The organism is Ruegeria sp. CDSA089 (assembly GCF_059612205.1).
The window spans coordinates 387900-443345 of the sequence record NZ_JBXWQD010000002.1; the positions used below are offsets into that span (position 1 = coordinate 387900).

At 58.0% G+C, this 55446-nt stretch carries 57 protein-coding genes and 3 tRNA genes (2 of these 60 running past the window's edge); 26 read left to right on the forward strand and 34 right to left on the reverse strand.

All coding sequences use genetic code 11. The features are described 5' to 3' along the window. Positions 1-1353, reverse strand: the 5' portion of a protein-coding gene (locus AC2FJ6_RS07570) for a cadherin repeat domain-containing protein (protein ID WP_496668737.1). The gene continues 1149 nt to the left of window position 1, outside the view; 1353 of the gene's 2502 nt are visible here — the first part of the coding sequence; its start codon is at positions 1351-1353; its stop codon lies off the left edge, out of view. A gap of 180 nt (positions 1354-1533) precedes the next feature. Here AC2FJ6_RS07570 and AC2FJ6_RS07575 point away from each other — a divergent pair, with 180 nt between their 5' ends. The 3 genes from AC2FJ6_RS07575 to AC2FJ6_RS07585 all read left to right on the forward strand — a co-directional run bounded on the left by AC2FJ6_RS07575 (position 1534) and on the right by AC2FJ6_RS07585 (position 6642). After that, the gene (locus tag AC2FJ6_RS07575; protein WP_170769313.1) at positions 1534-3240 is read left to right on the forward strand and encodes an ABC transporter transmembrane domain-containing protein; all 1707 of its coding nucleotides are present in this window, start codon (positions 1534-1536) and stop codon (positions 3238-3240) included. Continuing rightward, the gene (locus AC2FJ6_RS07580; protein WP_170769314.1) at positions 3237-5312 is read left to right on the forward strand and encodes an ABC transporter transmembrane domain-containing protein; all 2076 of its coding nucleotides are present in this window, start codon (positions 3237-3239) and stop codon (positions 5310-5312) included. The genes AC2FJ6_RS07575 and AC2FJ6_RS07580 overlap by 4 nt, the downstream gene beginning before the upstream one ends. Positions 5313-5379: 67 nt before the next feature. Then, positions 5380-6642, forward strand: a complete 1263-nt coding sequence (locus AC2FJ6_RS07585; protein WP_496668739.1) for an HlyD family type I secretion periplasmic adaptor subunit — start codon at positions 5380-5382, stop codon at positions 6640-6642. Positions 6643-6697: 55 nt separating this feature from the next. On the opposite strand, the gene AC2FJ6_RS07590 is transcribed toward AC2FJ6_RS07585, so the two are convergent. The 3 genes from AC2FJ6_RS07590 to AC2FJ6_RS07600 form a co-directional block, all read right to left on the reverse strand. Beyond that, the gene (locus tag AC2FJ6_RS07590) at positions 6698-7435 is read right to left on the reverse strand and encodes a DUF3299 domain-containing protein (protein WP_237217138.1); all 738 of its coding nucleotides are present in this window, start codon (positions 7433-7435) and stop codon (positions 6698-6700) included. Positions 7436-7523: 88 nt separating this feature from the next. Continuing rightward, complete coding sequence (locus tag AC2FJ6_RS07595) at positions 7524-7949, reverse strand: hypothetical protein (RefSeq protein ID WP_170769317.1); 426 nt, start codon at positions 7947-7949, stop codon at positions 7524-7526. Continuing rightward, positions 7946-9358 (reverse strand): GMC oxidoreductase, encoded by a 1413-nt coding sequence (locus AC2FJ6_RS07600; protein WP_170769318.1) that lies wholly within the window; start codon positions 9356-9358, stop codon positions 7946-7948. The genes AC2FJ6_RS07595 and AC2FJ6_RS07600 overlap by 4 nt, the downstream gene beginning before the upstream one ends. Before the next feature lie 200 nt (positions 9359-9558). Here AC2FJ6_RS07600 and AC2FJ6_RS07605 point away from each other — a divergent pair, with 200 nt between their 5' ends. The 3 genes from AC2FJ6_RS07605 to AC2FJ6_RS07615 all read left to right on the forward strand — a co-directional run bounded on the left by AC2FJ6_RS07605 (position 9559) and on the right by AC2FJ6_RS07615 (position 12713). Continuing rightward, complete coding sequence (locus AC2FJ6_RS07605; RefSeq protein WP_496668741.1) at positions 9559-9750, forward strand: hypothetical protein; 192 nt, start codon at positions 9559-9561, stop codon at positions 9748-9750. Then, the gene (locus AC2FJ6_RS07610; RefSeq protein WP_496668743.1) at positions 9747-11243 is read left to right on the forward strand and encodes a GMC oxidoreductase; all 1497 of its coding nucleotides are present in this window, start codon (positions 9747-9749) and stop codon (positions 11241-11243) included. The genes AC2FJ6_RS07605 and AC2FJ6_RS07610 overlap by 4 nt, the downstream gene beginning before the upstream one ends. A gap of 66 nt (positions 11244-11309) precedes the next feature. Next, positions 11310-12713 carry an MATE family efflux transporter gene (locus AC2FJ6_RS07615; RefSeq protein WP_237217140.1) on the forward strand — a complete coding sequence of 468 codons (1404 nt, stop codon included), beginning with the start codon at positions 11310-11312 and terminating at the stop codon, positions 12711-12713. A gap of 6 nt (positions 12714-12719) precedes the next feature. Here AC2FJ6_RS07615 and AC2FJ6_RS07620 read toward each other — a convergent pair whose 3' ends face one another. From AC2FJ6_RS07620 to AC2FJ6_RS07685, 14 genes are all read right to left on the reverse strand, one after another. Next, a complete protein-coding gene (locus AC2FJ6_RS07620; RefSeq protein WP_496668745.1) occupies positions 12720-13808 on the reverse strand; it encodes a M56 family metallopeptidase in 1089 nt (362 codons plus the stop codon). After that, positions 13795-14190 carry a BlaI/MecI/CopY family transcriptional regulator gene (locus AC2FJ6_RS07625; protein WP_170769322.1) on the reverse strand — a complete coding sequence of 132 codons (396 nt, stop codon included), beginning with the start codon at positions 14188-14190 and terminating at the stop codon, positions 13795-13797. Before AC2FJ6_RS07625 ends, AC2FJ6_RS07620 begins: the two co-directional genes overlap by 14 nt. A 66-nt stretch (positions 14191-14256) precedes the next feature. Further along, complete coding sequence (locus tag AC2FJ6_RS07630; protein ID WP_170769323.1) at positions 14257-14658, reverse strand: DUF2160 domain-containing protein; 402 nt, start codon at positions 14656-14658, stop codon at positions 14257-14259. Positions 14659-14666: 8 nt separating this feature from the next. Next, complete coding sequence (locus AC2FJ6_RS07635; RefSeq protein WP_085807800.1) at positions 14667-15464, reverse strand: carbohydrate ABC transporter permease; 798 nt, start codon at positions 15462-15464, stop codon at positions 14667-14669. Beyond that, positions 15461-16324, reverse strand: coding sequence for a carbohydrate ABC transporter permease (locus AC2FJ6_RS07640; protein WP_085807799.1), 864 nt, complete (start codon positions 16322-16324; stop codon positions 15461-15463). Before AC2FJ6_RS07640 ends, AC2FJ6_RS07635 begins: the two co-directional genes overlap by 4 nt. After that, on the reverse strand, positions 16324-17397 hold the full coding sequence (locus AC2FJ6_RS07645; RefSeq protein WP_496668747.1) for an ABC transporter ATP-binding protein: 1074 nt from the start codon (positions 17395-17397) through the stop codon (positions 16324-16326). Before AC2FJ6_RS07645 ends, AC2FJ6_RS07640 begins: the two co-directional genes overlap by 1 nt. Position 17398: 1 nt before the next feature. After that, positions 17399-18448: an ABC transporter ATP-binding protein gene (locus AC2FJ6_RS07650; RefSeq protein ID WP_170769327.1), complete on the reverse strand. Its 1050-nt coding sequence runs from the start codon at positions 18446-18448 to the stop codon at positions 17399-17401. Between the two features lie 81 nt (positions 18449-18529). Then, complete coding sequence (locus tag AC2FJ6_RS07655) at positions 18530-20269, reverse strand: ABC transporter substrate-binding protein (protein ID WP_170769328.1); 1740 nt, start codon at positions 20267-20269, stop codon at positions 18530-18532. A gap of 282 nt (positions 20270-20551) precedes the next feature. Then, positions 20552-20626 (reverse strand) — tRNA-Glu (locus tag AC2FJ6_RS07660). A gap of 22 nt (positions 20627-20648) precedes the next feature. After that, positions 20649-20723 (reverse strand) — tRNA-Glu (locus AC2FJ6_RS07665). A gap of 98 nt (positions 20724-20821) precedes the next feature. Then, on the reverse strand, positions 20822-22564 hold the full coding sequence (recJ, locus tag AC2FJ6_RS07670; RefSeq protein WP_496668749.1) for a single-stranded-DNA-specific exonuclease RecJ: 1743 nt from the start codon (positions 22562-22564) through the stop codon (positions 20822-20824). Between the two features lie 93 nt (positions 22565-22657). Further along, positions 22658-23638 carry a class II fructose-bisphosphatase gene (glpX, locus tag AC2FJ6_RS07675; RefSeq protein WP_170769330.1) on the reverse strand — a complete coding sequence of 327 codons (981 nt, stop codon included), beginning with the start codon at positions 23636-23638 and terminating at the stop codon, positions 22658-22660. Between the two features lie 69 nt (positions 23639-23707). Then, entirely contained in the window at positions 23708-24994 is a 1287-nt protein-coding gene (locus AC2FJ6_RS07680) for a homoserine dehydrogenase (protein ID WP_170769331.1), read from the reverse strand. A 125-nt stretch (positions 24995-25119) separates the two neighbouring features. Next, on the reverse strand, positions 25120-25368 hold the full coding sequence (locus tag AC2FJ6_RS07685; protein WP_170769332.1) for a hypothetical protein: 249 nt from the start codon (positions 25366-25368) through the stop codon (positions 25120-25122). Between the two features lie 99 nt (positions 25369-25467). Between AC2FJ6_RS07685 and AC2FJ6_RS07690 the strand changes: the two genes are divergently transcribed. Continuing rightward, positions 25468-26064 carry a TetR/AcrR family transcriptional regulator gene (locus AC2FJ6_RS07690; protein WP_480875139.1) on the forward strand — a complete coding sequence of 199 codons (597 nt, stop codon included), beginning with the start codon at positions 25468-25470 and terminating at the stop codon, positions 26062-26064. On the opposite strand, the gene AC2FJ6_RS07695 is transcribed toward AC2FJ6_RS07690, so the two are convergent. Continuing rightward, entirely contained in the window at positions 26045-26956 is a 912-nt protein-coding gene (locus tag AC2FJ6_RS07695) for a pirin family protein (protein ID WP_170784306.1), read from the reverse strand. The two genes, AC2FJ6_RS07690 and AC2FJ6_RS07695, sit on opposite strands and share 20 nt — an antisense overlap. Positions 26957-27047: 91 nt before the next feature. On the opposite strand from AC2FJ6_RS07695, the gene AC2FJ6_RS07700 reads away from it, so the two are divergent. Next, the gene (locus tag AC2FJ6_RS07700) at positions 27048-27611 is read left to right on the forward strand and encodes a hypothetical protein (protein WP_496668751.1); all 564 of its coding nucleotides are present in this window, start codon (positions 27048-27050) and stop codon (positions 27609-27611) included. On the opposite strand, the gene AC2FJ6_RS07705 is transcribed toward AC2FJ6_RS07700, so the two are convergent. From AC2FJ6_RS07705 to AC2FJ6_RS07715, 3 genes are read right to left on the reverse strand one after another with little or no spacing between them, the layout of a single operon-like run. Beyond that, positions 27571-28167 (reverse strand): TadE/TadG family type IV pilus assembly protein, encoded by a 597-nt coding sequence (locus AC2FJ6_RS07705; protein WP_496668753.1) that lies wholly within the window; start codon positions 28165-28167, stop codon positions 27571-27573. The two genes, AC2FJ6_RS07700 and AC2FJ6_RS07705, sit on opposite strands and share 41 nt — an antisense overlap. Before the next feature lie 7 nt (positions 28168-28174). After that, positions 28175-28705 carry a TadE/TadG family type IV pilus assembly protein gene (locus AC2FJ6_RS07710; RefSeq protein ID WP_170769336.1) on the reverse strand — a complete coding sequence of 177 codons (531 nt, stop codon included), beginning with the start codon at positions 28703-28705 and terminating at the stop codon, positions 28175-28177. Continuing rightward, entirely contained in the window at positions 28702-30333 is a 1632-nt protein-coding gene (locus AC2FJ6_RS07715; RefSeq protein WP_496668755.1) for a pilus assembly protein TadG-related protein, read from the reverse strand. The genes AC2FJ6_RS07710 and AC2FJ6_RS07715 overlap by 4 nt, the downstream gene beginning before the upstream one ends. A 328-nt stretch (positions 30334-30661) precedes the next feature. Between AC2FJ6_RS07715 and AC2FJ6_RS07720 the strand changes: the two genes are divergently transcribed. From AC2FJ6_RS07720 to rpoD, 4 genes are all read left to right on the forward strand, one after another. After that, positions 30662-32092 carry a Glu/Leu/Phe/Val family dehydrogenase gene (locus AC2FJ6_RS07720; RefSeq protein ID WP_496668757.1) on the forward strand — a complete coding sequence of 477 codons (1431 nt, stop codon included), beginning with the start codon at positions 30662-30664 and terminating at the stop codon, positions 32090-32092. 126 nt (positions 32093-32218) lie between these two features. Next, positions 32219-32515 carry a hypothetical protein gene (locus AC2FJ6_RS07725; RefSeq protein ID WP_170769339.1) on the forward strand — a complete coding sequence of 99 codons (297 nt, stop codon included), beginning with the start codon at positions 32219-32221 and terminating at the stop codon, positions 32513-32515. 80 nt (positions 32516-32595) lie between these two features. Continuing rightward, on the forward strand, positions 32596-34542 hold the full coding sequence (dnaG, locus tag AC2FJ6_RS07730; protein ID WP_170769340.1) for a DNA primase: 1947 nt from the start codon (positions 32596-32598) through the stop codon (positions 34540-34542). A gap of 114 nt (positions 34543-34656) precedes the next feature. Continuing rightward, positions 34657-36648: an RNA polymerase sigma factor RpoD gene (rpoD, locus tag AC2FJ6_RS07735; protein WP_170769341.1), complete on the forward strand. Its 1992-nt coding sequence runs from the start codon at positions 34657-34659 to the stop codon at positions 36646-36648. Positions 36649-36811: 163 nt separating this feature from the next. Here the strand turns inward: rpoD and AC2FJ6_RS07740 are convergent, their stop codons facing one another. After that, positions 36812-37831 carry a helix-turn-helix domain-containing protein gene (locus AC2FJ6_RS07740; RefSeq protein WP_170769342.1) on the reverse strand — a complete coding sequence of 340 codons (1020 nt, stop codon included), beginning with the start codon at positions 37829-37831 and terminating at the stop codon, positions 36812-36814. 272 nt (positions 37832-38103) lie between these two features. Here AC2FJ6_RS07740 and AC2FJ6_RS07745 point away from each other — a divergent pair, with 272 nt between their 5' ends. The 6 genes from AC2FJ6_RS07745 to ribD all read left to right on the forward strand — a co-directional run bounded on the left by AC2FJ6_RS07745 (position 38104) and on the right by ribD (position 41689). Next, the gene (locus tag AC2FJ6_RS07745) at positions 38104-38541 is read left to right on the forward strand and encodes a thiol-disulfide oxidoreductase DCC family protein (protein ID WP_496668760.1); all 438 of its coding nucleotides are present in this window, start codon (positions 38104-38106) and stop codon (positions 38539-38541) included. A 39-nt stretch (positions 38542-38580) separates the two neighbouring features. Beyond that, positions 38581-39078 (forward strand): DUF4166 domain-containing protein, encoded by a 498-nt coding sequence (locus AC2FJ6_RS07750; RefSeq protein WP_496668831.1) that lies wholly within the window; start codon positions 38581-38583, stop codon positions 39076-39078. Positions 39079-39162: 84 nt separating this feature from the next. Then, positions 39163-39567 (forward strand): hypothetical protein, encoded by a 405-nt coding sequence (locus tag AC2FJ6_RS07755; RefSeq protein ID WP_170769345.1) that lies wholly within the window; start codon positions 39163-39165, stop codon positions 39565-39567. Positions 39568-39587: 20 nt separating this feature from the next. Then, positions 39588-40001, forward strand: coding sequence for a secondary thiamine-phosphate synthase enzyme YjbQ (locus AC2FJ6_RS07760; RefSeq protein WP_170769833.1), 414 nt, complete (start codon positions 39588-39590; stop codon positions 39999-40001). Positions 40002-40121: 120 nt separating this feature from the next. Next, positions 40122-40592: a transcriptional regulator NrdR gene (gene nrdR, locus AC2FJ6_RS07765; RefSeq protein ID WP_008756450.1), complete on the forward strand. Its 471-nt coding sequence runs from the start codon at positions 40122-40124 to the stop codon at positions 40590-40592. Continuing rightward, on the forward strand, positions 40589-41689 hold the full coding sequence (ribD, locus tag AC2FJ6_RS07770) for a bifunctional diaminohydroxyphosphoribosylaminopyrimidine deaminase/5-amino-6-(5-phosphoribosylamino)uracil reductase RibD (protein ID WP_331252069.1): 1101 nt from the start codon (positions 40589-40591) through the stop codon (positions 41687-41689). The genes nrdR and ribD overlap by 4 nt, the downstream gene beginning before the upstream one ends. On the opposite strand, the gene AC2FJ6_RS07775 is transcribed toward ribD, so the two are convergent. The 3 genes from AC2FJ6_RS07775 to AC2FJ6_RS07785 are packed head-to-tail and all read right to left on the reverse strand — an operon-like array spanning position 41686 to position 46185. After that, positions 41686-43680: a capsule polysaccharide biogenesis protein gene (locus tag AC2FJ6_RS07775; RefSeq protein WP_170769346.1), complete on the reverse strand. Its 1995-nt coding sequence runs from the start codon at positions 43678-43680 to the stop codon at positions 41686-41688. The genes ribD and AC2FJ6_RS07775 overlap by 4 nt on opposite strands. Then, a complete protein-coding gene (locus AC2FJ6_RS07780; RefSeq protein ID WP_170769347.1) occupies positions 43680-44813 on the reverse strand; it encodes a polysaccharide biosynthesis/export family protein in 1134 nt (377 codons plus the stop codon). Before AC2FJ6_RS07780 ends, AC2FJ6_RS07775 begins: the two co-directional genes overlap by 1 nt. Positions 44814-44844: 31 nt before the next feature. Further along, on the reverse strand, positions 44845-46185 hold the full coding sequence (locus AC2FJ6_RS07785; RefSeq protein WP_170769348.1) for a capsule polysaccharide biogenesis protein: 1341 nt from the start codon (positions 46183-46185) through the stop codon (positions 44845-44847). A gap of 141 nt (positions 46186-46326) precedes the next feature. Here AC2FJ6_RS07785 and AC2FJ6_RS07790 point away from each other — a divergent pair, with 141 nt between their 5' ends. The 5 genes from AC2FJ6_RS07790 to AC2FJ6_RS07810 all read left to right on the forward strand — a co-directional run bounded on the left by AC2FJ6_RS07790 (position 46327) and on the right by AC2FJ6_RS07810 (position 49534). Further along, a complete protein-coding gene (locus AC2FJ6_RS07790; RefSeq protein ID WP_170769349.1) occupies positions 46327-46914 on the forward strand; it encodes a riboflavin synthase in 588 nt (195 codons plus the stop codon). A gap of 103 nt (positions 46915-47017) precedes the next feature. Then, positions 47018-48139, forward strand: a complete 1122-nt coding sequence (ribB, locus tag AC2FJ6_RS07795; protein WP_170769350.1) for a 3,4-dihydroxy-2-butanone-4-phosphate synthase — start codon at positions 47018-47020, stop codon at positions 48137-48139. 2 nt (positions 48140-48141) lie between these two features. Beyond that, the gene (locus AC2FJ6_RS07800) at positions 48142-48693 is read left to right on the forward strand and encodes a 6,7-dimethyl-8-ribityllumazine synthase (RefSeq protein ID WP_170769351.1); all 552 of its coding nucleotides are present in this window, start codon (positions 48142-48144) and stop codon (positions 48691-48693) included. Then, a complete protein-coding gene (nusB, locus tag AC2FJ6_RS07805; protein WP_170769352.1) occupies positions 48690-49172 on the forward strand; it encodes a transcription antitermination factor NusB in 483 nt (160 codons plus the stop codon). Before AC2FJ6_RS07800 ends, nusB begins: the two co-directional genes overlap by 4 nt. A 56-nt stretch (positions 49173-49228) precedes the next feature. Beyond that, complete coding sequence (locus AC2FJ6_RS07810) at positions 49229-49534, forward strand: hypothetical protein (RefSeq protein ID WP_170769353.1); 306 nt, start codon at positions 49229-49231, stop codon at positions 49532-49534. A 214-nt stretch (positions 49535-49748) separates the two neighbouring features. On the opposite strand, the gene AC2FJ6_RS07815 is transcribed toward AC2FJ6_RS07810, so the two are convergent. Beyond that, entirely contained in the window at positions 49749-50174 is a 426-nt protein-coding gene (locus AC2FJ6_RS07815) for an SRPBCC family protein (protein WP_170769354.1), read from the reverse strand. Continuing rightward, on the reverse strand, positions 50171-50491 hold the full coding sequence (locus tag AC2FJ6_RS07820) for an ArsR/SmtB family transcription factor (protein ID WP_170769355.1): 321 nt from the start codon (positions 50489-50491) through the stop codon (positions 50171-50173). The genes AC2FJ6_RS07815 and AC2FJ6_RS07820 overlap by 4 nt, the downstream gene beginning before the upstream one ends. A gap of 114 nt (positions 50492-50605) precedes the next feature. On the opposite strand from AC2FJ6_RS07820, the gene AC2FJ6_RS07825 reads away from it, so the two are divergent. Next, a complete protein-coding gene (locus AC2FJ6_RS07825; protein ID WP_170769356.1) occupies positions 50606-51037 on the forward strand; it encodes an MmcB family DNA repair protein in 432 nt (143 codons plus the stop codon). A 4-nt stretch (positions 51038-51041) separates the two neighbouring features. Here AC2FJ6_RS07825 and AC2FJ6_RS07830 read toward each other — a convergent pair whose 3' ends face one another. Next, positions 51042-51230 carry a DUF6324 family protein gene (locus tag AC2FJ6_RS07830; RefSeq protein ID WP_170769357.1) on the reverse strand — a complete coding sequence of 63 codons (189 nt, stop codon included), beginning with the start codon at positions 51228-51230 and terminating at the stop codon, positions 51042-51044. A 77-nt stretch (positions 51231-51307) separates the two neighbouring features. Between AC2FJ6_RS07830 and AC2FJ6_RS07835 the strand changes: the two genes are divergently transcribed. Both AC2FJ6_RS07835 and AC2FJ6_RS07840 read left to right on the forward strand, forming a co-directional pair. After that, positions 51308-51790, forward strand: coding sequence for a GNAT family N-acetyltransferase (locus AC2FJ6_RS07835; RefSeq protein WP_170769358.1), 483 nt, complete (start codon positions 51308-51310; stop codon positions 51788-51790). Between the two features lie 47 nt (positions 51791-51837). After that, positions 51838-51914 (forward strand) — tRNA-His (locus AC2FJ6_RS07840). A gap of 85 nt (positions 51915-51999) precedes the next feature. Here the strand turns inward: AC2FJ6_RS07840 and AC2FJ6_RS07845 are convergent. From AC2FJ6_RS07845 to AC2FJ6_RS07865, 5 genes are all read right to left on the reverse strand, one after another. Next, positions 52000-52398 carry a hypothetical protein gene (locus AC2FJ6_RS07845; protein ID WP_480875098.1) on the reverse strand — a complete coding sequence of 133 codons (399 nt, stop codon included), beginning with the start codon at positions 52396-52398 and terminating at the stop codon, positions 52000-52002. A gap of 112 nt (positions 52399-52510) precedes the next feature. Next, positions 52511-53317: an ABC transporter permease gene (locus AC2FJ6_RS07850; protein WP_170788435.1), complete on the reverse strand. Its 807-nt coding sequence runs from the start codon at positions 53315-53317 to the stop codon at positions 52511-52513. Further along, complete coding sequence (locus AC2FJ6_RS07855; RefSeq protein WP_170769835.1) at positions 53314-54201, reverse strand: ABC transporter permease; 888 nt, start codon at positions 54199-54201, stop codon at positions 53314-53316. The genes AC2FJ6_RS07850 and AC2FJ6_RS07855 overlap by 4 nt, the downstream gene beginning before the upstream one ends. A 68-nt stretch (positions 54202-54269) precedes the next feature. Then, positions 54270-54983, reverse strand: coding sequence for a transporter substrate-binding domain-containing protein (locus tag AC2FJ6_RS07860; protein ID WP_170769361.1), 714 nt, complete (start codon positions 54981-54983; stop codon positions 54270-54272). Between the two features lie 32 nt (positions 54984-55015). Beyond that, positions 55016-55446: the 3' portion of an ABC transporter ATP-binding protein gene (locus AC2FJ6_RS07865; protein ID WP_170769362.1), read on the reverse strand. The gene runs 346 nt beyond the window's last position; only the last 431 of its 777 coding nucleotides appear in the window; its start codon lies beyond the right edge, outside the window; its stop codon occupies positions 55016-55018.

Below are 55446 nucleotides of genomic sequence, written 5' to 3' on the forward strand. Positions count from 1 at the left end.
ACCGGATAGGCGCTCTCGCAGGTCAATGCCCAAATCGTAAAGCTGCCCGTCTTCAGTCTCAATCGTCTGGGAAATACTGTCGACGCCCCTTGCGTGGTCCAACTCCAACAATTGGTCCCCATGTGAAGCCTTGGTCCCCCATAGATTATCCCAGATTTCAAGGCCATGAGCATCGGTCCATCCCCCAGAATCGTCATTGTCGAAGCCGCGCCATCTGCCACGGTCGAGGTCGAATTCTTCAAAGCTTCCGTTTGCGACCAGATTGTCTGTTGCATTGCCAATGGACAAGTCGACCGGGGCTTCGTTGATGTCTTGGATATCCACTACGAAAGTTTCAGAAACACTCAGCCCGACGGCGTCGATAGCTGTCACCTCAAGCTCGATCTGTCGGGTGGTCTCATAGTCAATGTCCGCCTCAGGCTTGAGGCGTAACTTTCCATCAACAACTTCGAAACGGTCGTCCGAGACTTCGAAGCTGTGGCTGTCGCTCTTGTCTGGATCAATCACCGAAATCTCTCCAACCACGGCACCGGCTGCATTTTCTGCCACAGTTGAATTGCTGAGCGAAACGCCCTCGGGCCCTTCGTTCACATCCAGCACCTCGATGGTGAAGGTTTGCGTCAAGCTGAACCCGTGCGCGTTTGTGGCCGTCACGTCCACTTCGATCTGGGCTGCATCTTCATGGTCCAGCGATACTTCGGGTTTTATTCGCAGCTCTCCATCAATGATTTCAAACCGATCGTCCGAGACGGTAAATTCATGCGCGTCGCTGCTATTTGGATCAATGACGGTGAGGGTGCCAATCGCTGCACCAGACGCATTCTCTGCGACGGTCGCGTTGTCCAGATTTAGCGCGTCAGGCGCAAGGTCAACCTCCTGTTCTGGAGGAGGCATTGCGCTGGGACCAATGGAAACCGGGGCAGCGATTCTTGGCGGAACATCCGGAATTTCTGGAGCCGTCGGAGAGCCCTCCGTGTTTGAGGTGTTGAGCTTCGAAAAAGGCTCATTGGCGGATCCTGAAAAAGAAGAGGAGGCTTCAGGTGCATCTGGAGCAGCGCGCGTTTGCACAGTTTTCTGGCCATCAATGACGGCCTGTGCTTGAGGAAGCGAGCGTTCGGCGCTGATGAAGTCGTCGCGCGCAGAAGGCATGTCTGCTTTCTCAGGTGCACCGTTTTGATGCAGCCTGTCGTCTATCGTTCCTTCGACCCGTTCCCCCGTGTGCAAAGTGCTGCGGGTCGGATCCTCTTGGATCGAAACGCCGCGCGCAACGTGAGAGACGATCTCGGCTTTGTCGTTCAGTTCGGTTTGTGCGGAATTGATCTGATGCTCAAGATATTGCCCGGCTTTTTGCATTGATCTGATCCCCGTTTGTTCCCCTGATTCCGGCCCATCAGTAACATAAGTTGTTGCTGCGATTGCGACTTAAGTATCTAAAAATTAAACGAAATAATCCACAGTTCTCGATCGGAGTTTACGCTTCTTCAATAGGTTCAGGCCAAACCGATTGGACGAGGCAACTGGGTGAGCAATAGGATGGGATCGAGCGAATTTATCGGACGAAAACTGACGCCACGGTTGGGTGTTCCGGTTTGGGCGGCTTCCCTGTCTTTGAACGTATTGTCACTTTTGATGCCGATCTCAATCCTGTTGATTTTCGACCGGATCATTCCATTCCAATCCATGGAAACTCTGCACGTTCTGACTTGCGTTCTACTGTTCAGTGCGGGGTTTGAACTTGTTTTGCGACATTGCCGATCCATTCTATTGTCGACCGCCGCAGAGGATGCAGCGCGCGCCAACTACAGCCTTTTTATGAGACAGGTTCTGACGGCAAATACCCTGACCTTCGCCAAAGAGCCACCCAGCAGTTATGCCGAGCGCTACGCTGCGATTGCGCAACTTCGGGATCATTATGCGGGGCAAGGGCAAACGCTTTCGATTGATCTGCCGTTTACGCTCATGTTTGCAATCTTGATCGGATTGATTGGCGGCTGGCTCGTTCTGGTTCCATTGGGTGCTTTTGGCATCGTCCTGATTTTTGCGGCCGTAATGAAACGTGCTCAATGGAACTTGTTCCGACAGCGTAAGACGCTGGACACCCGCAGATACGCCTTTTTGTCCGAGCTTTTGTCGAACATGAAGACAATCAAGGCTAACCGGATGGAGCCGCAAATGTCGCGGCGATTTGAGATGCTTGAGGATCAGACAGTCGACATCAGCGGCCGAATGATACGTTTCGCCGGCTTCGCACAGAGTTTTGGCACCGTTTTTGCTCAGGTATCGGTGGCCGCAATGGGCTTGTTGGGCGCTTATCTGGCGATCCGAAATCAGATTGGTATCGCGGAAATGGCGGCCTGTATGCTTCTGAATGGGCGGATCGTGCAGCCGCTGACCAAATTGATGGCAATGTGGGTCCAGGCTGAAAATATCACTGTCGCCTGGTCCAGATTGAAAGAGATGAATGAGCTTGAAACGCATCTAGTCGCGACGTCTGGCGACGGGAAGCTATCGGGTGTTGTTACGGCCTCGGACGTCTCGGTCAGGCGTTTGCATGGAAACGGTGCGTCATTTTCAACGGTCAGTTTTACAGCCAGCGCCGATAGAGGCGTTTTGATCGAAGCCGAGGAAAGCTGGATGGTCGACGCCCTTTTTGATGCGCTAACGGGACAGTGCGACCTGGATCAGGGAAGCATTCTTTTCGACAGAGTGGATGCCAAGAAAAGAGTTGCCTTTCGCGGCGAAAACGCGTTGGTCGCGCTGGAGAGCGAACCGGTTATCCTTTCAGGTACCTTGCTGGAAAACCTAAGTGCGTTTGGTGATCACGAACGGATCGAAAGCGCCAAGACGGTTGCCGCTGCATTGGGGTTGGAACGCCGGATTCTTCGCCTGCCGCTTGGGTACAACACCCCAATGACAATTGGGTCGGCGTTCGAACGCGACCCGGTGAACCGGCAATTGATCGCATTGGTGCGCGCACTGGCTCTACAGCCTCACATCCTGCTAATGAACGAGCCGACCGCTGTGCTTGATACGGCTGAGCGACAGGCGCTGGCAGATTATCTGGCTAAGTTAGAAGTGCGACCGACGCTTATCGTGGCATCGCCCGACCCGCGTTTTAAGCAATTTGCGCCACAGGTCGTCAGGCTAAATGCAACCAAGTCACGCGACATGGCAGCGTGGGTCGCGGATACGGATCTTGAAAGGCTGACATCAGAGGCCATGCAAAAGGGGGCCGCATGACGACGCTTGAAGTAGAAAAAGCAACCGGCCTGCTGGACGCTCTGCTTTACAACCAAGGGCGCCGAAGCAGCCTAAACACGTTGCTGGAAGCACTCCCACATCAATCAGAAAGGCTAGATCAGGATGACATTCTGGATGTGCTCGACACGCTGAAAATTTCTTATACCAAAACTCGATGCCGGGAAGACACCATTGTGGACGCGGATTGCCCGGCTTTGGTTATTCCCGAAACCGGGCCGTGGTACGTCGCCTTGGGGCGTAACGGCTTGTCTTTGCGGGTGGCTGGCGCGAAAGACCACTCACCAAAACGTCGTAAGTGTTTGGTCATCCGAATTGAATCGAAGGCTTGGCGCGAAGAGGATGGTACGCCGCAAACTGTTCGTATGGCATTCCGAGTCTTTAGGCCGATGTTGCCTTGGCTTTTTCTTGCGTCATTCCTCATCAATCTATTGGGCTTGGCTGCGCCACTTTTGATCATGGCGATTTATGACAAGGTTATCCCATCGGGTTCGGTGGCAATGCTTACGTCATTGGTTGTTGCGGTCTTGGTTATCGGCCTCTCGGATATGTGTTTCCGACACGCGCGAACACGGGCATTGGCGTATATCGGCGCGCGCGGCGAACACCAACTCATGATTGCGTTGTTTCACAAACTGATGTCGCTGCCCCTGCAGCAGTTGCAGAAGTCGGATATCAGCCAACAGCTCTCTCGTTTCAGGCAATTCGAAGCCCTGCGAGACGTGTTCACAGGCCAGATCATGACCAGCTTGCTCGATTTGCCTTTCGTTTTAATTTTCTTTGCCGTCCTGACTTTTCTTGCCCCTCAGGTCGGATTGTTGACGCTTGGGCTTGTTGTTATTTTGGTGATACTCGGTTTCGTTACCATCCCCGAACAGCGGCGACTGGACAGTGCAGCCTCAGATGCGGCTGCAAAAAGTCAATCTGCAATGCAGCAGGCGATATTGCACCAGCGCATGATGAGCGACTTGGGACTGCAACAGAGATGGCTGGATCGCAGCTTGTCTTTGTCCGAAGCGGCAGAGGATGCAACGCGGCGTGCACGTGTGTTTCAGGCATTCACGCAGTCCTTGTCCCAATCGGTGACAGCGTTGGCCACGGTGGGGGCCATTATTCTCAGCGCTTATGCAGCGGTGAATGGCGATCTCAGTTTTGGCGCTTTAATCGCTGTGATTGCTCTGGTGTCAAAAATTCTTGCCCCGGTACAGACATTGTATTGTTGCTGGGCTCAAATCCTGATTTTCAGTCACAGCCGCAATCAGGCTGATCGGGTGCTTTCATTGCCAGAAGAGCTTGAACTGGGGTTGGAGCATTCTCATCGCAAAGACATTCAGGGCGCGATCCAGTTTTCTGCCGTCACTTTTCGCCCAGATCCGCTGAATGCACCGCTTCTGTCGCAGGCGAGTTTGAGCTGTGATCCCGGTGAAGTCACCTTAATCATGAGCAGTGATGCAGCCGTGCGAACGGCGGTCTTAGACCTGATGGACGGGTTGGCTACGCCTTTGGCGGGCACTGTATCTTATGATGACGTTGACTTGCGGCAAATCGCCAGGGACGAACTGCGCACTTCGGTTACTTACGCGACCTTTGAAAAAAAGCTGTTCTACGGCACGATCGCACAGAATTTTCGATTGGCGTCTGTGTCACTGAGTGATTGCCAAATCGAAACGGCCTTGTCGCAGATGGGATTGTCGCAGGACCAGGAGTTGTTGCCAGATGGTCTTGAAACTCGTCTGACCGATGCTCACCTGGCGCAGTTGCCAGATGAAACCCTCAAGGCTCTGACCCTTTCGCGTAGCATGGCGCGCCCTTCATCGGTTTATCTGTTTTCGGAACCGACCAATGGTTTGTCAGATCAGCGCCGTGCTGCCTTCAAGGAGTGGATGCGACAGCAAAAGAGGCGGAGCACCGTTGTGATCGCAACTGCGGACCGGTCCTTCCTTTCGATCGCAGATCGCTTTGTGTTTCTAAACGGAGAGCGCGTGGTTTTGAATGACACCGGAGAGGTCGGGCGCGGAAAGTTGAAGGCCATTTTACAGGCAATGGAAAAATAAAATGAGAGAGCAGACACAACAAAATTCGACCTCCGGTCCCACGGCACGTTTAATAAATCGTCGTCGGATGCGACCTCCAAGGGTGGCCGCGTTTTTGGCACTGACGATCTCGGGCTTTCTGGGCGTGATACTAGTTCTGGCGGGGCAAACCAACGTTCCTCAAATCACGCGGGCCCCGGGGACAATCTTGCCATTCGGGGACTATGCTCAGATCGAAACTCTGCACGGAGGCGTGGTCCGGGCCGTTCACGTGCGCAATGGCCAAACGGTCGAGGCGGGCCAACTTTTGGTGGAATTGGACCATCCAGACCTTTCGCGTGAGCAGGACATTATGACGGGTCAGCTTTCAGCAATTATTCGTCAGACCGAAAATGCCAAAACCGTTTTGTCCATGCTAGACAGCGAGACTTTGCCAAGTGATCGCGCGCTTGATGAGATAAGGAGTAGAGGCCTGACCAATGCCGCGGCTAGGCTGGATCTGTATTCCGAAAGCCAGACGATCCAGCAGGTATCGATCCAGCAGCAAGAGGGGACGCTGCGAATTTTGCAAGATGCAGCCGAACTGTCAGCAGCACGGGTCGAAAGAAAACAAGATCTTCTGGCAAGATATGCACAGCTTAGGGCACGTGGATTGAAAACCCTGAGCGACTATCTTGAAGAGGAAGATGAGGTTGAAGCGGTTCGAATTGCGGCATCGGACGCGCGGGTTCGGTTGGCCCAGGCTGAAAATGCGTTGAATTTGGCCCGCGCGTCTATGGCAGAGGAAACTCTGGCTCTGCGCGAAGAGGTATTGACGAAACTTTCTGATCTGGATCAGGAAAGGGCAGAGCTTATTGCCGCTCTCAAAATAGTGGGAGCTCAGATCGCGAGCCTGGCCATCGTGGCTCCGGCCCGCGGAGTCGTTCAAGCTGCTGCCTATCCCAATCCGGGAGAGGTCATTGCGCCAGGTGAGGTGCTGTTCGAATTGTCGCCAACACATGACGCGCTATTGGTTGAGGCACGCATTCCAAACGCGGATATCGGTCATGTGGATACCAGTCAGCTAGTGTCCGTCAGCGTTGACACATTCGATGTGCGCAGGTTCGGAAAGATCCAAGGGCGATTGCAAACTGTCTACCCCATGCCGCTTACCGATGAGAGGACCGGCGAGACCTATTTTCGCGCATCCTTTGTTTTGGCTGAAGGCAATGTGGGACGTGGACCTTATGAAAGGCCACTTCAGGCCGGGATGACGGTTGTGGCCGAGATGACGACAGGGGAGCAAACGCTGTTGTCCTATATGTTGAAACCTGTCCAGACGACTTTGGGCCGTGCTTTCAACGAAAGATAGTAGCCCGACCTGCGTGCCGCCTCATCTCGTCACGTAGGTCGAGCAGGCGATGAATTTAGTTTTCATTCGACAAAACCGCGCCACCTGTTTTGTTGCGGGATGCGGCACGCAGACGGTCCTTGAAAGTCTGGGTCGCGCTGTCTGCAACGTCAGCCTGGGTGACAATGGCATCAGATAGAAGAAACGTGGCACGCATTGCGACAGGTCCATCCACGACAACAAATTGAGTGTTGCTCGGGGAAATCGTCAGCCGGCCAGTGACCTCTACACTTTGGTGAATGTATTCGGGCATCCAATCCGTCTCCAGTTCGACGCGGATCATCTGGTTCGGAGGCGGCGGCGGTAAATGGCTGCACATGCCTGGCCTCGGTACAAGGTATATGATTGAAGCACCGTTAGGAGCTTGAGGAGCCGGGATAGCATAGCCTTGAATTGTGGCGGCTTTACCCTCAAGATCGGGATTGCCTTGGGAACCGGCTTTCGCGCGCTGCGCGATCACATTGTCGCGCTGACTCAACAATCGGTCGATGTCGATTTTTTCAGCGGCAAGAGCATCTTCGGTTTCAAACAGATTTTGTTGCCACATCTGCCGTTCCTCGGCGGTGCCTACATCCTGTTGCAAGCGGCTGCGCAAACGCAGGACGTAAACAAGATCATCGAACTGTTCCGGGCTGAGTGCGCGAAACGGGTCGTGAAAATCCTGTACGGATGGGTCGGGCAATTCAGACCAAAGCAATGGCGTCGCGGCCCATGTCCCGAGGGGCGCACACAATACTGAAAACGCACAGATCAAAACTGCTCGCAGGCGCATCCCAACGGCCTTTCATGACTTAGAAAATAGCGGTCATTCAAATGTGAGAGATATCCGGGTAAACCGCAAATCACGACACTGCAAACGCCCCCAATTGGTTCAGGCAGGGGGTGTGATAGGGTTCGAACAAGGCGACAAATTCCAGCGGTAGTCCGTCCTCTGCTGCACGGATGACATTAGTCGAAGTTGCAAATTTGTCGATGACGCTGTCGTCGATCTTGCCGAGGACGTCTTTTGCATAGGGCAATCGGTGCAGCCCGCTCCAATATCCCAAATCCAGAGCCTTCCCTTCGATCCCTTTCTCTAGAACGAATTCTTCGTAAGCATAGGCGAACTCAGTGGCCGCATCCTGTCGCGCGATCTGGGGGCCATAGATCCGGTTGATGACGTCAAGCGCGTGACCGGCAATGCCGTGCCCTTTGATCAGCCGGTAGGCAACACCTGCGCCAAAGGCACCAACCCCCAAGGCAAGAACGCGACGGCGCGACCAGCTCATGTGACAACCTCCGATGCTCTGAGGGATAGGGCGGAAATGGTCAGGGATGGGTTGGCAGGCGAGCAGGTCGGGAAAGCGCCCGAGCCCAGTACGAACAGGTTTGGAACCCCATGCAGGCGCAACCGATCGTCAACCACCGATGACTCGGCCGAGGGACCCATGCGGTGCGTGCCTTGAATATGCGCCTGTGTGCGAATTTTTTCGTCCACTATCAGGTCCTCGATCGTGTCGGGGATGATGTCCGGCAAGCCGTCAATCGCCCGTCGCAGGCCGCGCATCGCATAGTCGGTGTACCCGACCCATTCGATGACGGGTTCGTCGTCCTCCAGCAGGACCCTGTTCTCTGCCATTGGAATATCATCGACGGTTAACCGGAGATGCAGTCGGTTGGCCCATTTGCCCTGTTCTCGCCGGATCGAGACCGGGGCGTTAACGGTTTCGATCAGAACAGCGCCGGCCTCTGATCGGTCAATGTCATGGTAGAAATGATACCCATGCCCGGTTTCGGACGCACCGCCGTAGAAGGCTTTGATTTTTGCGGTGTCCAGAATGATATCAACCTCACCTTGCTCATGAAGGTACGCACCTAGAGCTTTGTTTTTTATTCCTGATCTCAGCAAAATGGCAGCGTTGAATATCCCGTTCGTTCCCAGCGCAATTGTGTTGCCGCGCAAACGAGCCTCAGCCCCGTCAGCAGTCTTGACCTGTACTGCGCGGGCCTGACCGCCTTCGATATCCACCGTGCGTACTTCGGTGCCCAACAGGTAGTGCGCGCCGGGATGTTCCAGCCGCTCGAACCCGTTCAGAATTGTAAATTTCGCGTCCACTGGGCAGATGCGGCAGACTCCGTTTGCACAACACCGCGCTCGCGAGCCTCCGTTCGAGGTCGCGCTTGGCAAGGGCACCCATAGCGGGCTGTCTTCACGCAAAGCTATGTCAGAGCGAGATGGCGCGTGGGGCGGATACGGAAACGGCGCACTGCGCGGCAGGATGTGATCGGATTGCCCGCCGCAGACTTCAATCATCTCTTCGGCCTGAATCCAGAAAGGTTCAAGATCATCGTAGGTTATGGGCCAATCTTCGCCGATACCGAACTTGCTTTTCAGGATGAAATCATCGGGATGCAGACGAGGAGTGTTGCCCCACCAATAGTTCGAATTCCCGCCAAACAAGGTGAATGCAACCCATTCCTTGTGTGCGCCCGAGCTGTTGCGTTGCTCGATCTTTTCACGGACGGCCCACCCATGCGCGATCTGGTCTGCATGAGAATAGTCCTGCCCTTTTTCGACAAACAGGATGTTAAGATGATCGGGCAAGCCGTGGGCGAAAAACATCGCGGAAAAGCTGCTGCCTGCGATCACCACATCCCAATCGCGGGCGCTGGCTTGTTCAAGAGACAATAGGCGCATCAGAACTCATTAACCTTATTAATCTTCACCTGTTGACCAAATTACAGGCTTCCGTCCGACCCGACCAGATCACGCGAGAATTGCGGCGGGGCAAGACAATCACTTTATGGTTTGCAATAATCAGGCCCTTGTCAATAAAGTTAAAGAGACGGCAATGCAGTCGCCTTGCCGGAATTGTTGTTGTTTGTTTGGTGTGTTCGTTGAAATTTGCTTTGAAAAGACGTCATCTTCTTGGGGCTGTTGCTGCGATGGTCATTGTCCCACCGGTTGCCAGGATTGCAATTTTGAAGTCGCGGGATAATCCGCTGCCTCCCATTTCCGATCCGAAAGTGGTTTTTGCTGATGGCTGGCTGTTGGATGCGAGCGACCTGGATGTGGACGGGTTGTCATGATCCTGGATGCGCGCGCTGAAATCCCGGCGTTAGAGGGGCCCTATGACTGCTGCATCGTAGGCGCGGGGCCGGCTGGTATCGCGCTTGCGCTGAAACTGGCACAGGCGGGCCGTCGAGTGGTTCTTCTAGAGGCCGGAGACCGTGAGGTCACGCCCGACTCGCAGGAACTATATGAGGGCGAAAATCTGGGCCTGGAATATTACCCTCTGTCTGCGCCCCGGCTGCGCGCGCTTGGGGGGACGACCGGTCATTGGGGCGGGCAATGTCTTTTGCTGGACCGGTCCGACTTTCTGCCGCGCCCGGACGTACCCCTCAGCGGATGGCCCATTCGGTACGAGGATCTGGCCCCGTATCAGGCGGAAACAGCTAAACTTTTGCAAACAGGGCAGTTCTCGGGCGGCTTCCGCAAACCGGTTGACGACAGCGGCACGCTGGATGTTGTTGAGCAGAGGTTCAGCTCTGACCGGGCGTTTTATGATATCGGCAACACGGACCCGGTACGCTTCGGTCCATTCTATCAGGGGCAATTGGAGGATGAGCCGAACATCGACCTAGTCTTGAATGCCAATGTGGTAGGGTTCGACGTCGATGGTGAGACCGGCCAAATCACGCAGGCGCAGATCCGTAACTATGGTGATGGCGAGGGGGCGGTGGCTGCCGGACGCTTTGTGCTGGCCATGGGCGGCTTGGAAAACAGCCGTATGTTGCTGCATCTGAACGCCCGGCAAAACAACAGGTTCGGCAATCAGAACGACATGGTTGGTCGCTGTTTCATGGAGCATCCGGTAATCGACCATGAAACATACTTCATCACACGGCGTCTTTATTCTCATTCCCCGACATGGGAATTCGAACGTCTGACGAGGCGCTCCCGCCCCGAGCTTGTGCTGAGTCCCAGCCAGGACCAGATGCTAAAAAACGGCTGGACCAACTCAGCCGTGCGGATGCGGCGACTAAGACGCAGAAAACTGCCGCCCGAAGAGCTGGGGGACACGGGCTTTATTAACGGCTTGAAATTCGATGAGGATTACTTTTTCACCAGCAACTCTCAGGTCACGGCTGAACAGCGCCCTAACCCTGCCAGCCGGGTTGTTCTGACCGATCAGCGGGATCGGTTTGATCTGAATACTGTCGGGCTGGACCTGCGGCTGATGCCCGAAGATATCGAGACCCTGCGCGGATCAACCATTGAAGTGGCCAAGTTCCTGATCCGAAACGGGCTGGGCCGGATGCGGATGGACCCCGCCTTGTGGAACCGCGATGCATTCGAAAACCTGCCGTTGGACTATGGCAGCCACCATATGGGCGGCGCGCGCATGTCCGAGACGCCCGAGACTGGTGTGGTCGATGCCAACTGTAAGGTGCATGGGGCCGCGAACCTCTATGTTGCAGGGTCAGGTGTGTTTGCGACCTGCGGCCACGCCAACCCCACGTTTACTATTGTACAACTGTCCCTGCGGCTGGCGGATCATTTGCTTGGGCCTTCTGCCTGACGGGGTTTTGGGGTTGAAGCCCTCTGTATTCCACTGGCAGGTTAGCCCCGCACAAGGGGGGCGTTCATGACATCTCAAAGCTCGGGTCAGGCAGTCTTTCTGTCGGGCAGCCTGATGCGCCATGTCACGCGCATGTCATTGACCACCAGTATCGGCCTGATGGCGATCTTCGCTGTCGACTTCGTCGATATGGTGTTCATCTCGATGCTGGGGAACGACGCGCTGGCCGCTGCAGTGGGATATGCCGGGACGTTGCTGTTCTTTACCAACTCGGTCAATGTCGGCCTTTCTATTGCCGCAGGAGCTCTGGTCTCGCGTGAGCTGGGGGCAGGGCGACCGGATCAAGCCAGGCGGTTTGGCACCAGCGTAGCAGTGCTGGGCGCGATCACCGGCATGATCCTGTCCGCGCTAGTGCTGTGGAATCTTAGGGCCTTGTTATCGCTGTTGGGGGCCGAAGGTGAAGTGCTGGACCTTGCAGTGCGCTATAGCTCGATCATTCTTCCGACCATGTGGGTGATGGCGTTGGCCATGGCCGGGATGGCGGTCTTACGGGCCCATGGGGATGCGCGCCGTTCCATGCAGGCGACGATATTTGGTGGGCTGGTCAACGCGGTGCTGGATCCGATCCTGATCTTTGCGGTTGGGCTTGGGCTGGACGGGGCGGCGATAGCCTCGGTCATCGCGCGGGTCTGTATGCTGATAGCGGTGATGCGACCTGCGACAAAGGTGCATCGAGGGTTCGCGCGCCCTTCGCTTAAACAAGTGGTTCAGGATGTGCGCCCGGTGCGTGCCATTGCGGTACCTGCCGTATTAACCAACATAGCCACGCCCGTCGGTAACGCCATCGTCATCCGTGAGGTGGCGCAGTTCGGAACCGATGCTGTAGCCGGCATGGCGGTTATCGCACGGCTGATGCCGGTGGCGTTTTCGGTTGTGTTTGCCCTATCAGGCGCGATCGGCCCCATCGTCGGCCAGAACTATGGTGCGGGGCAATATGATCGAGTGAAAGAGACGTTTCTGGCCGGGGTCAAATTCACCGCCATCTACGTTCTGCTGATGGCCGCTGTCTTGTTTGCCCTTCGAGGCCCAATTGCGGATCTGTTTCTGGCGCAGGGGGAAACGCGGGCGCTGATCTATCTGTTCTGCGGTCCTCTGGCGCTGGCGTCTTTCTTCAACGGGGTAATCTTTGTTGCCAATGCCAGCTTTAACAATCTGGGCCATCCCATCTATTCCACATGGGTCAATTGGGGGCGGCATACGTTGGGTACTTGGCCGTTTGCCGTGGTCGGAGGCATCCTTGCCGGCGCGCCCGGTGTCTTGCTGGGGCAGGCGCTGGGGGGCGTGATCTTTGCAGTTGTCTGCTGGGTGATGGTGCGCCGCGTTGTGTCAAAGCTCAGCACGCCGAAAAAGCCGGATCCGTTTGCCGGGCAGAACCGACTTCATGCGCTGTTTGGGCGGCGTGGTTGGTAAGCGGGATCAGTTGCCGCTGTTTCGAGCCTCGAGCCGTTCAAGGTTAACTACTGTCGACAGCATCAAACGGTCGTGGCTCCAATCCTCGGTCTGTTGCACGGAGGCGGCACCAAAACCCAGCACGGTCGCAAAGACCAGCGTCAGACCCAGAAACAACACCGGAGTGCCAGAGCGGACCGCGGGCGCCTCGGCCAGCGCCATCACGCGTTGGCGCAACACGCGCTTTGCTTTGCCTCCGGTGACCAGCGCGACATTCAGAACCCGAGGGCTGCCCTTGCGCACCGTGCGGGCGCAATAATCCAGCAGGCAAGCGGTATAGTCGCGCGCGTTGATCCCGCGACGGGCAACGACGGACTGGTCGCAGGCCAGCTCGCGCAGACGGTCGAACTGATATTTCAGCACCAGATAGGCGGGGTTCCAGAACAGCAAGGGGCGCAGAATTTCGAACCCTAGCTCCCATTCCACATCGCCCGCGCGCACGTGCTGAAGCTCATGCGCCAGCGCAAAGCGCAATTCGCGCGGCGTGTCCAGCAGATGGCTGGGCAGGACAACATGACGGCGACGAAGGCCGCGCACGGCAAAGGGCACGGCGATCCGGTCGGAGAGACGGATATCAACCTTGGCCGAATGCCGCCATAAAAAGCTGGTCTGGATCGTTTCACGGATCGCCAGCCCATCGCGCAGGACGCGCACGGCATAGGCCGCAGCCATCACGATCACCAGACCGAAGATCGCGGAAATTACCGGATATGCACCAGAAACAAACACTTCGACCCAGCGTTCGCGTGTGTTCAAAAGCGCCTCGAATTGGGTCGCGGGCATGGCGATGTCACCGCGCAGATAGGCGGCAACGGCGATGTCCCCCAAAGCAACGGTGCCATGGGCTGAGGTGAGTGCAAATGCCCCAATGGCCAGAACAGGGCTAAGAACGACGCAAAGGCACAGGGCCTTGAGCGCCTGAAGCTGCGCAACAAAGCCATATTGCAGCCGCGTCCGACCCATAATGGCCCGCACGACCAGCCACACCAGTGCCGCGAGGGCCAGTACGATATTCCATTCCAGATACGCGTCGAGAACCGGTTTAACCGCCGTCATTGTGCAGTCTCCTTTCTACCAGTGCTCGAATTTCCTCCAGATCGGCTTCGCTCAGGCCCGCATCGTCTACCAGACGCGCCACCAGCGAGGCAGGCGTGTCATCGAACAATGTACGCGAGAGGTTCTGCAACGACCGTGCCTGATATTTGTCTTTCTCCAGCAGCGGCGTATAGATCAGCGTCTTGCCGTCCTTGCGGCTTTCGACGAAGCCTTTCTCGTCGAGAATCCGCAGGATGGTTGCGCCGGAGGTATAGGCCAGATTGCGTTCTGGAGGCAGACGATCAAGCACGTCACGGACCGAGCCCTGACCAAGTGCCCAGAGCTCATTCATGAACTCCAGCTCTACCTCGGTCAGAAGGTTTGTTGTCTTTTTCTTTCGCATCGGTCTTTCGTGTCGCATTTTTTAGTATGCCTGACAGACAAGCATCCTTTCGCTGTTTCGCAAAGCTCAAACTTTCCAGAAGACGAAGAATCCCCAGCCGATCGACAGGAAAAGCGGTGCCCAGACGGGCTGGCCAACCAATCCCAGCCAAGCAAGGAAGATATAGGCCGATCCCAATAGGGTGATGAACAGTCGATCCCCCAGCGTAGTGGTCAGTCCCAGAACGCCGCGCCGTTCGATCCCGTCGCGGAACTTGAACCCCTCCAGCACGCCGATCAGGGCGATGGCCGAAAAGATACCGACGAACAGCGCCAGCGTTGCGGGGGTCCAAGCCATCCAGAAATCGGGCCACAAGGGATCGGTCCAGGAAAACCCTTTTTCCTCCTGCTGGCCGACGCTGCCCCAACCGGCCTGCTGGGCAGCCGCCATCGAGGGTAGAAAGGGGAGGGTGAGAAGAAGTTTACGCATATCGAACCTCACACACGGCCCATCGCGAAACCACGCGCGATGTAGTTGCGGACAAACCAGATGACGATGGCGCCGGGAATGATGGTCAGTGTTCCGGCGGCTGCCAGCAGGCCCAATTCATACCCCGCGCTGGATGCAGTACGAGTCATCACGGCGGCGATGGGCTTGGCCTCTACCGCCGTAAGGGTTTTGGCCAGAAGCATCTCGACCCACGAGAACATGAAGCAGAAGAACGCCGCCACGCCGACGCCCGCCTTGATGTTGGGTAGGAAAATCGTCACGAAGAAGCGCGGGAAGGAATAGCCGTCGACATAGGCGGTTTCATCCAGTTCCTTTGGGATGCCGCGCATGAAGCCTTCCAGAATCCACACCGCCAGCGGCACGTTGAACAGCGTATGCGCCAGCGCCACGGCGAGATGCGTGTCAAACAGCCCGATGGAAGAATACAGCTGAAAGAAGGGCAGCGCGAACACCGCCGCCGGGGCCATCCGGTTGGTCAACAGCCAGAAGAACAGCTGCTTGTCGCCCAGAAACCGATAGCGCGAGAACGCATAGGCCGCAGGCAGGGCCACACAGACCGACAGCACCGTGTTCAGTGTTACGTAGATGATCGAGTTGATATAACCCCAATACCATGTCGGATCGGTGAAGATGGTGATGTAATTTTCCAGCGTAAAGGTCTGGGGGAATAGGGAAAAGCCCGACAGGATTTCGTTCGTTGTCTTGAAGGACATCGCCACCAGCCAATAGATCGGCAGCATCAGGAACGCGATATAGAGGATCGGGATAAGAGACCGCTTCTTCATTGCGCGTCATCCTTTGTCATCAGAGTGTAGAAGACCCAGCTGACCAGCAGCGTGATGGCGAAATATATCAGGCTCATCGCGGCTGCAGGGCCAAGGTCGAACTGTCCCAGCGCGATCTTCACAAGGTCGATCGACAGCAAGGTGGTTGAGTTGCCAGGGCCGCCTCCGGTCAGAACGAAGGGTTCTGTGTAGATGTTGAAACTGTCCATAAAGCGCAGCAGAACGGCGATGGTCAGAACGGTTTTCATCTTGGGCAGCTGGATATAGCGGAACACCGACCACGGGCTGGCACCGTCGATCTTGGCCGCTTGGTAGTAGGCATCCGGGATCGAAACGAGGCCCGCATAGCACAGCAGCACCACCAGCGACGTCCAGTGCCAGACATCCATGACGACGACCGTGATCCAAGCCGACAGAGGCTGTTGCGTCATGTCATAGTTGATGCCCAGAACATCATTCAGGAAGTAGCCCAGCAGGCCGATCTTGGGCAGGGTAAAGATGTTCCACATCGAGCCGACTACGTTCCACGGGATCAGCATCGGCAGGGCCATCAGGACCAGACAGACGGGCACCCAGAACCCTTTGCGGGGCATCGATAGGGCTACAATAATGCCCAGAGGCACCTCGATCAGCAGGATCAGGAAGGTAAAGAGGAACTGCCGACCGAGGGCCGCTTGGAACCGATCTGAACGCAAAATTTGCTCGAACCAGCCAAGACCTTCCCAGAAGAACTGGTTGTTGCCAAAGGTTTCCTGCACCGAGTAGTTGACCACCGTCATCATCGGCACCAGCGCGTTGAATGCGACCAGCGCGAGTACCGGCAGGACAAAGAACCACGCTTTTTGGTTTTCCGTTCTCATCAGCTGCGCTCCTCGGTTGCGATCCAGCCGTCGCGGTAGACGCGGGATTGTTCAGGTTTGAATTGCAGGAAGACCTGCGAGCCCGGCTCGGGCACACTGTGTTCGGTTACGGCTTTCAGGGCGGTATTTCCAACCATGGCGCTGACCACGTAGTGGCGGCCGATGTCGGAAACCTTGGTCACATGCGCCGGGATGCCGGTATCGCCAAAGCCCACATATTCGGGGCGGATACCCAGGTCGGTGCGGCCTCCGTCGCCATGGGTGGGGCCTTCCAGCATGACCTCGTGGCCTTCGAAAACCGCGCGGTCACCTTTGGCTTCGCAGGGTAGGACATTCATGCCGGGGGAGCCGATGAAGTGACCCACAAATGTGTGCTGAGGGCGCTCGAACAGTTCAACCGGTGTGCCGATCTGCACCACTTCGCCTTCCTGCATCACCACGACTTCGTCGGCGAAGGTCAGGGCCTCGGTCTGGTCATGGGTCACGTAGATCATCGTGGCTTTGACCCGCTGGTGCAGCTCTTTCAGCTTGGACCGCAGTTTCCATTTCAGATGCGGGTCGATCACGGTCAGCGGTTCGTCAAACATCACTGCATTCACGTCATCGCGGACCAGTCCACGCCCCATCGAGATTTTCTGCTTGTTGTCCGGGCTGAGGCCGCTGGCGCGGGTGCTCAGCATATCCGTGACGTCCAACATCTCGGCGATCTCATCGACACGTCGCTTGATCGTTGCCGCGTCAACACCCCGGTTCTTCAGCGGAAAGGCCAGGTTTTCGCCCACGGTCATCGTGTCGTAGATCACAGGGAACTGGAACACCTGTGCGATGTTACGCTGATCCGGGGGTAGGGCGGTGACGTCCTGACCGTCGAATAAAATCTGCCCCTCGGACGGGGTCAGAAGGCCCGAGATGATGTTCAGCAAGGTGGACTTGCCGCAGCCCGACGGCCCCAGCAGCGCATAGGCCCCGCCATCGCGCCATGTGACGTCGATTTCCTTCAGCGCATAATCTTCGGGGCCTTTCGGCGCGGGCATATAGCTGTGTCGCAGATTGGAAAGTTTGATCTGTGCCATGTCAGGCCACCCTTTTGCCGTCTTGGCCGAAATACCGGCAATGCGCCGGGTTCATGTAGAAACTGTGATCTTCGCCAACTTGGTAGGGATGCACCCCCGCCGCCAACGAAACCCAATCATCCGATCCATGGCGGAAATGCGCGCTGGAATCTGATCCCGACAGCTCGGTCACAATGACCCGGCCCGTCAGTTCAACATCCGCATCCGACGTGCGGAACGGCGTCACCCGGTGCGGGCGCACGGCGACCATGTAGTCTCCATCGGCCATGTCCGAGACGGCCCAGCCTCCGCCACCTGCCAGTTGCGTTTGAGCGCCGGACACGGTGATGTGGGCCACGTTGATCGGTGGGTCCGAGAACACACGCGCGGCGGCGATGTTTTCAGGATTGCGATAGATATCTGCTGTGGGGCCGAACTGCGTGACGCGGCCATCCTCCATCAATGCGGTGTAACCGCCCAGCAACAGCGCCTCTTCGGGTTCCGAGGTGGCATAGACCACCACGGCACCGCGTCCGGCGAACAGGTCGGGTAGTTGTTCGCGCAATTCCTCACGCAGCTTGTAGTCGAGGTTTGCCAGCGGCTCGTCCAGAAACACCGCGCGGCTTTCCTTCGCAATCGCCCGGGCCAGCGCGGTGCGCTGTTGTTGTCCACCCGACAGCTCATGCGGGCGGCGGTGCAGCATGGGGCGCAATTGCAGCAGGTCGGCGGCCTCTTCCACGCGGCCTTCGATTTCGGATTGCGCCATGCCCGCAACGCGCAGGGGCGAGGCGATATTGTCGAATACGGTCATATGCGGGTAGTTCACAAAGAACTGGTGCACCAGGCTAATCTGCCGCTTTTGCGTGTTCAGCCGGGTCACATCCTGCCCGTCCATCAGCACTTTGCCCGAGGCCATCGGATCCAGCCCGGCCATCATCTTGATCAGAGAGGTCTTGCCCGATCCTGTCGCACCCAGCAGCACATTGAAATGGCCGGTCTGCAGCTTCAGGTTGGTAGGCTTGATATGAATAACGTTGCCAACCCGCTTGGTGGCGTCTTGAAGTTCGATCATGTCCGTGGGTTCCGGTCCTTCAGTGCAACGCACTGGTCGTGGGGTGGGGATGCCGCGCACGGCATCCCCGGTTGCATTGGCTTAGTTGGCCTGCCAGCGCGCAACCAGCTCGTCATAGTTGACGGTCTGGCCTTGCGGCTTTTCGTTTTCCAACTTGGCCTTGGGCGAACCGGCTTTCTCCAGCCAGAAGGCAGGGTCCTGCGGCTCGTTCAGGCGCGGGCCACAGCCGCCATAGACGTTGGCAGCCTCATCGGCGGCCTGCATCCGGGACATGGTGATGTCCATTTCCTCGGCCAGACGGTCCATCGCCTCTTGCGGGGTGAAGGCGCCCGAGTTCACGTCACCGATCTGCTGCCACCAGATCTGGGCCAGCTTCGGATAGTCAGGCACGTTGATGCCGGTCGGCGACCATGCCACACGGTCAGGCGAGCGGTAGAACTCGACCAGACCACCTAGCTTGGGAGCGCGTTCGGTGAAGGACTCGTGGTTGACCGAGCTGTCGCGGATGAAGGTCAGGCCCACGTGGGACTTCTTCACATCGACAGTCTTGGACGTCACGAACTGAGCGTACAGCCACGCGGCCTGGGCACGATCCGAGGGGGTCGATTTGAGGAACGTCCAGGAGCCCACGTCCTGATAGCCGACCTTCTGGCCATCTTCCCAGTAGGGGCCGTGCGGGCTGGGCGCCATCCGCCACAGCGGCGTGCCTTCGTCATCCACGGTGTTGTTGCCTTCGGACTTCGGCTTCACCATGTCGGCGGTAAAGGCGGTGTACCAGAAGATCTGCTGGGCCACGTTGCCTTGGCTGAGCGCCGGCAGCGACTGGTAGAAGTCATAGGACGCCGCACCCGGAGGCGCGTAGTTCCGCAGCCACTCATCCCATTTACGGATCGCATAAACCGCAGCCGGGCCGTTTGCAGCACCACCGCGCGAGACGGACGCACCAACTGGGTTACAGGTGCCCGCTTCCATGCGGATGCCCCATTCGTCGACGGGAACGCCGTTCGGCTCACCTACGTCGCCTGCGCCGGCCATCGAGAGCCACGCATCAGTCATACGCCACCCAAGGTCAGGCGCACGTTTGCCGTAATCCATGTGGCCATAGATCGCCACACCATCGACTTCTTTCACGTCGTTGGTGAAGAACTCGGCGATGTCCTCATAGGCTGACCAGTTGACTGGAACGCCAAGGTCGTAGCCATACTTCTCTTTGAACGCGGCCTTGTTGGCCTCATCATCGAACCAGTCCTTGCGGAACCAGTAGAGGTTCGCGAACTGCTGGTCGGGCAGCTGGTACAGGTTACCGTCCGGGCCAGTGGTGAACTGAATTCCCATGAAGTCATCCAGATCCAACGTCGGCGATGTGGTCGCCGCCCAGTCACCTGCCATCTGTTCGGTCAGGTTATAGGCCAGTTGCAGGCGCGAATGCGTGCCGATCAGGTCGCTGTCATTGACGTAACCGTCATACAGGTTCCGGCCCGTCTGCATTTGGGTCTGCACGGCCTGAACCACTTCGCCCTCACCGAGGATCTGGTGGTTGACCTTTATGCCGGTGATCTCCTCGAATGCCTTGGTCAGCACCTCGGATTCATAGGAATGGGTCGGGATGCCCTCGGACAGGACGTTGATCTCCATGCCCGCATAGGGTTGTGCAGCTTCGATGAACCATTTCATCTCACCCATCTGTTCGTCTTTCGACAGGGTCGATGGCTGGAATTCGTCGTCGATCCAACGTGTTGCTGCGGCTTCGTCGGCCCAAGCGGTACCGTGCCCCGCAATGACGGCTGCTGCCGCCACGGCGGAAAGTAGATGTCTCCGCATCTGTCTCCTCCCAAAGATTATGGTTTCCGGCGCGAACCGGATGGCGAGGAGCATCGGCGATTTTTTGCATATGTGTCAAACTAAATTTTTAGTAAATGAAATTAGCATCGTATAATGCGCTGAAAAAAAACACTTTTCAAGTTATTGCGAGCGCAGTTACAAGACAGACAAAAGGCTGAGAGGTGGTTTGCCGCAACTGTGAGTTCGGGTTTGTCGTTGAAATCGATTCCCAGACATCCAAAGCGAAACCGGCGGACTGCACGGCGAAAAAGAGGGGGAAAATGGCAGCCCGTAGGGGAATCGAACCCCTCTTTCCAGGTTGAAAACCTGGCGTCCTAACCGATAGACGAACGGGCCATTTAAGCCGAACAAGCACAAGTGGCAGCCCGTAGGGGAATCGAACCCCTCTTTCCAGGTTGAAAACCTGGCGTCCTAACCGATAGACGAACGGGCCACGCTTGCTTGTGGAGGGCCTTTTACGGTTTACCTACACCCCCCGCAAGCCGAAAAATGCAGGGAGGGACAAGTTTTTTGGCGGGGTCGGGCGCGGGCCTAATTTGCCTCAGCTGCGTCCTCCAACCGAAGCTGCACGGATTGCCGTCCGCCCCACGTATTGACCTCGAGCCGCCCGGCAAAATGGAACCGAGCGCCACCGTGGTTGGACAGTTTTTCCCCGATTGGCCCGTCGAACGCACCGAACGCGATGGCGTCCAGACCGCTGCCCACACCATCGGACAGGGACAGTTTCAGATGTGACTCGCCTACGCGTTTGGCAAAGCGCACTTGCAGATCGGGCAGAGCATAGCGTGGGGCAGGGGCGCTGGCGCCAAATGGGCCAGCTTTTTCGATCTGTTCGATCAGGTCCAATGTGGCGGCACCCGGCATCAATGTGCCGTCCAGTTTCAGGTCCGCCGGGCCGCCTTCGCCCGCGCCCTGTTTGGCCAATAGTTCCGACAACCGCGCCATCGCCGGTTCCAGCTGATCGCGCATCACGGTCAGCCCGGCTGCCATCTTGTGCCCGCCACCTTTGAGCAGCAGCCCTTCGGCAGCCAGACGCTGGATCGAAGCCCCCAGATCGACGCCCGAAACCGAGCGACCCGAGCCCTTGCCTTCATCCCCGTCAAAGCCGATCACGATGGCTGGGCGGTTCGCGGCCTCTTTCAGACGCGACGCAACGATGCCAACGACGCCGGGATGCCAGCCCTCACCAGCGGCCCAGACAAGGGGGGCGTCCACTCCACGTTCCTCGGCCTGTTCCATGGCGGCTGCGCGTACGGTGTTTTCGATATCGCGGCGCTCGGTATTCAGTTCGTCCAAGCGCTGCGACAGGGCCTCGGCCTCGTGCATCGAATCGGTGCTGAGCAACCGCGCTCCCAGATCGGCCTGGCCAATGCGTCCGCCCGCGTTCACGCGCGGTCCCAGCATGAACCCAAGGTGATAGCTGTTGGGGGCCGAATCCATCCGCGCCACGTCCGACAGGGCCACCAGACCGGGCCGCTGCCGCTGTGCCATCACCTTCAGCCCCTGACGCACCAGCGCGCGGTTCGCCCCGATCAGAGGAGCGACATCTGCCACGGTCGCCAGCGCCACCAAATCCAGCAGCGAGATCAAGTCCGGTCCCTTGACCCCGGCCTCACGCAGTTGCCGCCCGGCCTCGACCAGCATTAAGAACACGACGCCCGCAGCGCAGAGATAACCCAGATCGCCGCTTTCATCCTGCCGATTCGGGTTCACCACGGCCACGCATTCGGGCAGGGTCTCGCCGCCCAAATGGTGATCCAGCACGATTACATCCGCGCCCTTGGCTGCCGCGATCGGTTCATGGCTCAGCGTGCCGCAATCGACGCAGATGATCAGGTCGTGACGGGCGGCCAGCTCCTCCATCGCGGGCACATTGGGGCCATAGCCCTCATCAATCCGGTCGGGCACGTACAGCGTCGCCTGCAACCCCATCTGCCGCAGCCAGACCAAAAGCAACGCCGCAGAACTGCCGCCGTCCACATCATAGTCCGCAAAAACAGCAATCCGCTGCTTGGCTCGCACCGCCGTCAGAAACCGGGTGGCTGCGACCTCCATATCCTTCATGTCACGCGGATCGGGCAGCAGTTCCTTTAGCTTGGGCTCCAGGAAACCGGGAACCTCCATCGCGGGAACGCCACGGCGCGCCAGCACTTGGCAAACAGCACGCGGCAGCCCAGCCTGTTGCACCAGCATCTCGGTTGCGCGTTCCACATCCGCCGAGGGGCCGACCCACCGCCGCCCGGACAAAGACTGTTCAACCCCAAGAAAGCTCATGACCCGCCCCTGATATGCCAAGGCCGGATACCTTTCGGACCCGGCCCTTCTTCTCGTTCAAAATACGACCGCCGGAGGCAGCGGTGCAAGCCGCTAGTTGTCGTGTGACCACAGCGGGGTGCGGTAGGACATGCGCCGAACCGATCCGGTCTTGGACCGCATCAGCAGGGTGGTGGTTTCCAGCCAACCCGGCTCGCGCTTAATGCGCGGCAACAGCGACCCGCCGGTCACGCCGGTTGCGGCGAAAATCACGTCGGCTGTCACCATCTCATCGCGTGCGTAGATTCGGTCCAGATCGGTGATGCCCGCCTTGGCCGCGCGGCCGCGTTCGTCATCGTTGCGGAACAGAAGGCGGCCAAAGATCTGACCACCCATGCATTTCAAGGCCGCTGCAGCCAGCACACCCTCGGGCGCGCCGCCTTGGCCCATATACATGTCGATGCCGGTCTCTTCACTTTCGGCGCAATGCATCACACCGGCCACGTCCCCATCGGTGATCAGACGGATCGAGGCTCCGGTCTCGCGTACTTCGGCGATCATCGCCTCGTGCCGGGGGCGTTCCAGAATGCAAACTGTAATGTCAGCGGGCGCGCAGCCCTTGGCTTTGGCCAGAGCCTCGACCCGTTCGCGCGGGCTCATGTCCAGATTCACGACGCCTTCGGGATAGCCCGGACCCACGGCCAGCTTGTCCATGTAAACGTCGGGCGCATGCAGCATCGAGCCGCGGGGGCCCATCGCAATCACGGTCAGCGCGTTGGGCATGTCCTTGGCGGTCAGGGTGGTGCCTTCCAGCGGGTCCAGCGCGATGTCCACGCCGGGGCCATTACCGGTACCGACCTCTTCACCGATATAAAGCATCGGCGCTTCGTCCCGCTCGCCTTCGCCGATGACCACGACGCCTGCGATATCTAGCAGGTTCAACTGTTCGCGCATCGCGTTGACCGCTGCCTGATCGGCTGCCTTCTCGTCACCACGTCCCACCAGCGAGGCAGAGGCCAGAGCAGCCTGTTCCGCAACCCGCGCCAGGCCCAGCGACAGCAGTCGGTCGTTGAAATCAATCTTGGCAGCACTCATTTTCACTATCCTCAGGTCAGTATAGGCGTTTTCTTGGGCATAGCCTGCGGCCTAGGCAGGCCGCAAGGGTCAAACCTCTTCAATGCGCAGCGCGACCGGTTCGCCCGATACCACATCGGTGTCGCGGAACCCGTCCAGCGCCACATCCAGCGTGGCCCGTGTTGTTTTATGCGTTACGATCAGGACCGGCGCGGTGCTGTCCGAGTGGCCATATTGGCGCATCCGGTCGATCGACACACCGGCATCGCCCAGAATGGCAGCCACTTTCGCCAGCGCGCCGGGTTTGTCGAACAGCGCAAGACGCAGGTAGTAAGGGGCAGGCAGGCCGGTGATCGCCGGTGCCGCATCCTGCAACGAGGTCGCGGGCCGGCCAAAGGTCGGGATTTGCAACCCTCGCGCCAGATCGCAGACATCGCCCATCACGGCACTAGCCGTGGGGCCTTCGCCCGCGCCGGGGCCGCGCAGAACGACTTGGTCAACTGAGTCGCCCTCGATCACCACCATGTTGGTGCCGCCTTCCAGTTGTCCCAGCGCCGAGCCGCTGGGTACAAGGCAGGGCTGCATCCGTTGGACCAGCCCTCGCGCGGTTTTCTGTGCGACGCCGAGCAGCTTGATGCGATAGCCCATATCGTCGGCCTGGTGGATGTCATCGAGGCTGATCTGCTGAATGCCCTCAATCTCGATCCCGTCGAAGTTGGGTTTGGTGCCGAAGGCAATCGACGACAGCAGCGCCAGTTTATGCGCTGCATCGATGCCGCCGACATCCAGATTTGGATCAGCTTCGAGGTATCCCAGCTGGGCGCATTCTTCGAACAGGGCGTTATAGCCCAGCTCCTGCGATTGCATCCGGGTCAGAATATAGTTGCAGGTGCCGTTCATCACGCCCATGACGCGGGTGATTTCATTGCCTGCAAGACCTTCGGTCAGGGATTTGATCACGGGAATACCGCCTGCAACGGCGGCCTCGAACCGGATCACGCGCCCGGCGGCCTCGGCCTTTTCGGCCAGCTCTTGCCCGTGGATCGCCAGCAGCGCTTTGTTTGCGGTGACGACATCTTTGCCACTGGCCAGCGCCGCCTCGACCGAGGCTTTGGCGGGGCCGTTTTCACCGCCCATCAGCTCGACATAGACGTCGATATCGTCCCGTTGTGCCAAGGCGACAGGGTCGGTTTCCCAGGCATAGCCCGACAGGTTCACGCCGCGATCCTTGGACGCGTCGCGTGCCGAAACAGCGGTGATTTCAATGAGACGGCCGGTGCGAGCCTGTAGAAGATCCGCATGTTGCCGCACTATCTTGACGACACCCACGCCGACCGTTCCCAAGCCCGCAATTCCAAGCCGCAGCGCCTGTGTCATCCCGTGGGTTCCTTTCGCTCGAATTCATCGCCTGTCGGGCCTTGCCCGTTCTCCGCTGCCTTAGCGGGTTCGGCGCGAGGGTGCAATGCGTCCCGAGCCAGGCCAACAAGGGATTTTGACGACGTTCAGTTGATTTCTGCGTTCTGCAGTTGATCCGCCTTGTTTTCCAGCGCTTCGCGGCGGGCGTTCAGCTCTTCTTCGACCTCGGCGGCTTCGCTGACGGGGTCGACTGGCGGGCCCAGATTCTGCTGCAACGCGATCAGCTTGGGATAGCGTGCCTTTTTCACGTTGGTGGGTTCCTCTCCCTCCAATTCCGGGAAGTTTGCACAGGCTGCGCAAGCCAGCACAGCGATCAGAAATGGCAGGGGTTTCATTCAGAACCCTTTCGAACAGGACTGCTCCAGTGATGCCTCTTTTGCGACGGCGGTTCAAGCGGGGTTCTATCTGAACATCTGTTCAGATATTGTTGAGTTATGGCACGCACGCAAGGTTCACATTCCGATATCACTGGCCCCCGCATTCGCAAGGCGGCGCTGGCTTTGTTTGCTCGCCACGGCTATGCAGCGGTGTCGATGCGCCAGATCGCGGCCGAAGTTGGTGTGCAGGCCGGTGCGCTGTATAACTACACACCCGACAAGCAGAGCCTTCTATACAGGCTGATGTCCGACCACATGCAGGACCTTCTGACAGCCTATGACGCGCTGGATCCCGCAGGTGATGCCATTGAGGCCCTGCGCCGCTTTGTCGGCTTCCATATCCGGTTTCACCTGCAACGCCCCGATGAGGTCTTCATCGCCTATATGGAACTGCGCAATCTGACTCCCGAGAATTTTGCCGAGATTGAGGCTCTGCGCCGCAGCTATGAGGATTCGCTGGAGACAATTCTGCAAGACGGTCAGCGGGCAGGGCAGTTTGACATCGCGGATACCAAGATCGCCACGTTGGCCGTGATTGCAATGCTGAATGGCGTGATGACCTGGTATCGCGCGGGTGGGCGTTTGTCGCTGGACGAGGTCGAGCGGATTTATTGGGATATGGTGCGACGCTCGGTCAGTGCGCGGGGCGAATGAAGGTGCCGTTTTGCAGCTCTCGAAAGGCCTGCTCCAGTTCGGCGCGCGTGTTCATGACGATGGGTCCGTGCCACGCCACCGGCTCGTCGATCGGAGCACCTGAGATCAGCAGGAAACGGACCCCATCCGGCCCGGCCTGAACCGTGACCTCATCCCCGGTTCCAAACCGCACCAATGTGCGATCGCCGGACATGTCGCGGATATTGACCTCTTGCCCTGCGACCTCTTTCTCCAGCAAGACGCCAGTGGGTTGCGAGGCATCGGCGAAGGCCGCCTGTCCCTGAAACACATAGGCAAAAGCGCGGCGATAGGTGTCGACGCGAAAGGTCTTTTTCACGCCCGCCGGGATCTGGATATCGAGATATTGCGGGTCAGCGGCGATACCGTCTACTGGGCCGGTTTTGCCCCAAAACTCACCAACAATGACGCGAACCGTGGTGCCGTCATCATCCGTGATTTCGGGGATCTCTTTGCTTTCCACATCCTGGTACCGCGGTGCCGTCATTTTCTGGGCCGAGGGCAGGTTCCCCCACAATTGAAACCCGTGCATCTGCCCAGAGCTGTTTCCTTTGGGCATTTCCTGATGCAGAATGCCGGACCCGGCGGTCATCCACTGTACGTCGCCCGCGCCCAAGGTGCCGGTGTTGCCCAGAGAATCCGAATGCTCGACTGTGCCGGACAGCACATAGGTGATCGTCTCTATCCCGCGGTGGGGGTGCCATGGAAAACCGGCCATGTAGTCCTGAGGACGTTCATTTCGGAAATCATCGAAGAGCAGGAAGGGGTCCAATTCGGACGGGTCCTGAAACCCGAATGCGCGGTGCAATTTGACGCCCGCGCCTTCCATCGTTGGCATGGCTTTTCTGGTCTCCAGCGTGGGTCTAAGCGACATATGGGCCTCCTGTATCCTATGCGAACCATGTATCGCGCGGGTAAGGTTCGTCAATTTGCAGTCGGGCACGGGACCTGTGCGCAAAAATGCAATGCACCGCCCTCTGTCCTTCGTCAGCGAAAGCGGCTACATCCGGTCAAACGAACGCGGGGATATGACGATGCAGCAAGAGGTACTGGCCACTGTAAGGGCTTCAACACCAAGACGTTGGCTTGGCGTTGGCATGTTGGCTGTGGTTGGGGCGCTGGTTCTCTATGTGGCAGCGGCAACCCCGCCAGAGCCGGCCTGGCAGGTGTTTCTGGTCTTGGTTGGGATCGCGGCATTCTGGCTGGCGCACCGTATGTGGACTGCAACTGCCGACTGGATCGAGTTGACCAAAACCGAGATGCGTACAGGGTCAGGGCGCGTTATCGCTTATGTCGACAGTATCGAGGCCGTGGATCGCGGGGTCTTTGCGTTCAAGCCCTCAAACGGCTTTTTGGTTCGCACGAAAGAGGGTCAGGCGAACGCCTGGGCACCGGGACTTTGGTGGCGTCTAGGCCGTCGGGTTGGCATCGGCGGCATGACATCCGCCGCCGAAACCAAATTCATGTCTGAGGCGCTTTCTATCTTGCTTATGAACAGACCGGCTGAGGTCCAAGGTTCTGCGCAATAGCGTTCGTAAAACGCGGACGAGTGAATACAAAATTTTCGAAGGTTGAATCGTCGCTTACCCAATCCCCGATGACTGCGGCGCCACCAAAGGCCGGGTCGAAGTCATTTGAGGTTTCAACGATGATAAGTGTGTCCTGATCCGGCATCGGCGGCAAAGAGCCGCTAATGCTGGTGATGTTGTCATTGTCCAATTGATCGCAGAAGCCGCGAATGGCAGACCAGTCAACATAATGTCGTGCATCGCCTTCATCATACCTGACCAGCGAAATACGAACACGTAGTGGCGTACCATTGTCGACCATACGCTCCATCAATTCCTGCATGGAGTCTACGTATGTATCCGTAACCTCTGACGTTTCCCTCGAGATCAGATCTCCAACGGTATAGGCGGCCCGAAGGTTGGCGGCGCTTTGCCGGAAACCGTCGAAAAACGTGTAGGTGCCGGTGACCGTCCAGAACAGCATCGGAAAGACCAGAACAGCCTCGACCGACAGGGCACCGCGTTCGTCACGGGCTTTGCGGTTAAATAGGTTTCGAACTTTTGCAAGCAGGGACATGGGACTATCAAGGCTCCTGAACAAATGCTGTGGTGGCGGTCAGAGCGATCTGGCCCCTGTCGTCAGACAAAGCGCGGCCCATCAACGAAGTGGGGAATACAGGGTCCACTTTGGCGCAGGCCCGCAAAATCATCAGCTCGTTTGACAGGCCCGGTGTAAACTCGCGCACAGGTCTGGCTTCTTCCGAGTTGTCGGTGCAGTCAGGCGTTTGCGGCAAGACAACTCCGGTGAATGCGCTCTGCACGATCATCTCAAGACGCATATTGTCTTGGCAGTTCTTGATAACCAGGGTCCGTTCGCAGATCGAATCCTTGATGGAATCATGTGTAGGGGCCGTGCCGGTTCCCAAGCGCACGTCCCTTACGGATTGATCCACAGCGCGTTCCAACATCGCCTGCTGGAGCGTGACCAGCGAATACTCCGTCGCGCTCAGGATGAAGAAGATGAATGCAGGAAACAGGAGTGCGAATTCGAGTGTGATCGATCCGTTTTCAGACTTTCTAAAAAGCCGTAGTTTCTTGAATGCTCGATGTGTCATTGAGTCAACCTCAACTTTTTGATCGACGATGCGATCGAGGCGAATGCCTCTTCCAAAGAGATACCTTCGGGATCATCAAACTCGTCGACTTCATAGACATGGCTGTCGGAACTTGCGCAATTCTTGATCGTAGTCAGACCCGCCGCGGGGGCTTCAAAGGCGATACCGTAGATAATCGTGCCCTTGTTCTTGGCCGCGGAGCAGATATTGGTTGTGCGCGTATTCTTGCTGGACGCCCCTGTCGAGCGGAAGGCGTTGTTGTACCAGTTGGTGCGGTGGTTGTTCTGCCAGCGGTAGTTGTTTACCGCGTTCCAGAACAGGGATGCCTGATTAAACAGTTGGGGGTATGTCAGGCGAGTGGCCCGACCTGGTTCGTTGTCACCAAAAGGGTGATCGCGGAAAACGCCTTGGCGTGTCCAGAAATAAGTGGGCGGGTTGCTGGAAACGCGGGTGCTGTATTCACCTCGTTGGCCGTTGAAATGAACGTAGTTGGGGTTGTACCAGACGTTCGAGTTACCGCTGCGCAGGTCCGAGCGTAAACGGAATTGCGAGGTGTTCTGGCCGTCGGTCATAACAATCACGATTTTCAGAACATCTTCTTCGTATCCCAGCGGGCGGTTGCTGAATTTTGCCGGGACGTTGCCGTCGGTCGACAGATCGCTGACGACATCCTGGAAGGCAGGGTCCAGCAATGCCGTACCCCATTTCATGCCGACGTCAATCGAGGTGTTCCCGGTCGCCGTCAGGGCATCAATTCGGTTGTGCAATACGGTAATGTCGTCCGTGACAGGCGTAATCTCGCTCCCAGCGCGGACCGGGCAAACAGGGGCACTGATCGGGTTTTCCGAGTTCGTGAAAACGTCGAAATGTCCGGTGCGTTCCAACGCCGTTGCCGGGTCAAGGGCTGCTTGCTGGAACTGAGTCGAAGTGAAGTTAACGCAATGCGAAAAGCTGTGCTCGCTTGAGACATTGGTGAACTTGTCCAAAATGTCAGCACCCGCGTTCACCTGAGTGGCATAGGGGATGATTGACATCGAAATCTCGCTGCCTTCCTGCTTTTGCAGCATCAGCGTGACAAATTCCTTTGCCGCATCCCTGAGAACCTCAATCTTGGTTTTGTTTGGTTCGGCTGAATCTTCGTTCATGGACCCGGACATATCCAGAACCAACGAGATTTCGACAGCGCCGATGGATTCCTCGGCGGTACTTGCCGCAACGGCCGTGAGTTGTTTGACACCCGAGAACCGCATGAAATGAGTGGGAACGACGGTCTGCGCCCTGGCAGAAACTCGACGAGACCCCAAGCCTTCCTCGACAACGGGTTCTCCGACCAGTTTATCTCCAAGCCCGGCCTTTTCCAGATAAGAAACCACGACCGCTTTCGGAGGCAGTTGCTGATCAAGATCCGCGGCTGCCAGAACGGCGCGGTCCAACGTGGACTGAAGGTTCGCGCGATCTCGCTCGAAGTTCATCAGGTCAACGCCCATACCGGTCGTTGCCAAAATGACAAGGAAACCCAGCAGCACAAAAATGGTGAATGCACCGTCTTCTCGCTGCACGAAATGACGAGCTAAAGGAATTTGTCGACCAAAAAACGTTTTGCCGCCGTGACGTGCGTGTTCAATCATTATGCAGACCTCGTTGAGCAGACATCCCAAGCTGCTAGGAAAAAGTTAACGCATGGAAATTACTGGTGAAACGTGGCGGGAATTGGGCGAAACGGCCCCCCTTTAGGCCCTTTTGGGGGCAAATGGAGGATAATTTATCGAACACGTGTCGCTCTGTTTTCCCGCTGGCGACAATCGCGTTGGCACTGACGATCCCTCGCGACTCAGCGGGGGTTCAACAAGATGTGCAGAAAATTTCGACTTTTATTTCTGCTTAAATATTGATCGTTTAAGTAAGGGGTGCGACAAAACGTCAGAACGCCAGTCGTTCGTTGGCACGGAGGTATAGATGACGGCCATTAGTGAACCAAGTTTTCGTGAGAGTGTTGATTTGATGTTCAACAGGGCGGCGTCCCTGATGGATTTGCCCCCCGGACTTGAAGAAAAGATACGTGTCTGCAATGCCACCTACACTGTTCGTTTCGGTGTGCGCCTACGTGGCGACATACACACCTTCACCGGATACAGATCGGTTCATTCCGAGCACATGGAACCCGTGAAAGGCGGTATCCGCTATGCGCTGGCCGTAAATCAGGACGAGGTCGAGGCGCTGGCTGCGCTGATGACTTATAAATGTGCCTTGGTAGAAACGCCGTTTGGCGGCTCGAAAGGCGGGCTATGCATCGACCCGCGCAAGTATGAAGAGCATGAGCTTGAGCAGATCACTCGGCGCTTCGCCTATGAATTGGCCAAGCGGGACCTAATCAACCCGTCTCAGAACGTTCCGGCCCCCGACATGGGTACAGGTGAGCGGGAGATGGCCTGGATGGCCGACCAATATGCGCGGATGAACACCACCGATATCAACGCGCGCGCTTGTGTAACTGGCAAGCCGCTGAACGCAGGTGGTATCGCCGGGCGGGTCGAGGCAACGGGGCGCGGTGTGCAATACGCGCTGCGCGAGTTCTTCCGCCACCCGGAAGATATCCAGAAGGCGGGCCTTTCAGGGAAGCTGGACGGCAAGCGGGTGATCATTCAGGGATTGGGTAACGTGGGCTATCACGCGGCTAAATTCCTGAGCGAAGAGGACGGAGCGATTGTCACCGGCATCATAGAGTGGGATGGCGCGCTATATAACCCTGATGGGATCGACGTTGAATCTGTTCGGCAGTGGATCGTCAAACATGGCGGCGTCAAGGGTTACCCGGACGCGACCCATTCCGCCGAAGGCTCGGCAGTGCTGGAACAAGAATGCGATATCCTCATCCCGGCGGCGCTGGAAGGCGTGATCAACCAGGAAAACGCTGATCGCATCAAGGCCCCGCTGATCATCGAGGCGGCCAACGGCCCTGTGACGGCGGGCGCGGACGAGATTCTGCGCAAGAAGGGCACCGTGATCATCCCGGATATGTATGCCAACGCAGGTGGTGTGACGGTCTCGTATTTCGAGTGGGTCAAGAACCTCAGCCATATCCGCTTTGGCCGGATGCAGCGCCGGCAGGAAGAGGCGCGGCACGAACTGATCGTCAGCGAACTGGAGCGTCTGGACCGGTATCTGGGCGATGCCTGGTCGATGTCACCGGACTTCAAGGCCAAGTACCTGAAAGGTGCGGATGAGCTTGAGCTAGTGCGCTCGGGCCTCGATGACACGATGCGGATTGCGTATCAATCCATGCGTGAGGTTTGGCATAGCCGCGATGATGTCGAAGACCTGCGCACAGCTGCGTATATCGTGGCGATCGACCGGGTCTCGAAAAGCTATCGCGCTAAAGGGCTGTGATGTCAGCGCAGGGGCGGCCTTGGGTCGCCCCTGGGCAACACGAAGGCGCGAGGTGCAAAACGGCGATGGCGGGACGGGTTTGCCGGGGATAGACTGCCGGAACAGAAACGAATCCCGGAGACCTACATGTTGCGTATCGCCGTTGCGGCCCTTGTACTGGCTACCCCTCTGGCCGCTCAGGAAACCAAGGAACAAAGCTGCAAGTTTCAAGCCGACGTCGTGGCCGCCATTCAGCAGGCGCGGCTGGACCGGGTGAAGGAACGCGACGTGCCGCAGGCTGTCGCCGATGCAGGGCCCACTTGGCCAGAAAATTACAATGCGGCTATCCCGCTGATCACGCCTTGGGTCTATGAGCAAAAGATGCGCGACGTGCGCAAGAAAGACCTTGGTGCCGCCTGGCTGGAGCTGTGCTTGCAGCAATAATCCACAGGTCCGCCATTTCCCTGTGGACAACCGCGCGCCATCCCCTTGGCGCGCGTTTTCATTTCTGGCAGGTTTAGCACATGTCATTGCCCCCCGGATTTCTGGATGAACTGCGTACGCGCCTCAGCCTGTCTCAGGTCGTGGGGCGAAAGGTCATGTGGGACCAGCGCAAATCCAATCAAGGCAAGGGTGATATGTGGGCGCCGTGCCCGTTTCACCATGAAAAGACGGCGTCGTTCCATGTGGATGATCAAAAGGGGTTTTACTACTGCTTTGGGTGCCACGCCAAAGGGGATGCGATCAGTTTCGTGAAAGAGACCGAGAATGTCTCGTTCATCGAAGCGGTCGAGATTCTGGCCCGCGAGGCCGGGATGCCGATGCCGCAGCGCGATCCCAAGGCGCAGGAAAAGCAGGACCGCCGGGCGCAACTGGCCGAGGTGATGGAGCAGGCGGTGCAGTTCTTCCGTCTGCAGCTCAAGACCGGGGCCGGGAGTGCGGCGCGCGATTACCTGACCCGCCGGGGGTTGGACGCGCAGGCGCTGGATCGATGGGAGATTGGCTTCGCCCCCGATGGATGGCAGGCTCTGTGGGATCATCTGAGCGGCAAGAATGTGGCCGAGGATCTGATCCTGGGGGCGGGTCTGGCGAAACCGTCGAACAAAGGCAAAAAGCCTTATGATACCTTCCGAAACCGGATCATGTACCCGATCCGTGACCCGCGTGGGCGGTGTATTGCCTTCGGCGGGCGGGCGATGGACCCCAATGATAATGCGAAATACCTGAACTCGCCCGAGACCGAATTGTTCGATAAGGGGCGCAGCCTCTACAACCACGGGCCCGCGCGGCAAGCGGCGGGGAAGGGGCGACCTCTGATCGTGGCCGAAGGCTATATGGATGTGATCGCGCTGGCCGAGGCCGGGTTTGGCGCGTCGGTTGCTCCGCTGGGCACCGCGATTACCGAACATCAACTGCAACTGCTCTGGCGCATATCCGATGAGCCGGTCATTGCATTGGATGGTGACACGGCGGGCTTGCGCGCCGCGATGCGCGCGGTTGATCTGGCCCTGCCGCTGCTTGAGGCAGGGAAATCTCTGCGGTTTGCCCTGATGCCCGAGGGCAAGGACCCCGACGACCTGCTGCGCGCCGAAGGGCCGGGGGCCGTGCAAGCCGTGCTGGAAGGCGCAATTCCCATGGTCAAGCTGCTGTGGCAGCGCGAGACCGAGGGCAAGGTGTTCGACAGTCCCGAGCGCAAAGCGGCGCTGGACAAGGCGCTGCGCGAGAAGATCAAGCTTATCCGCGACCCCTCGATCCGGTCGCATTACGGGCAGGAAATCAAGGACCTGCGTTGGCAGTTGTTCCGCCCGCAGCGCCAACCGCAGAACCGTCAATGGCAACCGCGCGGCAAGTGGCAGCCTCAGCCGACGGCGACACCAGGAGCACGCGCGTCCTTCCTGGCCTCGTCCGAAGGTTCGGAAATCCAACTGCGCGAAGCGGCGATTCTGGCCATTGCAGCGCTGAACCCGCAGGTGGTTGTGCAGTTCGAAATCCAGTTGGAAGAGATGGAGTGCCGTGACCCCGACCACGCCGCTCTGCGCCACGCCATCCTGCGCCATGCGATTGATGACCCCGAGAATCTGAAAGACCACATTGCTGAAACTTTGGGGCCCGAAGCCCTTGAAAACCTGCTGGCCCTTCGCCATGTCGCAGTGATCCCTTGTGTGTATAAACCGGGCGATGTCGAAAAGGCCGAAATGACGCTGGCCGAGGAGCTCGCAAAGATCAAAGCTCTCAGGGGGTTGGACGCAGAGATTGCCGAAGCCGAGGAGGAACTGTCTGATCTGGCCGATGAGGCGCTGACATACCGGCTGGCCCAGGCCGCCGAAGAGCGTAACCGCACAAGCCGCAGCCAGAATGAGGACAGGGCGATATTCGACGTGGCCGACAATGGCGCGCGAATCAACCGCGACGAGAAAGACAAGTTTGAGGCAATCATGTCCGGGATCAATTTCGAGCGGAAACGCCGGTAAAGTGGTGTTTTCGTAAGGCACTGGAAAAGAAAAACGGGTAAACGGGTGGCCGAATCACTTCTACGCGCTAATGATTCGGTTCAAACGAATCACCCATCCCTGCAGGAGCATTGAATGGCCGCCAAGGATACCAACGAAGACCGCAAATCCGACGAGCAGGAACAGGAAATCTCGCTGGATATGAGCCAGGCCCAGGTCAAGAAGATGATCGCCGAGGCCCGCGAGAAAGGTTACATCACCTACGACCAGCTCAATCAGGTTTTGCCGCCGGATCAGGTCAGCTCGGAGCAGATCGAAGACGTGATGTCGATGCTGTCCGAGATGGGCATCAACATCATCGAAGATGAAGAGGCCGAGGAAGAAGAAAACAAAGGCTCGACCGAACTAACCACGACCGAAAGCAACCGCGAGGTTGCTTTGGCCGGGGCGGCGACCGAAAAGCTGGACCGCACCGACGACCCTGTGCGCATGTATCTGCGCGAGATGGGCAGCGTCGAACTGCTGAGCCGCGAGGGCGAGATTGCCATCGCCAAACGGATTGAGGCCGGGCGGAACACGATGATCGCAGGCCTGTGCGAAAGCCCGCTGACGTTCCAGGCGATCACCATCTGGCACGACGAATTGCTGTCCGAAGACATTCTGCTGCGCGACGTCATCGATTTGGAGGCCACTTTTGGCAACCAGATGGACGAAGACGGCGACGTCGAGGAACCAGTGGTTGACACCTCGAACGTGCAGGCCGCCAAGCCCGCGAAAGAGGATACCGGCCCCGAGCTGGACGCCGACGGCAACCCGCTGAACAACGACGACGATGATGACGACGATGATCAGGCCAACATGTCACTGGCCGCGATGGAAGCCGCGCTGAAGGATCAGGTTCTGACCACGCTAGAACGCATCTCGACCGACTTCTCGATGCTGTCGGAAATGCAGGACAGCCGAATTTCAGCCACACTGAATGAAGACGGCACCTTCAGCGAACAGGACGAAGCAACATACCAAAAGTTGCGCGCCGAGATTGTTGAGCTGGTGAATGGGCTGCACCTGCATAACAACCGGATCGAAGCGCTGATCGACCAGCTTTACGGTATCAACCGCCGCGTGATGTCGCTGGACAGTTCGATGGTGAAGCTGGCGGATCAGGCACGGATCAACCGCCGTGAGTTTATCGACGCCTATCGCGGGCGCGAGCTGGACCCCAACTGGCTGTCGGATATGGCGGAAAAGCCGGGTCGGGGCTGGCAGATGTTCATTGAACGCTCGACCGCGAAGGTCGAAGAACTTCGCAACGATATGGCTCAGGTCGGTCAGTATGTCGGTTTGGACATCCCCGAATTCCGCCGCATCGTGCAGCAGGTTCAGAAGGGTGAGAAAGAGGCGCGGCAGGCCAAGAAGGAAATGGTCGAGGCCAACCTGCGTCTGGTGATTTCGATCGCCAAGAAATACACCAACCGTGGCCTGCAATTCCTTGATCTGATCCAGGAAGGGAACATTGGCCTGATGAAGGCGGTGGACAAGTTCGAATACCGCCGCGGCTACAAATTCTCGACCTATGCGACCTGGTGGATTCGTCAGGCGATCACGCGGTCTATCGCGGATCAGGCGCGCACCATTCGTATTCCGGTTCATATGATCGAGACGATCAACAAGCTGGTTCGGACCGGTCGCCAGATGCTGCATGAAATCGGTCGCGAGCCGACGCCGGAAGAACTGGCCGAAAAGCTTCAAATGCCGCTAGAGAAGGTTCGCAAGGTGATGAAAATCGCCAAAGAGCCGATCTCTCTGGAAACACCGATCGGCGACGAGGAAGACAGCCAACTGGGCGATTTCATCGAGGACAAGAATGCAGTGTTGCCTCTGGACAGCGCCATTCAGGAAAACCTCAAAGAGACCACCACACGGGTTCTGGCCTCTCTCACTCCGCGTGAGGAGCGGGTGCTGCGGATGCGCTTTGGCATCGGTATGAACACCGACCATACGCTGGAAGAGGTTGGCCAGCAGTTCAGCGTGACCCGCGAACGTATCCGCCAGATCGAGGCGAAGGCGTTGCGGAAGTTGAAACACCCCAGCAGGTCACGAAAACTGCGATCCTTCCTAGACCAATAAACAAAAGGCGCCTCAACCAAGGCGCCTTTTTTCATTCAGATGACCGTTTCAGAAAACGCTTTGGCAGGATTTCACAAGTTCTGAGCAGCAGCGGCACTTACCTCACTGTTGTCCACTCATGGGACGGACCGGGGCGAGGCATCTGCGCCGATGACCCCCGGTCTCACCCTTGGGGTGGAGGATCCAATCTGCTGCGGAACGTGCTTGGGGCTTGCCCGGTCCAGCGCTTGAAAGCGGTGGAGAAGGCGGGTTGATCGGCATAGCCAAGCGAATAGGCAATCTCGGTCAAGTTCATTCCGTTGGTGATGAAGGTCTGCGCTAGATCGCATCTGAGGTCATCGACGATCTCGCGATAGCTGGTTCCTTCATCCTTTAATCGACGCGCAAAGGTACGGGTGCTAAGACCCAAATTGGCGGCGGCTTCCTCGGCTTGCAGGATTGCACCAGGAAGGGATCTGGTGATCAGCCCTTCGACCTGCGCGCGCAATTTCTGTTTGGGTTGGCGTCTGTCGGCCATGACGCGATCCCCATACTCCAACAGATGCTGACGCAATTTGGGGTCATATGTCGGGACAGGTAAATCTAGCGTTGATAGGGCCAGAATGATCTCGAGCCTCTCGGTTCCGAAAGAGACGGGAAATCCTGCAAGCTTCTGATACTGCGCCTTGTTTTCCCCAACTTCGTGCTGAAAACACATTTCTATCGGGTAAAAATCAATCTGGGTAAGGTCGCGCATACGTGAAAGACCGGCGAACATCAGAAACTCGGTCCGGCGATGAAAACGGGCATAGCTGGCGTCCTTCCACTCGGCCTCGATCGTGGCAAAGTTCCCGGCCACGCGCAGACTGAAGCGCAGGGCGGGATCAATAAGGCCATGATAGCGGGCCGCGTTTTCCAGTACCTGCTTCAGATCGCGAGAGTATTTGCTGACATAGGCCGTCAGGCTCGAGGATGATTTGAAGGCCAGCCCCGCTTGCGCGGCAAACGTCGGATCGCCTAGGGCATCACAGGCATATCTGGTGAACAGAGCTTCGGTTTTTGCGCTGATCCCGCTGTTTAGCGCTTCGACCTCGGGCCGGCTGAGCCCACATTTCTCAAGCAATTTGTTGGCGACAGAATTGTCCGCCGCTTTCTGATCTAGCGTTCGGGTCAATGTCTGAATGCGGGCGATGTCGACGTCCATAGGTTCATCATAGCCTGTTTGCCCAGATTTTGCATCTATGCTGCAACGACCATTGTCCGGTTGTCGAAAAAGCTTGGCGCAAAGTCACAAGCGCTTTTTCTACTAAGGCATTATCTGAGCCTCGTTGCCGGGTTAGAACCTTCTCGGGGATGAGGTCGAGCCCAGTCCGGACACAAAACGGATTGTCAGTGGCTCCCCGGCACACCCGTGTCCAATTGTGTCGCATTGCTCCATTCACGCAACCAGCGCAAAACTGGCGTGAAAAGGGCGACATGCAGCATTTTGATCTGACCAGCGTGACGAAAGACCAGGACGTAATCGTTTTCGACGGCGAATGTGTCCTGTGTGCTGGTTTTTTTCAGTTCATGCTAAGACACGATAGGCTGGCTCGGTTCAAATTCGTCACGGCGCAGTCGCCGCTGGGGCAGCAGATGTATATCAGTCTTGGCCTGCCAACCGAGGATTTTGAGACCAATCTGGTCATTGTTGATGGCCAGGTGTTCCAACGTCTGGATGCTTTTGCTGCAGCTATGCGGGCTTTGCCAGGTTTGTGGCCGGTTCTTGGGCTGTGCCGCTTTTTGCCAAGAATTATGAAAGACCCGGTCTATTTTGCAGTCGCGCGCAACCGCTACAGGCTATTCGGGCAAAGGCCTAGCTGCCTGATACCAGACGCGGCAATCCACACGTGTTTTCTGCCCGGAGGGTTCTGATTGGACCCGTTCTGGCAAGCCCTGCCAACGCATTCCGATTTGCCTGACGCGCTTCGCGCTCTGCACGAACATCCTGGCAAGTTTTCAGGGCGTTGTTCGGTCGAAGCCGGAACAAGTTGGGTCGTAAGATCAGCGCTATGGCTGGGTAGGTTCCCACCCGTGGCTAGCGACATTGCGATCCGCATCGTGACCCGACAGGACAATGAGACGTGGTTTTGGACGCGAGATTTTGCCGGGCATCTGATGCAATCGTCAATTCGGTTTGATCCAAAGACCATGTTGGTCTGTGAAAAGGCGGGCGTACTGACATTTTGGCTAGAACCGATATGGAACGGCGCAGAACTGAAATTGAAAATTCAGGGCTTGTCTGTTTTCGGGGTGCCATGTCCGGGCGTTTTGGTGCCCAAATCCTCGACCGTCGAATGGCAGGACGCGGTGGGTCGGTTCCGTTTTGACGTTTCGGCCAGATTGCCCGTATTGGGACTGCTCATCCGATATCACGGATGGCTAACGCCGGATCACGCAAGCCCCGACTGAGGCTGAATTGATCGTGAACCGCCTTTGACTGCAAGCAGCGTATACTATTTCCAGTCTTACCTCGTAACAGGAAAGAGTATGATTATGAAACAGGTTATGACATATGCCGCTGTGGCGGCAGTGGTGCTGAGTACGCCGGTCTCAGCGACGGGATTTGCACGACTTGGGTACCAAATCGCGCCCGTCAACAGCAACGTTTACGAAGTGATCCCGCGCGGTCGAACTGATGTGGACGGATATTGGTGCGCCGCTGCGGATTACGCGCGCAGAACCTTGGGTGCGGGTTGGAAACAGCCGATCTATGTTGTGCGCGGCTATGGTCCCAGCGAAGCGACCGGTCGTCGTACGGCGGTCCAATTCTCGATCAATCCGCCAGCGGGTGTCAGCACCCCGACCAAGACTGTGTCTGTCGGGTTTGTCGCCGGTCAAAGCAGATCGGTTCAAAGCGCCAATTCGCTGTGCTACCGTCGCCAAATCTTTGACGACTAACGGAGTCTAGCGCCGTCTTGCTGCAGACCGAGTTTATTATTTCGACGCGCGGACCGGGTTTGTATGAATTCACCCGCGACGTGTGTAACTGGCTCAACTCGGTCGAAGCTCACGGGCTTCTGACGCTGTTCGTCCGCCATACGTCGTGTTCTCTGGTGATACAGGAGAACGCGGACCCCGAGGTGCAGACGGACATGAATGCTTTTTTTCAACGGCTGGTGCCGCCCTCGAACCATCCATCGATGTCTTACTTGCGGCACACTTATGAGGGCCCAGACGATATGCCTGCGCATATCAAGGCAGCCTTATTGCCTGTGTCGCTGACTGTCCCGGTGGCGAACGGTCGCCCGGTTCTGGGAACGTGGCAAGGAATCTACGTTTTTGAACATCGCTCCCAGCCGCATACCCGCAAGGTCGCGGCGCATTTTGCTTAGAATCAGGATATTGCGGTAAAATTTTCCGACTACCCAAACTCTAGCGGCTGCCCTATAGTTGTGGATAAGTAAGCCACAGCGCTTACAAAAGAGGCGGATATAGGGACGAGGAGACGGCGGATGCGCTGCCCGTTTTGCGGAAATATTGACACACAGGTGAAAGATTCACGCCCGGCTGAGGATCACGTTGCGATCCGCAGACGTCGCTTTTGCCCGGCATGTGGCGGGCGGTTTACCACCTATGAACGGGTCCAGTTGCGCGATCTGGTCGTGATCAAGACAAACGGCAAGCGCGAAGATTTCGACCGCGACAAGCTGGAACGGTCGATCCGTATCTCGATGCAGAAACGGCCCATTGACCCCGAGCGTATCGACCAGATGATCTCGGGCATCGTCCGGCGGTTGGAAAGCATGGGCGAGACGGATATCCCCTCGAACAAAATCGGCGAGATTGTCATGGAAGCGCTGGCACGGATCGACACCGTCGCCTATGTACGCTTTGCAAGCGTATACAAGAATTTCCAGGCGGCCGATGATTTCGAGGAATTTGTCCACGAACTGCGCCCGCCGCAGCCTTCGACGGACGAGTGAGCGACTCAGATAAGCGATATATGGCGCTGGCCCTGTCTTTGGGGCAGCGCGGGCAGGGGATGTGCTGGCCTAACCCGTCTGTGGGCTGTGTACTTGTGCGGGATGGTCGGATTGTCGGGCGCGGCTGGACGCAACCCGGCGGTCGCCCGCATGCTGAAACCGAGGCGCTGAAACAGGCTGGCGACGCGGCTCGCGGTGCGACGGCCTATGTCTCGCTGGAACCATGTGCGCATCATGGCAAGACACCGCCCTGCGCGCAGGCGCTGATTGCTGCGGGCGTTTCGCGCGTGGTTTCACCCATCGAAGACAGTGATCCGCGCGTGGCGGGGCAGGGCTTTGCGATGTTGCGCGACGCGGGGATCGAAGTCACGACCGGTGTCCTCTTGGATCAGGCCGAGCGGGATCACGCGGGCTTTTTCCTGAAGAACGAGCAGGGTCGCCCGTTTGTAACGCTCAAGCTGGCCAGCAGTTTTGACGGCCGTATTGCCACGGCGTCCGGGCACAGCCAGTGGATTACCGGGCCCACGGCGCGCCGTGCCGTCCATGCAATGCGCGCGCGCCACGATGCGGTGATGGTGGGCGCTGGGACCGCACGGGCGGATGACCCCTCACTGACGGTGCGTGATTTGGGGGTCCAGGCGCAACCGGTTCGCGTGGTGGTCTCGCGCCATTTGGACCTTCCCTTATTGGGGCAACTGGCCAGAACGGCCAAGGACATCCCGGTCTGGCTCTGTCACGGACCATCCCCCGACCCCGAGCGGGCAAAAGCGTGGGAGGGGTTGGGCGCGCGTTTGATCCCTTGTGCCTTGCACGATCATCAAATTGATCCCTTGGATTTGGTGCAGCAACTTGGGCAGGTCGGTTTGACCCGTGTCTTTTGTGAGGGCGGCTCGGCTTTGGCTGCGTCTTTGCTCGCGCAGGATCTGGTGGATGAACTGATCGGTTTCAGCGCCGGGTTGACCATCGGGGCCGAGGGGCTGCCCGCGATTGGGGCGCTGGGACTTGAAACGCTGGAGGCCGCGCCCCGGTTTTCTTTGATGGAAACCCGTGCCATCGGGCCGGATATCCTGCACCGCTGGGAAAGATCCCTGCGCTAGCGCCGCCAGAGATGCGCATAGGTCGCAAAGAGCCCTTGTAGTTTCGACAGTGCCCGTAATCCAGGCCGGTCGTTTTGATATCCCTCGGACAGACGTTGAACCGCAACTTCGACGGGGCAGGGCAGGCCGGTCACAGGATCAAGATAGCGCGGGTAGTCTATCAATGCGGCATGGACCAGCCCCAGCATTGACGGGCGCGCGCCGCGCCGCGCGGGAACTGAACCCAGGTCGGTCGTTAATCCCCAACCTGCATAGAATGGCGCGCCCAGAGTGGTCACAGGTATCCCACGCATCAGCGCTTCGAACCCAAGCAACGAAGTTATGGTCCAGACCTCGTGCACCTGCGCCAACAATGAGGCCGGATCGGTATCCGAGACGACGACGTCCGCCAGATCGCGGGCGTCGATATTGCCACTGCGCAGGCCAGCCTCGACATCAGGATGGGGTTTGTAGATCAGCACTGCGTCCGGGTTGGCGGCGCGCACAGCGCGTAGCAAATCTGCGTTGGTGCGGACATCGCTTGCCCCCAGCTGGATCGAGGCGTCATCCTCCACCTGACCTGGAATCAAAATGCGGTGCCCATCGGGCAGGGCGGGGGCGGGGTCGCCCGTGTTGTATTTGCTGATCTGGCCCGAGATGATCTGCGCCACAAGCCGCTCGGCGCGCAGCTCCTGATCCGGGCGCAGGGTTTCGCGCCGGGCGATCAGGCTTTCCAATTGGCTGGGACGGGTTGGATCATAGTAGATTCCCAGATCATCCGTCGCCAGCGACAGAGGGGGCACCAGCCGGGCCCCCAGCCCCCGAGACCGCAGAAATCCATCCTCGACACGCACAACGTGATCCGTCGCCTCGGCTTGATTGGCCCAGACCATATGTGGTTGTTCGCCCGCCGTCGGAATATCCGGGGTGAACCTGACTTTTTTCTCGCGCCCGAACATCTGTTGGATGTGTTTACGTTTCCACAAACGCATCCCCGAGGCGGTCCACCCTCTGTGATCCTGCCGCCATGCGCGGGTCTGCGCTTCGAGCGTGTCCAGAACGGTTTCCAACTGACAGAGCTGATCTCGGAATGGGTCGTACCATGTCGGGTACAAGATCATCGCCGCCGCGAATAGCTGCGGTCGTGTCAAGTTGCGCTGGCGACGGGGCAGGTATGGCTCGTCCTGCGTCAATCCCCAACCGGCATAGAATGGCAGGCCAAAGACACGCGGTTTGTGCCCGGCCAAAATGGCCTCGAACCCGTATTGCGATGACAGCGTGTAAACGCCAACGGCACCTTCCAGCAGGGTCCAGGGACTGATCGGATCGCTGAACAGTGTGACCCGGTCTGTCTTATCCTGGTCCGAGTAATAGCCGGGGCGGTGGCCTTGGATGGTTTCGGGATGCGTTTTGATCAGGACGCGGGCGCCGGGGTTCTCCTCTTGCGCCATCACCAGCATTTCGCGAAAGCGCGCCAGATCCCCGCCACTGGCCTTGACCGAGGCGTCATCGCGTGCCTGATCAACGACCAAAACATAGCCGGGTTCAGGTGGTTTGATGTCCGGGTGATAGGCCGAGTATTTGCCAAGATGTCCGTCACGCAAACGCTCGATCCCGCTACGGGCTCGGTTCAGAAGGGCGGTGTCGTCCAGCGGGTGAGTGGCCAGAAGTGTCTCAAGCTCAGAGGGTAGCGACGGGTCGAAATGCAGGCCCGACCGGTCCAGCAACAGACCCATAGGGGCTTCTCCGCTTCGACCGGGATGAAGAGAGCGCAGAAAGGCATCTTCGACATGCAGGATGGGTGCGTCATACCTTTCTGCCACCCATCGGCCACGATGCGCGGTGGGGCTGTCGCCCCAGACACCCACCAAGTCGCCGTCTTTCGGCAGGCCGAGGCGGATGTCGTAACCTGCAAGCGTCAGGATTCGGCGGATGCGGCGTTGGGTCAGAAACCCGCCGTTGTAGACAAGCAGTCGGGTCCGACTGTCCCCGGCTGTTGTGCCGGAATACATCAGCCGCCTGTCAGCGTTGTGACATTTGCCAGCGGTGTCAGGCCGCCCGCGATCAGCGAGATGGACTTGCTCCACTGTGAGTAGGGGGCTTCGGTGACATAGATCGTGTCATCATCGCGGATGACGAAATCGCGCGCGATGAACAGCCCGTTGGGTGCGGTGAGGTTCAATAGGTAGATCATGCGCTGATCCCCTTGCAGATCAGGCTGCCCCATGACCGCACGTGCGATTTCTTCGCGTTCCTTGCGCAGCACGAAAATACCGGTTGGGTCTGAGGACAGAGATTGTAAGCCGCCAACCTGGGCCAAAGCCTCTAGGGCGGAAAGGTCCTGACTGTCAAAGGCTACCCGCGATTGCCCGCCGGTGGCGCCAAGCGCCACGTAAGAGCGGGTGTCCGCCTCAATCAAGATGCGATCTCCGGCGCGTAGCGCGACGTCCAGTTTGGGATCACTGAACAAGTCGTTGTACCAGACCGTCCCCCGCTGATCGCCGCGTATTAGTGTGACCAGAGCGATATCGGAACCGACCGAAACACCACCAGCCCGTGACAGCATCCCACTGAGCGTTCGGGTCGGGCGTTCGATCGGGTAGATGCCCGGAGACGCCACACCGCCAACCAAAGATACGGTTGACCCATCCCCCGCAGCGCGGCGTACTTCGACTTGCGGATCAGGGGTTTGCTCGCGCAGCTTGTCGGTGATGACGATGCGCAATTGTTCCGGAGTGTTGCCCGCTGCGCGGACCCGCCCAGCATATGGGACAAAGATGAAGCCCTCGCTATCGACCTGCACTTCGTTCAGGGATGTGGCCGCGCCCGCCTGAACCGACAAAAGGCCGTTGTCGACGTTTTCCCAAATCGACAGACCGAGAACATCGCCGGGGCGCACCGTGTCTGCCGTCAGATTTGGCGCGCTGCGAAAGGCTGCTGAGAACCCGAATTGTGGGATGGCCGATGTTTCCTTGGTGACGCGGTCATCCACCTCGACGACAAAAGCGTTGCCTCCATTCGCGGTGGAGCCCGCTAATATTTCGGATTTATTAGGACCAGATTTGGGAAGCTGGCACGCCGCCAGCAGACCGAAAGCGGCCACAAGGGAAACCCCCCGTACCCAGCGGATGGGAAAGCACTGCACTGCCGAATATCCTCAGTCTTTTTTGTTTGTGTCAGGCTAACCGGTTCGCCGCACGACTTCCAGTCTCAACCCGTTCGAGTCCTTGCACGATTTTCAACTGTGGCCTCTCGGTCTCGTTCAGCAGGGTTTGGTAGGGATCATATTGGTTCAGCATCAAATCCGCCGCACGGCGTAGCAGCTGCCGACGCCCTCGCACCGAGTAGAAACCACCCGGAATTTGGCTGGTCTTCAGCAAAAACCGGCGATAGCTCCGGTAGGCGTCCAGATCGGGCCGAGTGGGATTGGCAAAAAACGCCTCAAGCGGTTGTTGCGAGACGAATTCCGCCTTGTCATAGACCGACCGTCCAAAAATGCGCAGCGGTATGCCGCGCCAAAGCACCTGCTGTCCTGCTGTCGAGTTGATCGTCACGGCCGAGCTGGCCTCATCCAACAGACGGGCCAATTTGCCGCCGGGGACATAGTGCACCCTGTCGGCAACCCCAAAAGAGCGGGCCAGATCGCGTGTGCGTTGTCGCAAAGGCTCTCGATGATTTTCCAGAGGATGTTCCTTGACCACCAGTTGGTGATGCCGGGGTGCACCTCCGGCAAAACCGCGAATGACATGTTCCAGAAACTCGCTCATTCCGTTGAAATCCGAATGCGCCTGTACCGAGCTGTCATGCCCAAGTTGCAGCAACGCCAGATGGTAGGGCTGCCCTGTCCGGCGCACGCGCTGGGTGGCCCAAAAGCGTTGTAGCCTGTGGAAGGGCATCAGCATGAAGCGTTTGAAATAAAGCAGAAACTCCCGTGAGACGGGTAATTCCCGGTGACGGCGGAAATTACGGTAGCGTTGGTTCAGAAACAGGACGAACCAATGATAGAGCGCACCATAGAAAATATGCTCACGCATGTCGCCCCAATGGGCAGGCGGAGGCGATGTCTGAGTGTCAGTCTGTTCCAACGCATCCTGCATCTGCGTGATATCCATGGACATAAGCCGCGAGTTCCCGTTCGAGCCCGCCCTTTCGTACGTCACCCACCAGGGGCGCAGATACCCTTCTTCGAACACATGCACTGTCAGCCCGTTTTCTTGCGCGATTGCGGCAGCCTGCGCGTGGATCGGTCGCGTGTCGCCATAAAGCACCAGATCTGTGACGCCGAGATCCGTTATCAGTCGGGTGAATGTGCCCGGCCAATCTTCAGGCCTGCCGCGAAATGGGATATAGCTGGCCCGCTCGAACCAAAAGGCTCGGTCGCCAGCGTTGAACCCCACGCGCCACACCGTCGCCCCTGTTTTGCGCAAAATCCGCCCTAGCGCGTTGAAGAACGGGCCGTGCGGTCCTTGCAGGAACAGAAAGACGCGTTGATCCGCGTCTGTGGTGATTGGTGGCATGAGGACTGCTCGTGTGGTGTTATGGCTAAATTTATGCCCGTTTCCATCATTCCCGGCAAGGCAGGGCTTGCCCGCCATGGCGGTTACGCTTACCTCGACTGGGACTACGGGTCATAGGTTAGCAAACCAAGGGTAAAGAAAATGTTCACTGGGATCGTCACAGATATAGGAACCATTACCGAGTTAGATCAGCAGGGCGATTTGCGGGCGCGCATTCAGACGGGCTATGACACCGCTGGGATTGATATCGGCGCATCCATTGCCAGTGACGGCGTGTGCCTGACTGTGATCGCGCTGGGCGATGACTGGTACGATGTCCAGATCAGCGCCGAGACCGTGTCGAAGACCAATCTGGATGGCTGGAAACTCGGGAAACGCGTCAACCTTGAACGCGCCTTGAAAGTTGGCGATGAACTCGGCGGGCATATCGTATCCGGCCATGTGGATGGCGTGGCCGAAATTGTGGCCATGCAGGACGAAGGTGACAGTACGCGTGTCACCCTGCGCGCTCCCAAGGACTTGGCGCGGTTCATCGCGCCGAAAGGATCTGTTGCGCTGAACGGGACGTCCTTGACCGTCAATGACGTGGACGGATGTGACTTTGGCATCAACTTCATCCCTCATACCAAAGAGGTGACAACCTGGGGCGATGTTGCGGTCGGAGACAAGGTGAACCTTGAGATCGACACGCTGGCTCGCTACGTCGCCCGCTTGGCAGAAATGTCCTGAGTTGAACGCCGCGTTCTGACCGGTTCGGGACGTTTGCAGACTGGTCTTTGCGCGCGGGGTGGTCTATCCACCCGTGCAAACATGCTCTGCGAAAGGCTGCCCAATGAGCTTTGAAACCCCCGGACCCGTCGAGGCGCAACTGCGCGACGCGATCAGCCCGATCGAAGAGATCATCGAAGAGGCGCGCAAAGGCCGGATGTATATTCTGGTCGACCACGAAGACCGTGAGAATGAAGGCGATCTGGTCATCGCGGCCGAGTTCGCGGATGCCGAGGCGATCAACTTCATGGCCACCCATGGGCGCGGCCTGATCTGCCTGCCGATGACCGCAGAACGTGTGGAGGCGCTGGGCCTACCGATGATGGCGGTGAACAATTCCTCGCGTCATGAAACCGCGTTCACCGTGTCCATCGAGGCACGCGAAGGTGTGTCGACCGGAATTTCCGCCGCTGACCGGGCGCTGACCGTGGCGACGGCGATCAACGAGCAGAACACCATGGCGGCCATCGCGACCCCCGGCCATGTGTTTCCCCTACGCGCCAAGCGGGGCGGGGTGCTGGTGCGTGCGGGCCATACCGAGGCCGCCGTGGATATCTCGCGCTTGGCTGGGCTGAATCCTTCGGGCGTGATCTGCGAGATCATGAAGCCCGACGGCACAATGGCGCGTCTGCCCGATCTGGTGGAATTCGCACAAACCCATGACATGAAAATCGGTACGATCAGCGACCTGATCACCTACCGATCCCGCAATGACAATCTGGTGGTCGAGACGTCGCGTGAAACCGTCAATTCGGAATATGGTGGCGAATGGGAGATGCGGCTGTTCACTGACCAGCTTCATGGCATCGAACATGTGGTCATGATCAAAGGCGACATCACCACGCCCGAGCCCGTTCTGACCCGCACCCATGCTTTGCACGAAGCGCCGGATATCTTGGGCCTCGGGCCGAAATCTTCGCGCGAACTGCCGCGTGCGATGGAGAAGATCGCCGAAGAGGGGCGCGGCGTCGTCTGTCTGTTCCGCCAACCGCGCAACTCGCTTTACGCGGTCGAGGATGAAGGCCCTCGGACTATCAAACAAACAGGACTGGGGTCTCAGATCCTGTCCAAATTGGGCATTCACGAGCTGGTGCTGCTGACCGACTCGCCCGAAACCGTATATCTGGGGCTCGACGCGTTTGGCCTGTCCATCGTCGGCACCCGTTCCATCCTCAAGGAAGACTGATCGTGGCTGAACAAGACAAACACGGCGTCCTGCCGACTCCGACATTCGACAAGCCGGTGAAACTGCTGCTGGTGGTGGCCCCGTTCTACCGCGCTATCGCGGACAATATGGTCGCCGGTGCCAAAGCAGAGATCGAGGCCGCAGGTGGCACCTGTGAAGTGGTCGAAGTTCCCGGCGCGCTGGAAATCCCGACCGCCATCGCAATGGCCGACCGTCAGTGCGATTTCGACGGCTATGTTGCGCTGGGCTGCGTTATTCGCGGCGAGACCACGCATTATGAAACTGTCTGTAACGACTCCAGTCGGGCCATCCAACTGATGGGTCTTCAGGGTCTGCTGATCGGCAACGGTATCCTGACCGTCGAGAATGACGAACAGGCCGAGGTCCGCGCCAATCCAGAAAAGATGAATAAAGGGGGCGGGGCAGCCGCTGCGGCCTTGCATCTGATCGCGCTCAGCCGTAAGTGGGGCTCTTCCAAAAAGGGCGTGGGCTTCAAGCCGCCGTCCGAGTCCATCCTTGTGGCGGGCGACAGCAACGGATCCACGACAGCATGACCCAGACAGACGCGCCGAAACCGGCCAACCAGAAACGCCTGATGAAATCCGCCGCCCGGTTTTACGCCGTGCAGGCGCTGTTCCAGATGGAGCAGTCAGGCCAGACGACCGAAGCAGTCGTGACCGAGTTTCTGGATCACCGGTTTGGTGCCGTTTATGAGGGGGAAGAGATGCTGGACGGCGATATCCGCCTGTTCCGCAAACTGGTCGAGGACGCCGTGAACTATCAGGCCCCCATCGACCAGATGACCGACCGCGCGCTGGTGGCCAAATGGCCCATCGCACGTATCGACCCGACCTTGCGCGCCGCTTTCCGCGCCGCCGGGGCCGAACTGACCCAGAGTGACACGCCGCCCAAAGTGGTCATCACCGAATTCGTCGACGTGGCCCGCGCCTTTTTCCCGGAAGGCAAAGAGCCGAAATTCGTGAACGCTGTACTGGACCACATGGCGCGCGAGGCTCAGCCCGAGGCGTTCTGACGCCTTTACTCAGAGCATCCGAAGGCTACGCTTGTGACCAAACAGGGAGTGCCGCTATGCCCAAGCTCATCCGTCTTTATATCACTCAGGTTATCTGGGGATTTGTGATCTCGGCCGTATTTGTCGGCGTGCTGTTGGCTGTGAACGTGGCCAATCTGCGCGGGTTGATTTGGGGTTCGGATGTTGGGTTGGTGGCACTCGTCATGATCTGGTTCATGAACGGCATCGTTTTTGCAGGTGTCCAGTTCGCCTACAAGATCATGAGCATGGCGGAAAGGCCGGGTAGTCCGCGCCGTGGATCACCCGTCGTTAATGTGTTCAAACCTGTGCTGGCCAAGCAAGGCTCACGCGCAGAGCGCTGATAATTTTAGAAAAATGTGGCGGGACCACCAGTCAACCGTGCGGTGTGATTCCCGAGGACCTGTATGTACAGGTGGGCGCCAGGTAATCAGGCCAGGACCTGAACAGAGCCAGCCCCCTCGGAATTGCTTAAGGCCACCAGAATGCTACCAGTCACAAGAAGGGCAGAACCCGCCAAGCGCTTAGTTAGGGCGTCTGACGGGCTGGCACAAGGGGTTAAGCGTCAACAGTTTCGTGCAGAGCTTTGCGCATCTTGCCGAAATGCTCGTCCCAACCGTTGTCCAGGGCCAGGATCAGGCCGAAAGCCTCAGCGCCCTGGGGCAGGCCTTCGTGCACCAAGGACAATCGTGTGCCGCCGTCTACGGGCTCCAACGTCCATTTGACCACACTGACGGAGTCTCCCATCGGTTTCACCGTGAAGGTATATTCAAGATACTGCGGCTTGCGCGCCTCGCGCACCTCTCCCCAGATCAAAAGATCGCCGCTTGTGGTTCCGAACATCTCAAGCTTTTGTCCTGCTGCCAGTGGGCGTTCGGGCTTGTGAAACCATTCGGCAAGGCGTTCCGGTTCGGTCAGATAGTCCCAGACAGTGTCCGGCTCAGCGCGCAGGAAGATGGTCTTTTGCAAAACTGCGTTGGTCATGTCTCTTTCCTCTCAATGGCTTCTTTCAAGTTACGCAGGCGCTCGTCCCAGAACTGATCAAAGAAGCTCAACCAATCCAGAACAGGGGCCATTCCCTTGGGTTCAAGACGGTTGATGCGTTCTCGCCCCCGAGCTTCGACCTGGATGAGGCCTCCGTCCGACAACACGGTCAGGTGTTTTTTGACGGCCGCTCGGGTCATGTCGAAGCAATCTGTCAGTTGCGCGATTGTCATATCCTGCGATGCAAGCATCTGAACGATGTCCCGGCGCGTGGGGTCCGCAAGCGCGCGAAACGCGTTTTGGATTTGGTCAGGCATCCGTTTCCTCATATCCGATACCATTAGGTTTCATATTTATTTGATACCATATGGTATCATGTCAACAGCAATCTCGCTCTTGCAATTTGTTCACGAATTGTTCACATTTTCCCAATGACATTGGATCTACAACCCGGCCAGAAGCTAGCACGCGGCGTGGCGCGTCATCTCAGCGCGCATGGTTTTGTTTCTGTTGAGGAATTCGTGCCGGCGCGCGGGTTGCGTGTGGACGTTATGGGGTTGGGCCCCAAGGGTGAATTGTGGGTAGTGGAATGCAAATCCTGCCGAGCGGATTACCAATCGGATTCCAAGTGGCAGGGCTATTTGGAGTGGTGCGACCGATTCTTCTGGGCCGTGGATACCGAGTTCCCGACCGAGCTGTTGCCTGCCGAGACTGGTCTGATCATCGCCGACGCCTATGACGCCGAGATCGTGCGCATGGCCCCAGAGGATAAGCTGGCTCCGGCACGCCGGAAGAAGATGATCCAGAAATTTGCAACCGATGCCGCCCGAAGGCTGCACGCATTGCGAGACCCAAGGCTTTAGCGCGTTAGCCTTTCACCGCCAGCGCGGCTTGCGCGGCAGCGCGAATCTCTTCGGCGATTTCTTCAGCCTCGTCGGGTTCGAAATCCATCGGTATCTCGACGCCATCAGCTTCGATGAACAGGCGCACCATGCCTTGGTCGGTCGGGCCGATTTGCAGGTTGGCCTGAATGTCACGTTCGGTGTTGATACCCATTTGCGCCTCCGGGGATGAGCGTTTGTGCTAGCGCGCAAAGACTTGAGAATCAAGCCGCTGATCGGGTCAGATGAGGAATGAACGACACGGTGATCAGACCTTTTCGCCCATCAGACGTTCCGTGGCTGGTCGCGCAGCACGGCCTTCTTTACGAGCGTGATGAAGGGTTTGACAAAAGCTTTGCACGCCTTGTGCAGCAGATACTGGATGAGTTTGTGGCAACCCATGACCCGTCCTGTGATCGCGGTTGGATCGCGGAGCGGGCAGGCGTTCCTCTGGGGAGTATCTTCTGCGTGCGACTGGATGAGATCACTGCAAAACTGCGCCTGTTCTTTCTAGTGCCCGAGGCGCGCGGAAAAGGTTTGGGTAAGCGCTTGCTGCATACCTGTATGGACCACGCCCGCGACACTGGGTTTGAGAAAATGTCGCTATGGACCCACGAAAGTCACCGTGCCGCTTGCGCGCTGTATCAGGCGACGGGATGGCAATTGACGGGTAGCAAACCGGTGCATTCTTTCGGGGTCGATCTTGTCGAACAAAGCTGGGAAATTCGGCTTTAATCCTCTTGCATTCCCTCGGCGCGTTCGGTACATCGCCCCTCACGAGTGCCGCCTTAGCTCAGTTGGTTAGAGCGCTGGATTGTGGATCCAGAGGTCCCCTGTTCAAGCCAGGGAGGCGGTACCATCTCCCTCATCATCGGTTGAATAATTACAAGGCTGCTTGTCCGGCTGAATGCATGTGCATTGCTGTTCGCGGCGGCGATTTTTCCTTAGACCGAGATCTTACCAGACAGAATTCCTGCAAAGAAGGTGATCAGCCAAAGCGCAACCCAGATCCACAGGAGGGGCTGTTTCTTGATCCGGCCGTGTCGGATCAAAGGAAAGGACAGGGCCGCGCCCGCCAGAGGGAACAGAGCCGTGAATGGCACCAGTGAGAATATCAGCGGCAACATGAAAGGCAGGGTAAAAGCTGCCATTAGAAACGACAGCCCGACATAGGCTAGTGTGACAACCGGGCCGGCCTGAGACTCGCCGACGAGGAACGGAATGGACGATACCAGCATCAGCGCCGCTGTTAACGGAGCCGAGATGAAAAGCGCCAGGGCAGCACAGGTGCAAAGGCTGCGGAAGGGCTTGGTGGTATCAAAATTCCAAGTTCTGAGCTTCACGAAGAAACGCCTTGGGGTGTTGGCCGGCGAAGCTGCGGGGCCGCTCTGCGGTGGCGTGCTTTCGGGACCACTGCCAGAACCGCATCAAAGCCTGCGACAGGAATGCTGTGTCTCAGCGGGCCAGATTTAGTCTCAACTTCATCTTGCTGCGTTTGGCCACGGGCAGGTGCCGGTTTAGGTGTTTGTTCACCAGCCCAAAGCCCCAGATCACCACTAGAGTCAGCAGAATGAAATAGAAGGCCAGAATAGGGTAGGGGATGAACGGATTGAACGTCTTGTCCGCGAAATAGCCCGCGTAATAAAGCGCATCGCCCCGTTGTTGCCAGACTGGGAAGGCCGAGAAGAAGACCAGCGTGGTGGCGTGGAACAAAAAGATTGCCTCATTTGTGTAGGCAGGCCAGGCAAGCCGCAGCATGGTCGGCCAAATGATACGGCGAAACCGCGACCAGCCGGTCATTCCATAGGCGTCTGCAGCCTCAATATCGCCCTTGGGGATCGAGCGTAGGGCACCATAGAAGATCTCGCCTGAATATGCGGCGGTGTTGCAGAACAACACGATCAACGCTCCCAGCCAGGCAGAGGTCAATGCGTCGAAGAAGGGAAAACTCTGCTTGAGGGACAGGAAGAAGAAGTAGGCAAAGAAAAACTGGATGAACAGAGGAGATCCCCGGAACAGGAAAATGAACCACTCGGACGGTTTGCGCAGCCATTTCTTGCTTGACGCTTTGCCAACGGCCAGCGCTGTAGCCAGAAAGAACCCGGTCGCCAGCGCCATGATCCCGAAATAAATATTCCAGATCATGCCCGAACCGATCAGGGTGAATTGCTCGCATAGTGTAAAATCATTGCGCGGCAGAAGGCGTTCACCGATGCCGACCGAGCGAAGCGCATAGTCCTGGATGGTCTGGATGCAGCTCATGCGGTGGTCTCCTTGCGCAGAAGCTCTCCGCCTGCGGTGGCTTGTCCGTGCGACAGGCGACGCATCAACCGTTCAAGGCCGATTTCCGAGACGCGGGTCATGCCCAGGTAAAACACGAGCAGAGCAAGGAAGTACCACATACGCCAGTCGCCGTGCGGGTATTGGGTGAATTTCGGGTTTTTGAACGACCCCAGTTCGCGGGCCCAATAGACGATGTCTTCGATGCCCAGCAGGAACAGCAACGGTGTGGCCTTGATCAGCACCATCCAAAGGTTAGACAGGCCGGGCAGGGCGTAGACCCACATCTGTGGTACCAGAATGCGCCAGAATGTCTGGCGGCGGGTCATACCGTAAGCTTCGGCGGTTTCCAGTTGCGCATGCGGGACGGCGCGCATGCCGCCAAACAGAACATTGGCGGCAAATGCGCCAAACACGATTGAAAAAGTAATAACGGCCAGGAAAAAGCCATAGGTCTCGTGAACCCATTCGGGTGCAGTTCCAAGCGGCAGTTTGGCGGCCTGACAAACGATGAAATCATTGCCCTGTCGAACGGGGTCAGTCCATTCGGGGCAAAGAATCTTGTGGCGCGTCCATTCGAATGCCTGATCCAGCGCTATCACGAAGAACATGAAGAACGCGATATCCGGCACACCGCGAACGATGGCGATATAGCCTTTGCCCAACATGGCAAGCGGTGGAAAATGTGACCGCGCGGCCATGGCCCCCAGAAAGCCGAACCCCAATGCAACCGGGGCGGTGATCGCCAGCAGCAGCAGGACCTTGAAGAAGGATAGATAAAACAGCCAATGCACACCGTTGGTCAGGTAACAGGCAAACCAACGGAACGTGCCGAGTGTTTCGGGATCGGTGCAGAACGAGAAAATGGCGGGCCTCTTTGACTTGCAAGGGCTCTGAGGCGGCGCGCCCTAAGTAAGGCGCGCCGCAGAGTTTATCAGAAGGTCGAGGACACTTCCCACTTAGTGATCAGCGCGTTCAGGCTGCCATCGTCCTTCATGGACTGGATGGCCGCGTTGAACTTCTCTTTCAGCTCACCATCGGATTCGCGGATACCCATTCCGACACCGCCGCCCAGCGGAACGTCGTCACCCACAAAAAGCAGGCCCGAGCCATCTTCGGTAAAGGGTGCCAGGAACGACCGGTCAGCAAGGACTGCATCCGCTTCGCCGTTGCGCACAGCAGCAATGGTTTCCTCGGGGCTGGCGAACTCAACCAGAGTTGCACCGGAATCGGCCACATAACCCGCCTGAATCGTGCCGGTCTGGGCGGCGATCACACCACCAGCCAGGTCCACGCCATCAGACATGGCGATATAGGCCGACGGATCCGGCGGCGTGTAGTTCTGGGTAAAGTCGATGACTTCGTCACGCTCATCGGTGATCGACATGCCGGCGATGATTGCGTCGTAGTTGCCCGAGACGAGGTTCGGAATGATCGAATCCCAGTCATTCTTGACCCACTCGCATTCCAGACCTGCGCGTTTGCACAGCTCATCGCCCAGTTCACGCTCGAACCCGTCGATTTCGCCAGCGTCGTTGACGAAGTTCCACGGCGCATAGGCGCCTTCGGTGCCCAGACGAACGGTGTCCGCCATGGCCATGCCGGCGCTCAGCGCCAAGGCCGCAGTGGTCAGAATCAGTTTTTTCATTGGTTACTCCCCAGTTTAGTTCTGTCCTGAATTTATGCCGCCATAGTGGCGGATAGAAAGCCCTGAAGCCGTTCGGATTCAGGGGTGGTGAAGATATCTTCCGGCAGGCCTTCTTCTTCGATGAGGCCCTGATGCAGAAAGACGACATGGCTAGAGATATCAGCAGCCATCTTCATGTCGTGGGTCACGATGATCATGGTGCGGCCTTCGGCAGCCAGATCCTTGATCACCTTAATCACTTCCTGTTCCAGTTCGGGGTCCAGCGCCGAGGTGGGCTCGTCAAACAGCAGGGCCTCGGGCTCCATGCAAAGCCCGCGTGCAATGGCGGCGCGTTGCTGCTGCCCGCCCGAAAGCTGCGCCGGGTAGACATCACATTTGTCGCCAATGCCCACTTTTTCCAGGTATTTTCGGGCGCTGTCCTCAACTTCGGCCTTGTCGCGGCCCAAAACGGTGACGGGGGCCT

What these genes read in the sequence shown, in the direction of transcription:
- AC2FJ6_RS07575 (WP_170769313.1), top strand. Translation starts at nt 1,534, where the DNA reads ATGGGATCGAGCGAATTTATCGGACGAAAACTGACGCCACGGTTGGGT.
- AC2FJ6_RS07580 (WP_170769314.1), top strand. Translation starts at nt 3,237, where the DNA reads ATGACGACGCTTGAAGTAGAAAAAGCAACCGGCCTGCTGGACGCTCTG.
- AC2FJ6_RS07585 (WP_496668739.1), top strand. Translation starts at nt 5,380, where the DNA reads ATGCGACCTCCAAGGGTGGCCGCGTTTTTGGCACTGACGATCTCGGGC.
- AC2FJ6_RS07595 (WP_170769317.1), bottom strand. Translation starts at nt 7,949, where the DNA reads ATGAGCTGGTCGCGCCGTCGCGTTCTTGCCTTGGGGGTTGGTGCCTTT.
- AC2FJ6_RS07600 (WP_170769318.1), bottom strand. Translation starts at nt 9,358, where the DNA reads ATGCGCCTATTGTCTCTTGAACAAGCCAGCGCCCGCGATTGGGATGTG.
- AC2FJ6_RS07610 (WP_496668743.1), top strand. Translation starts at nt 9,747, where the DNA reads ATGATCCTGGATGCGCGCGCTGAAATCCCGGCGTTAGAGGGGCCCTAT.
- AC2FJ6_RS07615 (WP_237217140.1), top strand. Translation starts at nt 11,310, where the DNA reads ATGACATCTCAAAGCTCGGGTCAGGCAGTCTTTCTGTCGGGCAGCCTG.
- AC2FJ6_RS07620 (WP_496668745.1), bottom strand. Translation starts at nt 13,808, where the DNA reads ATGACGGCGGTTAAACCGGTTCTCGACGCGTATCTGGAATGGAATATC.
- AC2FJ6_RS07625 (WP_170769322.1), bottom strand. Translation starts at nt 14,190, where the DNA reads ATGCGAAAGAAAAAGACAACAAACCTTCTGACCGAGGTAGAGCTGGAG.
- AC2FJ6_RS07630 (WP_170769323.1), bottom strand. Translation starts at nt 14,658, where the DNA reads ATGCGTAAACTTCTTCTCACCCTCCCCTTTCTACCCTCGATGGCGGCT.
- AC2FJ6_RS07635 (WP_085807800.1), bottom strand. Translation starts at nt 15,464, where the DNA reads ATGAAGAAGCGGTCTCTTATCCCGATCCTCTATATCGCGTTCCTGATG.
- AC2FJ6_RS07640 (WP_085807799.1), bottom strand. Translation starts at nt 16,324, where the DNA reads ATGAGAACGGAAAACCAAAAAGCGTGGTTCTTTGTCCTGCCGGTACTC.
- AC2FJ6_RS07645 (WP_496668747.1), bottom strand. Translation starts at nt 17,397, where the DNA reads ATGGCACAGATCAAACTTTCCAATCTGCGACACAGCTATATGCCCGCG.
- AC2FJ6_RS07650 (WP_170769327.1), bottom strand. Translation starts at nt 18,448, where the DNA reads ATGATCGAACTTCAAGACGCCACCAAGCGGGTTGGCAACGTTATTCAT.
- AC2FJ6_RS07655 (WP_170769328.1), bottom strand. Translation starts at nt 20,269, where the DNA reads ATGCGGAGACATCTACTTTCCGCCGTGGCGGCAGCAGCCGTCATTGCG.
- recJ (WP_496668749.1), bottom strand. Translation starts at nt 22,564, where the DNA reads ATGAGCTTTCTTGGGGTTGAACAGTCTTTGTCCGGGCGGCGGTGGGTC.
- glpX (WP_170769330.1), bottom strand. Translation starts at nt 23,638, where the DNA reads ATGAGTGCTGCCAAGATTGATTTCAACGACCGACTGCTGTCGCTGGGC.
- AC2FJ6_RS07680 (WP_170769331.1), bottom strand. Translation starts at nt 24,994, where the DNA reads ATGACACAGGCGCTGCGGCTTGGAATTGCGGGCTTGGGAACGGTCGGC.
- AC2FJ6_RS07685 (WP_170769332.1), bottom strand. Translation starts at nt 25,368, where the DNA reads ATGAAACCCCTGCCATTTCTGATCGCTGTGCTGGCTTGCGCAGCCTGT.
- AC2FJ6_RS07690 (WP_480875139.1), top strand. Translation starts at nt 25,468, where the DNA reads ATGGCACGCACGCAAGGTTCACATTCCGATATCACTGGCCCCCGCATT.
- AC2FJ6_RS07695 (WP_170784306.1), bottom strand. Translation starts at nt 26,956, where the DNA reads ATGTCGCTTAGACCCACGCTGGAGACCAGAAAAGCCATGCCAACGATG.
- AC2FJ6_RS07700 (WP_496668751.1), top strand. Translation starts at nt 27,048, where the DNA reads ATGCACCGCCCTCTGTCCTTCGTCAGCGAAAGCGGCTACATCCGGTCA.
- AC2FJ6_RS07705 (WP_496668753.1), bottom strand. Translation starts at nt 28,167, where the DNA reads ATGTCCCTGCTTGCAAAAGTTCGAAACCTATTTAACCGCAAAGCCCGT.
- AC2FJ6_RS07710 (WP_170769336.1), bottom strand. Translation starts at nt 28,705, where the DNA reads ATGACACATCGAGCATTCAAGAAACTACGGCTTTTTAGAAAGTCTGAA.
- AC2FJ6_RS07715 (WP_496668755.1), bottom strand. Translation starts at nt 30,333, where the DNA reads ATGATTGAACACGCACGTCACGGCGGCAAAACGTTTTTTGGTCGACAA.
- AC2FJ6_RS07720 (WP_496668757.1), top strand. Translation starts at nt 30,662, where the DNA reads ATGACGGCCATTAGTGAACCAAGTTTTCGTGAGAGTGTTGATTTGATG.
- AC2FJ6_RS07725 (WP_170769339.1), top strand. Translation starts at nt 32,219, where the DNA reads ATGTTGCGTATCGCCGTTGCGGCCCTTGTACTGGCTACCCCTCTGGCC.
- dnaG (WP_170769340.1), top strand. Translation starts at nt 32,596, where the DNA reads ATGTCATTGCCCCCCGGATTTCTGGATGAACTGCGTACGCGCCTCAGC.
- rpoD (WP_170769341.1), top strand. Translation starts at nt 34,657, where the DNA reads ATGGCCGCCAAGGATACCAACGAAGACCGCAAATCCGACGAGCAGGAA.
- AC2FJ6_RS07740 (WP_170769342.1), bottom strand. Translation starts at nt 37,831, where the DNA reads ATGGACGTCGACATCGCCCGCATTCAGACATTGACCCGAACGCTAGAT.
- AC2FJ6_RS07745 (WP_496668760.1), top strand. Translation starts at nt 38,104, where the DNA reads ATGCAGCATTTTGATCTGACCAGCGTGACGAAAGACCAGGACGTAATC.
- AC2FJ6_RS07755 (WP_170769345.1), top strand. Translation starts at nt 39,163, where the DNA reads ATGAAACAGGTTATGACATATGCCGCTGTGGCGGCAGTGGTGCTGAGT.
- nrdR (WP_008756450.1), top strand. Translation starts at nt 40,122, where the DNA reads ATGCGCTGCCCGTTTTGCGGAAATATTGACACACAGGTGAAAGATTCA.
- AC2FJ6_RS07775 (WP_170769346.1), bottom strand. Translation starts at nt 43,680, where the DNA reads ATGTATTCCGGCACAACAGCCGGGGACAGTCGGACCCGACTGCTTGTC.
- AC2FJ6_RS07785 (WP_170769348.1), bottom strand. Translation starts at nt 46,185, where the DNA reads ATGCCACCAATCACCACAGACGCGGATCAACGCGTCTTTCTGTTCCTG.
- AC2FJ6_RS07790 (WP_170769349.1), top strand. Translation starts at nt 46,327, where the DNA reads ATGTTCACTGGGATCGTCACAGATATAGGAACCATTACCGAGTTAGAT.
- ribB (WP_170769350.1), top strand. Translation starts at nt 47,018, where the DNA reads ATGAGCTTTGAAACCCCCGGACCCGTCGAGGCGCAACTGCGCGACGCG.
- nusB (WP_170769352.1), top strand. Translation starts at nt 48,690, where the DNA reads ATGACCCAGACAGACGCGCCGAAACCGGCCAACCAGAAACGCCTGATG.
- AC2FJ6_RS07810 (WP_170769353.1), top strand. Translation starts at nt 49,229, where the DNA reads ATGCCCAAGCTCATCCGTCTTTATATCACTCAGGTTATCTGGGGATTT.
- AC2FJ6_RS07815 (WP_170769354.1), bottom strand. Translation starts at nt 50,174, where the DNA reads ATGACCAACGCAGTTTTGCAAAAGACCATCTTCCTGCGCGCTGAGCCG.
- AC2FJ6_RS07820 (WP_170769355.1), bottom strand. Translation starts at nt 50,491, where the DNA reads ATGCCTGACCAAATCCAAAACGCGTTTCGCGCGCTTGCGGACCCCACG.
- AC2FJ6_RS07825 (WP_170769356.1), top strand. Translation starts at nt 50,606, where the DNA reads ATGACATTGGATCTACAACCCGGCCAGAAGCTAGCACGCGGCGTGGCG.
- AC2FJ6_RS07830 (WP_170769357.1), bottom strand. Translation starts at nt 51,230, where the DNA reads ATGGGTATCAACACCGAACGTGACATTCAGGCCAACCTGCAAATCGGC.
- AC2FJ6_RS07835 (WP_170769358.1), top strand. Translation starts at nt 51,308, where the DNA reads ATGAACGACACGGTGATCAGACCTTTTCGCCCATCAGACGTTCCGTGG.
- AC2FJ6_RS07850 (WP_170788435.1), bottom strand. Translation starts at nt 53,317, where the DNA reads ATGAGCTGCATCCAGACCATCCAGGACTATGCGCTTCGCTCGGTCGGC.
- AC2FJ6_RS07860 (WP_170769361.1), bottom strand. Translation starts at nt 54,983, where the DNA reads ATGAAAAAACTGATTCTGACCACTGCGGCCTTGGCGCTGAGCGCCGGC.